Raw genomic sequence first — 49,328 nt, 5'->3', positions numbered from 1 at the left:
TCTTAATTTATGTGAGAAAAAACAGCCCCCGATTAAAACGGGAGGCTGTTTTCTCTATTTCGTCATTACATTTTTTCCGGAGCATGTACACCGATCAATTCCATTCCGTTCTTCAATGTCGTGCGAACGGCTTTCATTAAAGCAACTCTAGCCTTGCTGAGCGGCACATTACTTTCATCGAGCACCTTCTCTGCATTGTAGAAGCTGTGCAGATATGAAGCAAGTTCAAATAAGTAGGAAGGAATATGCTGGATTGACAATTTTTGCGCACTGTCCGCAACAACCGCAGGAAAATCGCCAAGTTTCTTCAACAGATCAATTTCTTTTTCACCTGAGAGCAGATTCAAGTCAAGTTCTGCGACATTGTCATGCTCAAAGTCTTCCGCGCGTTTCAGCATACTCGTGATGCGTGCATAGGCGTACTGCACATAGTAAACCGGATTTTCATTTGAATGAGAAATAGCCAAATCAAGATCGAAATCAAGATGGCTGTCCGAGCTGCGCATAGCAAAGAAGTAGCGTGCGGCATCGACACCGACATCCTCCATCAGTTCGCGCATCGTCACTGCTTTGCCTGTACGCTTGCTCATTTTGACCTTTTCTCCGTCCTTAAATAAATTCACAAGCTGAATGATCTGGACGGTTAATTGATCCGGGTTGTAGCCAAGCGATTGAATGGCTGCCTTCAGACGCGGCACATAACCATGGTGATCTGCACCGAGTACATCAATCAGCTGTTCAAAGCCGCGATCAAGCTTATCTTTATGGTAGGCAATGTCCGGCGTAAAGTAAGTATAGCTGCCGTCCGATTTGACGAGTACGCGATCCTTGTCATCACCGTATTCAGTGGTTTTCAGCCACAAAGCGCCGTCCTTTTCATAAGTTTCGCCCTTATTTTTCAAATAATCGAGCACAGCTTCAACTTTATTATCCTCATACAAAGAACGTTCAGAAAACCATTTATCAAAATGGACACGGAAATCTGCAAGATCCTTTTTGATGCCGCCCATAAGATGTTCGACGCCGAAGTTGCGGAAGAAACGCATGCGCTCTTCCTCCGGTTTTGCTGATAATGAATCGCCGTATTCTTCGACGAGCCGTTTCGCCAAGTCAATAATGTCTTTACCGTGATAACCGTTTTCCGGGATTTCTGCACTCTGCCCCAATTGCTGGAGATACCGCGCTTCAAGTGAGACCGCCAAATTTGTGATTTGGTTGCCGCCGTCGTTGATGTAATATTCCGGTACCGCTTGATATCCGGCCTTGTTCAGCAGCTTGCATAACGCATCGCCGACTGCCGCACCTCGCCCATGTCCCAGATGAAGACTTCCAGTCGGATTGGCAGAAACAAATTCGACAAGAATCTTCTTTCCGGCACCGGTATTCGATGCACCGTACGCATCGCCTTCTTCAATAATTGTTGGAATTAAATCCGTCAGGTATTGATTATCAAGGAAGAAGTTGATGAAACCCGGTCCTGCAATTTCAATTTTGCGGATATGTCCCTTTTTCTTATCAAAACTTGCAATTAATTCTTCGGCAATCTTTCTCGGCGCCTTTTTCGCAATCCGCGCTAGCTGCATCGCCATATTCGTTGCGAAGTCCCCATGAGCTTTGTCTTTCGGTGCCTCAAGCACAACATCCGGTACCTGCTCTTGTGCAGCAAGCCCCGCCTTGACCACTGCTTCTATAATTTCTTCCTTTAACTGATTCTTGACTTGTTCCACGATCGTCATTCTCTATAACCTCCAAAATTGCGTCTGATGCATCGCTTGCATTGTTTTCTATAGTTGCACAGGGCAAAAAAAGAAATTGCCCTCGCGTTTATAAGCTGGCCCTATAATGATAGTCGAGCGTCATTCTCCCAACCGATTGTCCTTGAATGCTCAATGCATAGACAATCCGTACTGATCCCGAATCACCCGAAGAGTCAGTGATGGAATCAATGGTTTCGGCGGCAGCCTTTGTTTCCATGCGGCCATATTCCGTGTCGTATGTACCTGCTATGGTTTGCCCGACCATGAGCGGCTGCCTCATCGGCAAAGCACCTTTGCGCAAGATCAACGCTTCGCTGCCGCTGACTCGAATGGTATAGTCGGCCTGGCCAACGTCCGCGATCTTGGCACTGAAGACAAGATAAAGGCTGGATCCGCTTTCCCCAACCTTTCCCCGAACCACTGTGGTCGTTTTCTGCTGACGGTTCGATTCGCCCGGATCACTCATCCGGCTTGTAAAAACGATTTCAGCATTGCGCGTCTTCATGCGGCCGCCTTCCTTCATCCGTGCTCGTCTCCATACTTATACTACTATAAAAGATTGACTATCTGTGAGCAAGGTTAACCCGCTATTTTTCCCAGGATTCTATTTTTTTCTTGTATTTATACTCTAATTTGCACTTTATGCCACTCAATGTTTAGAATACAGCCGCTTTTTCCATAATGAGTACTAAAAATTGAAAGCACGCACGGCACCTCAAGGCTGCCTGCTTTTTCGGATTGAGGAGGTACTGATCGATGCACTTTGACATGAGGATCCGAAAAAGAAAGCATGTGATTACGCGATGGACGTTCTTAATCGCAGCACTTTGTCCCTTGCTCCTGCTGATTGGTTTCGTCGGGCTGCTCATATCTGCCAAGATTGCCGGGCCCATGGACATTCCCGTTGCCCGTCCCGCTGTTTTCTATGACCATAGCGGCCAATATATTGGAAAATGGGATACGACCAATAAGGAATGGATCGACAATGACAAGATGGCCCCATCGATTAAACTAGCGACACTCGCTATTGAGGACCGGCGTTTTTTCCGCCATCATGGATTCGATATCCGGCGAATCGCTCAATCCATTTTCATTGACATGCGCAGTTTCAGCAAAGCACAAGGGGCAAGTACAATCACGATGCAGTATGCGAAAAATGTTTTTTTAACCAATGATAAAACATGGCTGCGTAAATTCTCCGAAATGTTCTACACGGTTCGTCTGGAAATGAATGAATCGAAAAAAGACATTTTGGAGGGCTACTTAAACACGATCTATTATGGGCACGGTGCTTACGGAATTGAAGCCGCCTCGCAGATCTATTTTAATAAAAGCGCAAAGGATCTGTCCCTTGCCGAATCGAGTATGCTTGCGGGTATTCCGAATGGTCCCAGTCTTTATTCACCGTTTCAGAATTATAATCAGGCGAAAAGTCGGCAAAAGGTCGTCTTAAATGCAATGGTAAAGGCCGGATACTTGACAAAAAAGAGAGCGGAAATTGCCTTCCGATCGCCACTGCAGCTTGCGCAGAAGAAAAAAGCGAAGACCGTGGAGAAAGCACCCTATTTTCAGGATGCAGTACGGCATGAGCTGACCGAGCAGCTTCACATCAGTCGAAAAGAGCTGGCATCCGGAGGCCTCAAGGTCTACACAACATTGGATAACGAAACACAAGCAACAGCCGAGTTCTGGGTCAATCACACCATTCCGGACAAATCCAAACTTCAAACGGCTCTCGTCGCATTGGACCCTAAAACCGGAGGAGTTGTGGCAATGGTCGGTGGGCGCAACTATCAAAACAGTCCTTATAACCGGGCAACGAATGCAAAACGCGCACCCGGATCGGCATTCAAGCCTTTTCTGTATTACGCGGCTTTACGCAACGGCTTTACGCCTGCAACTCGTTTAAAAAGCGCGCCGACAGCGTTCACCTTTGACAACGGACATGCGAGCTACGCACCGAATAATTTCGGCGGTTATTACGCCAACAAGCCGATTACGATGGAACAAGCACTTGCCCTTTCCGACAATGTCTTCGCCGTTAAGACCCATTTAGCCATTGGCATGCAAAAAATGGTTGCGGCTGCTCGCCAGGCAGGCATTACAAGTGCACTCGCACCGATCCCGTCACTTGCGCTCGGTTCAAAACCGGTCAGTGTCCTGGAACTCGCCCGCGGTTATGCAACGCTCGCAAATCAAGGCGCACGTGTGAAGCCTTCGTTCATTACAAAGGTGACCGATGCCAATGGACGAACCCTGTATGAATCTGAGCCATCAAAAAAGCAGGTACTCAATCGGCAAACCACATTCGTTCTGTCCCAGATGATGACCGGCATTTTTGATCGTCGTTTAAATGGGTACACACATGTAACCGGGAGTCAAGTATCCGGATGGCTGACCCATAAAATGGCCGCGAAAACCGGTTCGACATCTACGGACAGCTGGATGGCAGGATTTACACCGGATCTGGTCTCCACCGTGTGGGTCGGCTATGATCAAGGCGAAACAATCAGTACATACCCGGACACAGGCTATGCGAAAACGATTTGGAGCCACTTTATGGAGACGGCGCTTGAGGGAAAGCCGAAGAACTCGTTCAGACCGCCCAAAGGCGTTGTAAGTGTCAGCATTGATCCGAAAAGCGGGCTGCGTGCCGGCAAGGGCTGTACCGGGCGGCCAACCTATTTTATTAAAGGAACCGAGCCCACTGCCTATTGCGGTCAGGCGAAATCAAAACCTGAACAAAAACAGAAGAAGCAGCGCAGCTTTCTAGACCGCTTGTTTCATTGGTGGAAATAAACACGGTCATGCGAGCTTTGAAATTATTTCAGTTCACTGGCAAGTAAACGGTTCCGATAAACCAACAGACCTTTTCGTTCAATCGCGAGAAGGTCTGTTTCTGTTTGAATTTGAAAATTTTTTTCCAATCATAATTCATTTTATTTCTCAATTGCGAAGATCTTCTCTTATACTTAGACCATTAAGCAAAAGATGAGAGGTCACAACAATGATCATTTTATTTTTAATTGGCGGTTTAATTGCCGGTGGCATTATACCCGTCCAGACGTCAATTAATTCTCGGCTTGGCAAAGAAGCCGGTTCGCCATTTCTCGCTTCGTTTATTTCTTTTTTCACCGGGACACTGACTTTAGTGATCCTATCACTTGCTATCGATCATCGTCTGACCTTCGCTTCGAAGTCTTTCCTCACTCACCCGTGGTGGATCTGGATTGGGGGCGGCATACTGGGCGTCTTCTATTTGACAACAAATATCCTGCTGCTTCCACGGCTTGGCGCAGCCTTGACTGTAGTCGCTACATTGGTGGGGCAAATGATTATGGCGATCGCCATTGATCAATTCGGCTGGTTCAACGTGCCTGTGCACGAATTGAATATTCCCCGCCTGATCGGTATTGCCTGTATGTTCGTCGGCGTGTTTTTAATCAAGAAATTCTAAGGAGACAGCATCATGAAACAACAAAACAATTCAAGTACGATGAGTCGCCTGCAAGATAATGGAGACAGCATGAAGCAAAGAAACTATTTGCTTGGTATCTTATTTCTCCTATGGGGAGTAGTTGCGGGAATGGCATCCCCTGTTCAGACATCAGTAAATACACAGGTCCGCTATGCCGTTCAATCGCCATTTATTGCCTCGCTTATTTCATTCACGATTGGGACATGTATTCTGGCATTGCTCACGCTGCTCGTCGATCACAGGATAAAAGTAGATCTGAAAATGATCCCGCGTGCACCGAAATGGATATGGACGGGCGGCATGCTCGGCGTCGTCTTTGTCACATCCAATATTCTGCTGCTTCCGGTACTCGGCTCCGCATTAACTGTGGTGTCGGTACTTTGCGGACAAATGATTCTCGCCATGATCGTCGACCACTTCGGCTGGTTCGGCGTCGCTGTGCACCGGTTGAACGGACCTCGTGCCGCCGGTCTCGTGTTGATGATCGTTGGGATTCTGCTGATTCAGCATTTTTAATCTTGACAGCCGTTATTCTGCATTAAGCTGAGCTTTCAGTTCAGGATTTGCCTGTTCCCATTGCTTCGGCGCGACACTGATTAAAAAGTCACGGAGTACTTTTTTCGATTGAGCATCCATCTCATCAAGGACAACTTTGCCTTTGAGCGCTTTATCCATTTTATTCACATGATCGGCGAGTACTTTATATCCGCGCTTAATTTCGCGGTGAATGATCATTTCGGCAGCTGCGGCGCCTGAGTAGCGTGGTCCGTCTTTTGTCACTTCCGTGTTCACCCAGACGAGCCAGTACTTTTTCCCGCCGCCTTGAAGATCTTCTTTATTTGCTGAAAAACGGATTCTCCGCTCAATATCACTGCGGGCATGAAGCGCTCCAATATCAACTTGGGCCGTACCTGCTTCGACATCAACGATAACGGGAGACATATTATCCAAGTTAATTAATCCGGCACCAAAACCGCCGTGTCCCTTCGTTGAATCGCCTTTAATTATATTAAAGCCTGATTTTTTACCATCTTGATGAAAAATATCCAAATGGTTCACCCTTTCTAAACGTGATTAATCTCACTGAGGTTATTTTATCATATTGGTGTCCTCAGCGCTCACTGAGCGAAATGCACCATGACCGGACACCTTTTTCACTGCTGAAGCATTATTTAAGATATATTATAAACTGGGTGTTGAGAAAGGTAGCGGCGCACCAATCGAAATTATTGAATCATGATGCCGCATCCTATAGACTCGAAAGTAGTATAACACCATAAAGGCTTACTAAAGAATGAGAGGGAATACTATGCGCATGAAAAGGCCATTCGCTATTGCTAAATTATCTGCCTGCGGACAATTCGGCTTGGAGCGCGAGAACTTGAGAATTGATAAAAGCGGCTCACTTGCGCTGACCCCGCATCCGCATGTGTTCGGCAGCAAGCTGACCAATTCTGAGATCACAACTGATTTTTCAGAGAGTCAAATTGAATTAGTCACGCCGGTTGCATCGTCCATTGAGGAAATGCTCGCCCTTGAAGAACGATTGACCAAAACGGTCTATGCAGGTATTGGTGATGAGCTGCTTTGGCCGCTGAGCGCTCCCCCTTCCCAGCTTCCACCCGAAGAGCAGATTCCGATCGCTGATTTCGGATCGGAAGGCAAGGATAAAACAGACTATCGGATCTATCTTTCAAAGAAATACGGACGCAAGAAACAACTCTATTGCGGTATTCATTTTAATTTTTCTTTTCCGGAACATCTATTTGCAGGTCCGGACGCTCGCAGCCGTTTCTATCTTAATCTTGTCGCCGCTGCGCTCCGTCATCGCTATTTTCTCGTCCATCTGCTTGCGGCGAGCCCGGAAAAGATTGGGTCTGTCTGTTACCGATCGGTGAGACTAAGCGCACACGGCTACAAAAATATTGATCCTGTGTACCCTGATTATTCAAGTCCGGAGGCATACATTCAATCACTCCGGTCTGCTGTTGAACAAGGGCTGATTGAAAGTCCTCGCGAACTCTATCAACTCGTCCGGATTAAAGGAGATGGCTTTGAAGATCTTACGAACCGCCCAAACGCCAGCCGTGTCGAGTTACGGATTGCTGATCTCAACCCTCTTTATCGAACAGGCATTAATCTAAACGATCTTTATTTAATGCATCTTTATTTGCTTTGGTGTGCGCATCTTGACTATGACGCATTTACTATAGCCGATCAAAAAGATGCGGAAGCGTTATCGGATGAAGCAGCACACATCCACGTTTCCAGTCAATTTGTCAGCAGAATGGACGCCGTGTTTGACGCATTGCGAACGTTCATCAATGAACACAGCTTATTGCCCGTTTATGCAAAAGCACTTCACGATGCGGAAGCCCGCTGGAACAATGAACAGCTGAGTTATGCAGCACGCGTTCGTTCTGAATATGCGAACGATCCGTCGGCACCCATGAGCTGGGCTAAGCGCATGAAAGACGCGTACTTGAATCCTTCACGTTCATGCCGATAACTCACACGAACTCATTTACGATCAGATATCTCAGTCATTGCCAAATACGGATACAACCCTTATTCTAAATGAAGGAGTGTCCCGGAATGCGGAGAAGCCTTCTCATACTCAGGCGTTTTGCCGCAGTATGTTTGCCAGCTTATCGGGCATAGCTATGTTTGTTTTCTGGAGGATTCGTAAAGCATGATCTTGGTGAGATGCATCAAAAGTGTGTATGGAGAAACGGTTGAAGTACCCATTGATTTTTTTGAAACACGGCTGCTTTTTAAGGTAAATAATTTTTACATGGCTGAGCAAGACACCGAAGGCCATTTGATCACGCAAGACGAAGAGGGCGAGCCGCATATTATCGCCGACAGCAATGAACTTTTAAGCGGCGGGTCTTGGTTTCATGAGCATTTTATTCTTTTATAACAGCAGCACTTTGTCTGCCTGATTGAACCATTACGCGTTGGGGGATATGGAAATGAGCAGCATCCAGTTTGAAATCGTTAAGAAGATCGGACAATTGACCGAATCATCAAGCGGTTGGTCGAAACAGCTGAACATGATCAGTTGGAACGGACGCGCACCAAAATACGACTTGCGCGATTGGGCTCCGGACGGAGAGAAAATGGGCAAAGGTATTACACTGAATGTAGAGGATCTTAAAGCACTCAAGCAGCTACTGAATCAACTCGACGAACTGAATTAACCTAAACAGGCGGATGGCTTTTTGCCATCCGCCTGTATTTAATCGAGTTTCTTTTTTCTCTGTATTTTCATGCCAAGCAAAAGTTGTCGCCGTTTTATTGTGAAACGGGCATTTCAATAGATTGGAGCATGTGAAGTTCATCAATGAAGGCAAGCACATGCTCCAAATTTTCCCCCACTGATTCATTATTCAATGCCTTTGCTTTTTCGATAGCCTCAATTCGAGGCAGATAATCGAAGTAAAGCAGAATGGCAACCGCTTCCAGGAACCAAGTATTTTGGTTCATGACTTGCTCCGTGAGCCTGCGCACAGTCGGCAATACATTTTTATAATGAGTCAAAAATCCTTCACCGGCTTCTGAGAGCCGATAAAAGCACGTCTCTTCCTCTTCGTTACGATCCTCTCGATCTTCGATTAAAAATCCGAAATCACATAATTCCTCAAGCTGAATCGACAATTCTTCTGAATAAGGTCCGCTGAAGTGAAAGTGAAAAATCTGCTGAAAAGGATAGCCAAGCCTTTGAAAGATATAGACCGCTTTTTGAAGTTTTTTACGTCCGGAGATTCCACCTGTTTGATTAATTAATGCAGCAATTTTTGCGTGGTCTTCCAACATGTTTCATTTTCCCCCATGTAACATGATCTCTTTTTTTAACACATGACCTTGTATGCAGCTTCTTAGATGCCTAAAATTTCTTGTATCCGTTCTCTATATGGCGAGTGCTCCGGCAAATCAAACACTCGATCCTTCGGATAATACAATTTGACGTCGGTACGCCGCTTGCCGGTAATTGATCCGACAACATCGGATTCTTGAGACAGTTCATGAAGTGTTCCGTCCGGCATGAGCAATTGAATCGGCTGACGCTCCCCTTCTTCACCCGGCCGATAGAGATCATAAGGTGAATTCGACGATGAATCAATCTCCAAATAGTAGTCTGGATCAATTCCTGCGTCTCGAAAAGCTCCTGCAAGCTGATCCTTAGATTCGATCAATGAAGGTGTAAACTCTACATATTTAAACAATCGGCGATTCATGAAACGGAAGCACAAATCGCTGAGAATCGGATCTTTCTCCTCCTGCCAAGCCTGAAAAAAGTAAAGGATCACAGACTCGTCCAGTTTCAGATAGTCTTTGAGCGTCATTTCCCCTTTAAAGATCTTTATCAACGGATACGGCGCATATTTAAAACGAAATCCCTCATGATACAGCACTTTTGCTCGGTGGAGAATTTGTGTGAGAATAACTTCTGCGCTGCGCGTCACCGGATGGAAATAGACCTGCCAATACATCTGGTAACGACTCATGATATAATCTTCTACTGCATGCATCCCCGAAAATTTAAAAACAATTTGGTCATCCTGCGTGCGCATCACGCGCCAAATACGTTCCATGTCAAAATGGCCGTAGCTCACACCGGTGAAATAGGCATCACGAAGCAGATAGTCCATACGGTCAGCATCAATCTGACTGGAAATCAAACTGACAACGAGTCGATTGGGATACGTTTTGCCAATCACATCGGCAACTTTTTCAGCAAATCCTTCGCCCTGCTCTTCTAGCAAACGATGTATTTCCGTATCGCCCAGGATTATTTTTTGCGTGTATTCTTCATGGTTCGTTCCAAACACTTTCTCAAAGGAATGGGAAAAAGGCCCATGGCCCACATCATGAAGAAGCGCCGCGCAAAGAGCGATCATCGTCTCCGAATCATCCCAATGATTCCTGTATTTAAAAATATCGATGACACGTCTCGCAATTTCATAAACGCCCAGTGAATGACCGAAACGACTGTGTTCTGCTCCGTGAAACGTCAGAAATGTCGTACCGAGCTGTCGAATTCGCCTTAAGCGTTGAAATTCCGGTGTTCCGATCAGATCCCAAATCAATCGATCACGAACATGAATATAGCGATGTACCGGATCCTTAAACACCTTTTCTTCATTCAATTTCTGAAATGAGCGGGTCAACACCATCACGTCCTATTTGCAGCTCGTGCAGACAGGATCCTCGTCCCAGTCAATCACGATGTACTGCGATCATTATAACTTGATTGGACAGAAAATGAAAACAGAGTATTCACCGAAGCACTTCATAATCAGCTCATCGGTTCATCGACCATTCGTTTCCTGTTTTTAAAATAAACAGGGGTCAGACTATATTCTTTGGCCATCGCTGCGCCAAGCGGGTACTTGATGCCAATGGTGTCCGGAGAATGGTTGTCGCCGCCAATGGTTACATACTGGCCGCCTAATTCTCGATAGCGGCGGACGATGCTTTCGAGCCCCTCACGAAAACCGCTCTGATCAATCAGACGAAGATTGATTTCAAGACAAATATCGTTTTCAATCAGCGTGCTGAGAAAATTATCGATTAAAAGCGGGAAATCTTCATAACGAAGCACATTGTCGGAATAATTCAGGTAGCGGCACGGGTAATCAATATGAGCAAATGTATCGATATATGGATTGCGATGGATCGTGTGCTCGGCATAGATCAGATACTGCGTAAAGAAGTCCTGTTTGCTTAGAAAATTCTTCGCGCGGTCCGTATAAAGGTCAAAGTCCTGCAGATTATGCACGGAACCGATAACCATATCAAACGGATGAGCTTCGATAATTGCACGATTGCGTGCGACATAGTCGGGACGATTGTCCAAACCAAGCTCAATGCCCAGTAGAAGATGCTCGCCTCTGTAAGCTGAGTAGGTATCGAAATATTGCTTAATCTCAAAATCAACCGGAGTGCCATCATCCTGGCGTTCATTTAAATCATAGTGTTCTGTAACTACCAAATTCATAGCATAGCGGGAAGCTTTCTTGAGCGCTTCCTCAATATCCATTTCCGCGTCAAATGAAAAACGGGTATGATTGTGTGTATCAAAGACCATGTTGATTTGTTCCTCCATTCATCGGTTCTTTTTTGCTGAAAATTCTGGTGAACATGTGGCGATCCAAATAGATATGATGAACATTTTTCACGTCAAATCGGAAGAGCTTGAAGGTCGCCTGTACAAAAATACCGATCAGTGACACCATGACCACTGTACCGATACCAACAGAACCGCCAAGCAGCCAGCCGATAATCAGCGCCACCCCTTCATTCACCGTTCGAATCAAACGCACGGATTGATGTGTTTTGCGAGCCACAACAACCATAAGACCATCTCTTGGCCCAGCACCAAACCCTGCGCTTATGTACAAATAGGTTCCTAAGCTGATAATGGCCAAACCGATAAGAACCATCAACAGCTGCTCGACAAAATGAGAGGCAGTTGGAACGAGGTGGCCGAGCATCAGCATATCCATAAATAATCCGATAAACAGCATGTTCGCCAATGTACCGAAACCGATTTTTTCTCCGAGTATTCTGTTCAAGATGACAATAATAAAGGCTACGAAAATATTGGCCAAGCCGATTGTTATGGGAAAGGTTCTTGAAAGTCCTTGATGGAGCACGTCCCATGGCTGCAGACCTAAATTAGCGTTAATGGTACATACCGCCCCAAGTGCGAATAAAAAAAGGCCAGCAAATAATTTTATTAGATTAACGATTAGTTTCAAGAAACAGCCTCCCGCCGTCCACCATTTTGCCCGAACAGATTATATGCTCATCAGTACTGCTTATATCTTTCCAGTATAAAAGTAAATAGAATTTGAAACAACGAAAGTGAAAAATTAATTCGTCTAAGATGTGCCTTACCTGCAAAAAAATTGCATCTATTTTGATCAGTTTCGTTCCTCCATCAGCACCTATCCCGTTCATCCTTTTAACAATTATTGTCCGAATTCCCTTTGCATATGAAAAGCAGTTTCAACAAAAATGATGTTGACGGATCATTTCGCTAGTGTTATATTTTGTTGTACAAAATTTCTTAATATTTAAGAGGTTGATCACTATGTCATTTCTATCCTACCTACGAGTCTTGATTATTACCTAGGGCCTTGGCAATCGTTGAAAAAATTCAATCGATTGTCCGGGTCCTCCTTGGCGTAGGTGGGAGTCGGACAGAACTCCCATTCATCTTGAATGGGAGTTTTTTATTCGGCAATTTCCAAAAACAGAAAGGATGAGAGAGATTGAGAAGCGATGAAATCAAGAAAGGCGTGGATCGTGCTCCTGCAAGAAGCCTGCTCAGGGCTACAGGCGTCGTAAGGAATGAAGAGGATATGCACAAACCCTTTATTGCGGTATGCAATTCCTATGTGGATATCGTTCCGGGGCATGTCCATCTTCGCGAACTTGCCGATGTAGCAAAAGAAGCCATTCGAGAAGCAGGCGGAATTCCATTTGAATTTAATACCATCGGTGTCGATGACGGCATCGCCATGGGCCATATCGGCATGCGCTACTCGCTCCCCAGTCGCGAACTAATTGCAGATGCGGCAGAAACAATGATCAACGCTCACTGGTTTGACGGTGTGTTCTACATCCCTAACTGTGACAAAATCACACCAGGCATGATGCTGGCGGCTGTTCGCACCAATGTACCATCAATTTTCTGTTCCGGCGGGCCCATGAAGGCGGGACTGTCTGCTCAAGGCAAGGCACTGACTTTATCCTCGGTCTTCGAAAGCGTTGGCGCATTTAAAGAGGGACAGATAACAAAGGATCAATTCTTAGATATCGAAGCCTCTGCCTGTCCGACCTGCGGATCGTGCGCCGGCATGTTTACGGCCAATTCCATGAACTGCCTGATGGAAATGGTCGGCGTCGCGCTTCCCGGCAACGGAACCGCTCTCGCCGTTTCTGAGGAAAGGCGCGACTTAATTCGTCAATCCGCGTCCAAGCTCATGGAGCTCATAAAAAAAGACATTCGTCCGCGTGACATCATTACCCCGGAAGCAATCGACGATGCTTTTGCCCTTGATATGGCTATGGGCGGATCGACAAATACCGTCCTCCACATGCTTGCCGTAGCCTCTGAATCAGGTATCGATTATGACCTCAATCGAATCAACGAGGTTGCAAAAAAGGTTCCGTACTTGGCGAAAATTGCCCCGAGCTCAGCGTTCTCAATGCAGGATGTGCATGAAGCCGGAGGCATCTCGGCTATCATCAAGACACTGGTTGATATGGGCCATGTTATCCATCCCGACCGCATCACAGTATCCGGTCAAACGCTCAGAGAAAATGTGGCTGAGGCAAAAATCAAGAATCCTAAGGTCATTCATCCGCTGGAAGATGCCTACAGCAAAAACGGCGGCCTGTCCGTTCTCTTTGGCAATGTCGCGCCAAAAGGCGCCGTGATCAAAGTCGGCGGTGTTGACCCTTCTGTAAAAACGTTCACAGGAAAAGCAATCTGCTTTAATTCCCACGATGAGGCCGTCGAAGCGATTGACAACCACACCGTGCGCAAAGGTCATGTTGTCGTCATCCGTTATGAAGGACCAAAAGGCGGTCCGGGCATGCCTGAGATGCTGGCACCGACCTCATCAATTGTCGGACGCGGTCTTGGAAAAGATGTCGCTTTACTAACCGACGGACGTTTTTCCGGTGCAACGCGCGGTATTTCCGTCGGTCATGTATCTCCGGAAGCTGCATCCGGCGGGCCAATTGCTCTTGTCAAGGACGGCGACACCATTACGATCGATCTGACCAACCGCACGGTACATCTTGATGTGACCGATGAAGAACTGGCAGAGCGTCGCCAAACATTAAAGCCGTTTGTTCCTAAGGTCCGTTCCGGTTATCTTGCACGTTACGCTGCACTCGTCACCTCTGCGCATACCGGCGGCGTGATGCGACTGCCTGAAGCTTGGTCTGAAGCCGGTACAACAGAAAAAGAAAAACAACCGGTCAAATAAACAGAAGCGATAATCTTAAAAAAAAACAGAGGATTATCAGCTAAAAAATATAAAGGATGCACGAAAACAGAGAGGATGTTTTAATAATGAAGGCTATTGTCGCTACAGGACAATTTTTAGGTAAATATTTTTCACTATTCGTGTTAGCTGCCGCAGCTGTCAGCTATTTTCAGCCAGGCGTCATCACATGGGTGCTCCCATATGTCAATTACCTACTCGGCATCATCATGTTCGGGATGGGCATGACTCTGAAAAGATCCGATTTTGCCGCTGTATTTAAGCGTCCAAAGGATGTCATCATCGGTGTCTGCGCACACTACTTAATCATGCCGCTCATTGCCTTTGCACTTTGCTTTGCATTTCAACTGCCGCCCGCGGTCGCTGTCGGCGTAATCCTTGTCGGCTGCTGCCCAAGTGGAACGGCGTCCAACGTTATGTGTTTCCTTGCAAAGGGTGATGTCGCGCTTGGTGTCTCAATTGGCGCAGTGTCCACATTAATTGCGCCGGTCATGCTGCCTTTTATTCTTTGGCTGCTTGCAGGACATTGGGTTAAAATCCCGACCACCTCGCTTTTCGTAAGCGTCGTTGAAATCGTCATCGTGCCGATCGTTCTCGGCGTTCTTGTCAATACCTTCTTTGGCAAAAAAGTACACAAGGTAACAGAAGCGTTACCGCTCGTATCAACGGTTGCTATTATTCTGATCGCAGGCGGTGTGGTTGCAGCTTCAAATAAAAACGGCGATTTGCTGACCGCCGGTACATTAATCATTATACCTGTTGTCATGCTTCATAATCTGCTTGGCTACGCATTAGGCTTCTTCTTCAGCCGCCTGCTCGGCATGAATCACCCGAAGAGCCGGGCAATTACATTTGAAGTCGGTATGCAGAATTCAGCACTTGGTGTCGCTCTTGCCATGGCGTTCTTCTCGCCTGCCGCCGCAATACCTGCAACACTGTTCAGTATCTGGCACAACATGTCTGGTTCTCTGCTCGCTTCTTATTGGGCCGGAAAACAAAAGGCTGAGAAAACAGCACCAAAGGTTGATGCTGTCACAACACAATAATCGGTGTAATGAAACGCCCTATAATTTTGATGGCCTAGCAAGGATAAAGACAGTTTGTTCAGAATATGCTAAATTGCGTTGACTTTGTCTTTCGCAAATGCTATATTCCTAGCACCAAATTTATTCTTTAAAAGTTTTACCGGATCCGCCCAATCAGATACAAGCCAAAATTGTTTGATTCCCTAAGAATCAAGGCATTCGTTGACTAAATTACGTATGACTGGGTTTTCATCGCAATAAGGGGTTCGGAAAAAGTCCCCGTTCACAGCAAACGGGGACTTTTTTAGCAAAGGGAAAGGAGTGTCTGGGGACGATTTTGACGGAAAAAAGCAATTCTTGGTACGTAAGTTTCTGAGTGACCAAAAACAGACGAAAACAGAAGGGATGTATTTTCATTGAAGACAATCTCTAGAATCGGCGCCTTTTTAAGCGCTCAATTTATATGGTTTGTTCTCGCCGCTGCCACCATTGCCTATTTTCACCCAAGTCTTGCCGCATGGGTCGTTCCTTATGTTCCTTACTTGCTTGGTGTTGTCATGTTCGGGATGGGTATGACACTTAAACGATCCGATTTCTCAGGCGTGTTCAAGGCGCCGAAAGAAGTAACTCTTGGCGTCATCGCTCACTATCTGATCATGCCTGTCTGCTCATTTGCTGTTTGCGCCATTTTTCAGCTGCCCGATGCGGTCGCAGCCGGAGTTATTCTCGTCGGCTGCTGTCCAAGCGGAACGGCTGCGAATGTCATGTGCTACCTATCCAAAGGAGATGTCGCACTTGGTGTTTCAATCGGTACAATGACAACATTCATCGCTCCGGTACTGCTCCCTGTTCTTCTGCTCTTACTAGCAGGACATTGGGTGAGCATCCCTGTTCTCTCATTGTTTATTAACGTGCTTGAAGTTGTTGTTCTGCCGGTCGTTCTCGGCCTTGCCGTAAATGCCTTTCTGGGAGAAAGAATTGCAAAAGCAACTGCCGCTCTTCCGCTTGTCTCAACATCAGCCATTCTTCTGATCATTGGTGGTGTTGTAGCGGCAAACAGTGCGCGTCTGTTTGCACCGGAAATGCTCGTCCTGATCCCGGTTGTTATACTCATTAATGTGCTTGGCACAGCGCTCGGCTTTCTTGTCGGCAAACTGTTCGGCGTCAACCAGGTCAAAAAACAGGCGATTACCTTTGAGGTTTCTACTCAAAATTCCGCACTCGGTCTTTCGCTTGCTCTGCTCTTCTTCTCTCCGGCTGCAGCCGTGCCCGGCACTCTGTTCAGTGTTTGGCAAAATATTGCCGGGCCCATGCTTGCCTCTTATTGGGCAGGAAAAACGGCTAAAGATGAGGCTTTAAAATCCGGACCAGCACCGGATCCGGCTTGAAAATAAATAGAATACAAAACCCGTGAACCGATTTGGCTCACGGGTTTTGTTTGCTTTTATTACTTATTTATAGATCCGAATCAACGCTTCTTCTGAAGACGCTGGTTTTCTCGTTTCAGGAACAACAGCTTCATACTCATTTGTATTGGTAACCAAAATCATGGTCGTCGTATCATAACCGGCTTCTTTAATTTTGTCCGGATCAAAGACTACCAGAACATCGCCTTTTTTTACCTTTGCCCCAGCTTCAACCTTTGGAGCAAAATGTTCACCTTTGAGTTCAACCGTATTAATGCCAATGTGGATCAGAAGCTCTGCACCAGATTCGGCTTTAATTCCGTAAGCGTGCCCTGTTGGAAACGCCACGGTCACTTCACCGTCGACCGGAGATACGCATGTGCCGTTTGCCGGAATCACTCCGATTCCCGCACCCATCGCTCCGGAACTGAAAACCGGATCATTGACCTTCGCAAGCGGTACCGGTTGACCCACAATTGGACTGAAGACCGTATCAACTAAGGTTAATTTTGATGTATCGATCTCTGGACCTGCTGATTCAACGGCAGCAGCCGCCTCATCCTGATCGTCCAATCCGAGTTTAGCCGTTTTTTTCTCAGTAAGACTCTTCTTTCCGGAAGTCACCTTCGCAAATAATTTCTCCGTGTTGTTCTCGTTAAATCCAAAGATGAGGACAAGCAGAAATGAACTGAGCAGAGCAACAACAAAGCCGATGCTTGCCCAAACAATACTCGAATTTTTACCAATGAAAAGCGGCATCTCAAAAATGTTCATAATCGGTGTATAGCTAAAACATTTCACACCGGCCGCACTGACTACGGCACCGCCAAGCGCACCGCCGACAAGCCCGAAAATAAAGCCTTTTTTATATTTTAAGTTAATGCCGTAGATGGCCGGTTCAGTAATTCCGAAAAATCCGCTGATTGCGGCCGAAATGGCAATTTCTCTGTTCTTCATTTTTTTCGCCTTAAAGATCGATCCGGCAACCGCACCGAACTGTCCGGCGACGGCAACCAGCATAACTGCAAGCAGCGTATCGTAACCATACGTTTGAACATTGATCATCGATATCGGCAAAATGCCCCAGTGCAAGCCGAAAATAACAAAGATCTGGAAGGTTGCACCCAGAATACCTCCGGCAATCAGCGGGCTTAATTCATATAGAAATTTATAGCCGTATGCTAAACCCGTTCCAAGAGCTGTCCCGAGCGGGCCGATCACTAAGAATGTCAGCAGGCCGGCAACAATCAACGTGAGAAAAGGAACGAAGACGAGCTGCATCACTGCAGGCAAATGTTTTTTAAACCAGCGCTCAACATGACTTTCCAGCCAAATGGCAAGAATCGTCGGAATAACTGCTCCGCCATAAGTCTTAAAGTTAACCGCGTAGTCCCATAGATGAGCCACCTTAGGAATTTGACTGTCCGTAAGCGGATAAATCATCGCGGCCGCAAGAGCAACGGCAATATATCTATTTGTGTTGAACTTATCTGCAGCAGTGATCGCAATAAAAATCGGCAGCAAGGTGAACACGCCGCTTGCTAATGTGTTGATGATAAGAAAAATCGGTGAGTTTGCCGGAAGCCAATGAAATGTCGCAATGAGAATCGCGACACCCTTCAATACGCCGACACCTGCGAGAACGGAAATAAATGGTGTAAAAATACCGGAAATAACAGCAACAAAACGCTCAAACCAGTTTTCCGATTGAGCAGGCTCTTCGTCGTCGGATTGATCCGCGGAAGATTTACTGTCCACCGCACTAAAACCGTATTTTTCCATGATCGCTTCATAGACAGGCACTACTTCGTCGCCAATAACAACCTGATACTGGCCGCCGGCACTGACTGCTGTGAGTACATTGGGCAGATCTTCAAGGATTTCCTTATTGGCCTTGCTTTGATCGTTAAGCCTAAAACGCAGCCGTGTCGCACAATGGATCAAGGACTTGACGTTCTCCTTGCCCCCGACATTAGCGACAATATCCATCGCTAATTGGCTGTAATCCTTCTTACCCATTTAAGAGGCCCCCTATTAACCGTTTTCATTAATGAGTGATGAAAAAAGATCCGCTCATATCATCTTTGTTTTAAATAGAAGTTCATGAATCAAAAATGTGCCCAAATGGCTGTTCAGGTGATTAATTGAGCGAGTTCAGTGTAAAATAAAAACGCTTTCGTGTCAAATTAATTTTCATGAAAATTATTTTTTTATTATCACTCAACTTTCGCAGTGTAAAAGTCTGGGAGAATCCTTGATGTAACCTGTTTTGTGAGCTATTCATTAGGGATCTTGACAAAATAGAAAGACACCTTCCTTTTTGGTATAGTGAATTTGACGAAAACACTACCAAAAGAAGAGGTGTCCTCTATATGATAGCGAAAAAGGGTCTGAATAATCAACTGCCAAAAGAAATAAAAGTGACTTTTGATGAGTTGGGTGTGCTCAAACATTTACGTCATGCAGGTATTACGAAAGCGTTTGGCTTTACGTGTGCCTATCTATTTCAACTGGTGTTCTGTCTCATCTTTGAACAGAAAAATTGGTATCGCCTTTTGGAGAGTAAGAAAACAACCCATTATCCTGGAAAAGATGCCGTTTATCGTTTTCTGAATCATTCTCAGTTTGCTTGGCGTCGGTTTCTTCTTTTTTTGAGTACGAGCACGATTCAAAAGGTAAGTACACTGACGGATCATCATCGTCCGAAAGTACTCATCGTTGATGATTCCTCTTTCTATCGACAACGGAGTAAAACAGTTGAACTGCTTGCCCGATGTTTTGATCATGCCTCTCAAAAAATGCGGTACTATAAGGGATTCCGGATGTTAACTTTAGGCTGGTCTGATGGAGCTACATTTATGCCTATTGATTTCTCATTGCTGAGTTCAAAGAAGGCACAAATTAACGGCATTTCTCAGAAGATTGATAAACGCTGTTCCGGCTATAAACGGCGGATGGAAGCTCTTCAAACAGCGCCTGAGCAGATTCCTGCTATGATTGAGCGTGCATTAAAGAGCGGAATCGAAGCCTCTTATGTGCTCATGGATACCTGGTTTACCCAACAGCCTTTGATTCAAGCCATCCGGACAAAAGGAATGGACGTCATCGGTATGGTCAAGGACACTAATCAACGTTATCAGGTGAAGAACAAGCTGGTTGGGTTAAAATCGTTATACCATGCCGCCCCGCCGGTCACTGGTCATCGAACCCTTTTGCGTTCCATCCAAACCACCATGGCCAATGGGATCAGCGTAAAGGTTGTTTTCGTGTCGAACCGCAATATGAAAAGCGAATGGTTGGCCATTTTGAGTACGGATTGTACGCTAAGCGAACAAGAGATCATTCGTATTTATGGCATGCGATGGGATATAGAAGTGTTTTTCAAAACCACAAAATCCCTGCTGAAGCTTCAAAAAGAGTTTCAAGGCCGATCTTATGATTTGATGATCAGCCATACCACCATTGTCTTTTCTCGTTTTATCCTCTTATCTTGGCAAAATCGCTGCCATACCGATCACCGCACACTCGGAGGCATGTTCTATGAACTCTGCGATGAGGTGAACGAATTAGATTGGGCCGCAGCGCTTGCAGATCTATTCAAAATTTTTGATGATGTGCTTCAGCAGACAAATAAGAGGCTCAACAAATTAATTAAAAGTCAACTCGTACAATGGATGGCTGGTTTACCTAACTATATCAAGGTTTATCTACCTAAATTGGGGTGCGAAAGTTGAGTTATCATTTTCAACAGATTCTTGAACAAGCAGTTTCCGAGAAAAACAGTCCACAAGTACCAATTAAAAAAATCACCGGTCTCCCGATGATCTGAACTAACCATGTGATTGATTTATGCCTTTTCAGTGAAAAAATGATGGTGGGTGCTGACCATCGCCTGCGAAGGCGCGTCAGGATCCAGGTCATGCTTCACACTGTTGACTGCTGTCGGACCTTCCACAAATCCGGCTGCTATTAAGTATAGCTTCTGCGGATATAAAGCGGCATTGCCGATCGCAAAAATGCCTTTAATCGAGGTTTCCATTCGCTGATCAACCAGAATTCCGTTATTTTCAATAGCCATGCCCCATTGTTCAAGCTCTCCAAGACCCAATTGAAAACCGTGGTTCACAATCAACGCATCTGCTTCGATTTGTTGCGTTTGATCTGCCGCATCACGCACTGTTATTCTTCGTAATTGGCCGTTTTCACCGGAAAGTCCTGTTACTTCACAGGCAAAGTTCACTTGAACCGCGTATTGATTCATTCGTTCAATATTGTGCTCAAGTGCATGTGTGAACTTTTCGCCTCGGTACACAACAGTGACCTGTTTACATATCGGTGCGAGCTCTGCCGCCCAGTCAAGTGCCCCGTTGCCTCCGCCTGAGATGACAACATTTTTCCCGGTAAATTGCTGTGGATGACGTACTGCATAAAACAGACTGGTTTCTTCGTAATCAGCAGCTTCCTCTAATTGAAGTTTATTCACTTCAAATGTCCCGCTTCCGACTGCCAGAATGATCCTGCGTGTATAATGAAGATCGCCGTTTGTACTGGTCAACTTAAACGTTCCGTCCGTTTGTTTCTCCATTCGTGCAATGGTCTGATTTTTGACGATTCTCGGTTGGAATGTTTCGGCCTGTGTTTGCAGCTGACTCACCAATGCTTCTCCTTTAATTCCGGGAATGCCGCCGAGATCATAGATCGTCTTTTCAGGATAAAAATGTGTGACCACGCCGCCCAAGTCATTCCTAGCTTCAATAAGTTTTGTCTTGAGTGACCGCATGCCGCTGTAGAAGGCGGTATAAAGACCGGCCGGTCCCCCACCGATAATGGTTACATCATATAAATCGATCATTGATAAACTCCTTTATTTGAATGATTATGAACAGTATCATAGGGAATGCAAAGTGGCAGATTGGTTCTCTGATCAATAATAATGTCTGCTTTGACGCCAAAGACATGTTCAAGCATAGACTCGGTTATTATTGTTCGCGGCTCACCTTCACAGACGACAGTTCCGGATTTAATGGCAATCATGTAATCTGCAAAGCGCGCCGCATGATTTAAATCGTGAACGACCATGACTACCGACCGGCCTTCCTCACGATTAAGCTTTGAAATCAGTTTTAAAACATCAAGCTGATAGGTCATATCGAGAAATGTCGTCGGCTCATCCAGGAAAAGCCAGCTGGTTTCCTGTGCCAGAGCCATGGCGATCCATGCGCGCTGCCTTTGACCGCCTGACAGGTTATCGACCTCCTGGTCCGCGAGTTCAGAAAGTCCTGTGGCCTCAACCGCCCAGTCGATCACCTGACGATCCGTATCATCGATTCGTCGCATTCCCTGCTGATGGGGGTAGCGTCCGTAAGCTACTAATTCGCTAACCGTTACACCCTCAGGCGTCAGCGGATGTTGCGGCAGGATTGCCAGTTGTTTGGCAACTTGCTTGGTCGGCTGTTTGTGAATATTTTTTCCATCTAAGAAAACGCTGCCGCCTGACGGACGCATTAATCGTGCCATTGTGCGAAGAATTGTTGATTTTCCCGAACCGTTCGCACCAACCAGCGCCGTGATTTTGCCAAATGGAATGTCAAGATTCATCTGATCAACAATCTTCTTCTCCCCGTAAGCAATATCCAATTTTTCCGTTCTCAGCAGCCCCATCAAGTCTCGCTCCCTCCACTGGCGTTAATTTAAATTAATCTGCGTGTTTATTGCCGGACCTGAATAGCGTCAGCTTTTGTTTGCTTCGTATTCATTCGTAGGCATGGTGATTTTTAACAGCGGGCATGTTCTTCCTTAGCGGATCAATGTTGCTGTTTACTGCTTCTTCTATGTAAATAATCCTTTCACTTAACAAATGCTCATGTACTTTTTTATGATAACGATATTCATTATCAATTACAACACTATTAACATATTTTTATTAGTGAATCATTTAATTTTAGTTGAAATTAAAAAGGCTGTCGGCAGTTTGCCGAACAGCTTTAACAGTGCACATAGATCAATACTTGATCATCATCCATTTTTCAATTGGTACAAAACCAAGCCTTTCATAAATTCGTCCTGCCGCCGGATTATCGTAAAACAGGCAGGGCTGTTTATGTTCTGCAGTAAGTGCGCTGATCGTTTTAATCAGACAGCTTGTTGCAAAGCCTTGATGTTCATACTCCTTTTTCGTGCAGACGCCAACGATCATCGCCGCACCCGCTGTCTCGGCCACTGTTGAAACACTGCTGACCGGCTCATTATTTCTTTCAATATAATAAGTTCGTGAAATACCCTTGTCCATATTCTTCTGCAATGTTGATGGCGTCTCGGAATAGTTTGTAAATATTGAATTTCGAAGCGCAACGACTTTCTCAGCTTCTTCAGGGAAAAGCATCTTCACATCTTTGCGTATGAGCGTCTTATCAATTGGAAGCCGGGTATCCCGTTTCGCATAATGGCATAACTGTTTTTTTAAAATCGGCACGTCAATATGCGGCATGATTTTTTCAACTAAATTCTGCAGTCCGGAAAAGTTCTTCAATTGGCCGCTCTCCACGATCACTTTTGCCCACTCTCGGCCATCCAAAAGTTCAGGATCACGCGCATAGGGGATAAAATTACCTAGATAACGCAGCAAAATGCTAATCAGTTCCCCCTGTTCATTAAAATCGCCCCACAAAGTGATTGCATCGCCTTCCATACCGAAGGCTTCAATATCTCCAAGTATAAATAAGTTTTCTGCCGGCCGATTACCAGCGAATGTTATAACTAGCTCTCTGTCTTTCTCTGTGAGTCGCCGAATCATACGCGCGAGCCCCCCTCTATACTCAATTTTCTGCACTAAAGATACAACACATTTTCAATAATTCCATCATTATGTCAATGATTACATCCATGCAGCTGTCGCATCCAACCGCATTGTGCGGACAAATGTTTGCCTTACATTTTAATTCATTTACGAATAAATAGTTGTGACCGGCAGCACATTTAAGAATCGAATTTTGTGACCGGGCAAATCATTGCGGCATGGTCGCGATTATCTATAAGGAAAACAGGGAAAAAAGCGCCTAGTTCTTACTTCCGCAGGATGCGGTGGCTTTCGCGTTGCATACAGGACCTATGTATGTAGCGAAAGTTCCTGCATCATCACCTCTGTTTCATTAAGCATTCTGTTCCTTAATTAAGTAACGAGGAAATAAGCGGAGATATTCCGGTTATTTGCATCATCGTGCGTGTTCCGCCGGAAAATAAGGGTAATTTTTCCGCTTATGCAAAGCAAAACCCTCCATTTTCACGTTTTTCGATTCGATAAGAGGAATTTCTCCATCTATTTAAGGTCTTTTTCCGTTCGTTTTCTAAATAAGGGTAATTTTTCCGTCTATTTATCGGATTTGACGCTTAACCTGATCGCCCAAACGGTACGATCGGACCCTCTTGATCCCAGATGCGGGAAACAGCATCTTTTTATCGACGAGTTGAGAAAGTACTTTTTTTACCGTCTTGTTACTTAGCTTCAAATACTTCTCGACTTCTTTAGGGGCTATGGCTTCTCCTTTTCGAATCGCTAGTCGGAGTACTTCCTTTTCGGCAATGGACAAAGCGGTCTGGCCCAGTTCATCACCCAACCATTGGCCAATCACTTGCTGAACAATCTGTTGGCATCGACGAGGCTGCTCTTTAACTTGGTCATAAGAAAAGCGGATCACAGTCCAACCGTCAATGATTAACTGGTTTTGACGTTCCAGGTTGTCAGAAAATTGCCATCTGCTTATATTCTTTAGATGAGGGCCATACCCGTCGATCTCAAGACAGATCCGGATGCCTGGACGAATATAAGCAAAATCCAAATATCTTTTGCCATCTTTGAAATCATCGACTTCATATTCTGGATGAAGGTACCTGAAGTGAAAAAATAGTGGCCACCACACTTGCTTTAAAAACAACAGCTCAGCCGCATTGTGACCTTCTTGTAAGCGCCGCAACCTTTCTCCGGTTCTTGCATCTGAGTGAGCACTCAAAAAGGCCTGGTATTCTTCTTCAAATCCCATAGGATTCCCCCTCTACCAACGTTTGGTGCATATTCATTTGAACTTCTGACAGATTTTAATATTAATGATGTTCATGCGCGTGAAAAAAGAGAGTGATTGTGGTTTAAAATTGTAGAAAATAAAAAAGCGGAGGAGCAAGGTTAAAAAGAATCAGAGATTAGAACTAATTTTAGTTTAATAAAATTCTTACCTTTGTCAATCCGTTTTCTTTATCTTTCCTCTATTTGTGATACGATTCTGCGTCACGTATCCAAATGAAGGGTTCTTTGAAGAAGAGAATGGTGCTCATACGACTTATTAGACTTTAATAAAATTTGGCGAGAGGAAATAAGCGGAGATATTCCGGTTATTTGCATCATCGTGCGTGTTCCGCCGGAAAATAAGGGTAATTTTTCCGCTTATGCAAAGCAAAACCCTCCATTTTCACGTTTTTCGATTCGATAAGAGGAATTTCTCCATCTATTTAAGGTCTTTTTCCGTTCGTTTTCTAAATAAGGGTAATTTTTCCGTCTATTTATCGGATTTGACGCTTAACTTGATCGCCCAAACCGATAAGTCCGGATTGGAAAGCAGCTTCTTATGACCCTATCATCGTGCGAACAGGTCAAAGCGCTAAACTTTACCTTGTAAAAAAAGAGCAGAATCCGCTTCTGCTCTCCACCATTTCTATGTTATTTCATCCAGTCAATTGCAATTTGATAAGGAATCGGATCAATCAATCCTGCTTCTTTAAAACCTTTGATCCGCAACCGGCAGCTGTCACATGTCCCGCATGCTTCCTCCCCGCCATTGTAGCAGGAGGTCGTCAGTTGGTACGGTGCACCGAGATCCATTCCTAAACGGACGGTTTCTGCTTTTGTCAGGTGCATCAATGGTGTTTTGATCGTCAAATGATGCGCACTGACACCTGTTTTTGTCGCCAGATTAATCGTCTGATTCATACTTTGAATAAATTCAGGCCGGCAATCCGGATATCCGCTGTAGTCAACCGAGGAGACACCGGTGAAAATTGTTTCCGCACCGATGACCTCGGCATAAGCCGTCGCAAGTGATAAGAAAATCATATTTCGTGCAGGGACATAGGTCACCGGTATCCCCTTCTCCGTTCCTTCTTCAGGAACATCAATCGAGACATCGGTCAAAGCACTACCGCCAAGCTGTTTGAAAAAGTCGAGATCGACAATACGATGTTCCCCAACCTCGTAGAACGCAGCAATTTTCTTCGCCTGCTCAACTTCGCGCTGATGGCGCTGACCATAGCGGAATGTGATCGGGCAGAGAACATAGCCCTCGCTTTTGGCAATGCTCATACAGGTTGTGCTGTCGAGCCCGCCACTGAGTACAATAACTGCTTTTTTCACAACTGATTGCTCCTTCATATTAAGCTGTCCTTAGCGATTATCAATGTGTTCCGGATATAAATCATGCTTGCTCAGCCGGTCAAAAGCAACCTGCTCCCAGCGTGTGCCTTTTTTACCGTAATTGACATACGGATCAATGCTGATGCCGCCGCGAGGCAGAAACTTCCCCCAAACTTCTAAGTACTTCGGGTCCATAAGCTGAATTAGATCATTTGCGATGTTATTGACACAGTCCTCATGAAAATCGCCATGATTACGAAAGCTGAATAAATAGAGTTTAAGTGATTTGCTCTCAACCATGCGTTCCGCAGGGACATAGCTGATATGCAGCGTTGCGAAATCCGGTTGATGGGTGATTGGGCAAAGACTCGTAAACTCCGGAAAGTTAAATTTAACAAAATAGTCACGCTCCGGGTGCTGATTTTGAAACGTCTCCAGCAGGTTCGGATCATAATCAAACGTGTAGGTAGTCCCTTTATTCCCAAGCAGGGTTAATCCTTCATTTTTTCGATCGCTCATCACAAACACCTCTTAGTCCTGATTTAGTATTGTGTTCACTCGAACGTTCTTCTGCATGCGAATCCAGTGCACGATCAAATAGATCACCGGCACTCCGATGACCGCATAGGAAAATTTAAGTACATATTCAGTGCCAATTGTTGTCAAGATGGCACTTACCGGCAGAATGCCTGCAAATCCGACAAACATGAATACTGTCGAATCAGCAAGCTGGCTGATTGCTGTACTTGCCAGACTGCGCAGCCAGAGCATCTTTCCCTTCGTCCGTTTCTTTAGTCCGACGAATAAAGCGATATCAAGTGTTTGGGATAGGCTGTACCCGCAAAGAGAGGCGGCAACGATACGCGGCATCGCGCCGAGTGTTCCGGCAAAAGCCTCCTGCCCCTTCCAAAAAGGCGCCGCAGGTAAATGAATCGCTGCCTGAAGAAGCAGGGTAAACAGAACATTTGCGAGCAAACCGATCCATACGATCTTCTGGGCGACCGGTTTGCCCCAGCATTCGGTAATACTGTCCAGTACAAGAAAAGTGAGTGGATAAATGATGATGCCCGACGTCATGGAGTAACCGCCGATGGAGAAAAGCTTTGACGCAACTAAATTTGCGGCAATGAGGCAGGTCATAAAGACCATTGATAAGAAAACGAGTTTGAAAGGAATGTTCACTTTCAATTGCTGTTGATTCATTTTGATCACTCCCGTAGTTTTTTTGGTACGGCAGAGGAGGGTTTCGAACTCTGCCAAGTTTGCAACTTCTTGATTATAGATTTGCTTTGCCGGATTGACAAGAAGATAAAGTATCTTTTTTGCGAGTTTCGGACTCGTTTCACTGAAAAAGCGGAAGCTGACTCAGCTTATTTATCAAGCTATTGTAATAGTTTGAACTGTGAGGCACGCACTGCTCCCGATCTATGATTTGTTCCCGCCAAATGCGTGCTCCATTCGACTCGTCAAAACCTGCTAGATTCAATTCTTGTATTGTGCCTTGGACAAATGCTGCAAAATCCGGATAAGCGGCTTTATACATTCCGGCAACCTCTTCCTTTTGAAGCTTGAATGCACTCATTTTATAGTAATTGGCACATAGAAAGACATGACACCGTTCGCGATCAATAAAATCACCTCGCACAATTTCATCTCGAATCACGCCGAGCGGCATCAGTGCTTCCATTTGAACCGGCACACCGAGTTCTTCATGAATCTCGCGAATGGCATCCGAAACTGTTTCATCCGCCTTGATATGCCCGGCTGCTGTGATGTCGTATAAGTCGGGAAAATCCTTTTTCTCATGGCAACGCTGCTGCAAGTAAATCATGCTGCCCGAGTCACTTTTTTCCACAAACCAGCAATGAAAGGTCTCATGCCAATAACCTTTTCTATGGGCTTCATCACGCGATTTTATTCCAATCGGTGTTCCCTGTTCATCGAAAATCCGAATCTGCTCCTCATTCATCTGCTCTTCCTCCGTTATCAAACAGTGTGTTAAGTATTTGTGCGTGCTTTGCATTTGTTTCATGAGACTCTTCAAAAAAACGATTCAGAAATTGGATCATAAAAAGATGGCGCTGCTCTGCAAGTTTTTTCCCGGTTTCTGTGTTCATACGATCCCGCAGGAGCAGCAGTTTTTCATAAAAGTGATTAACCGTTGTCGACTGCTGCGCCTTATAGTGTTCCGCCGTTTGGTGCAAGACCGGCAGAATAGTCGGATTGAACATTTCTCTCTTTTTATAACCGCCATAGGCAAAGGCACGAGCGATGCCGACTGCTCCAATCGCATCAAGCCGATCAGCATCTTGTACAATTTTACCCTCCATGCTCGACATCGGCGTCCGCACACCGGCACCCTTGAATGAAAGCTCACGAATGATGGTGCATACTGCTTCAATGACGGAGGCGTCAGCATTTTGTGAATGAAGCCACTCTGCTGCTGCGAGCGGTCCCGCCCCATCATCACCGCCATTGAACTTCCAATCCGCAATATCATGAAGTAAAGCAGCAAGTGCGACGACATCCGCTCTAATGTTCTTCACAGCTTCACTTTCCATAATTTGTATACTCGTCTCGTAAAAGCGATGTATATGCCACCAGTCATGACCGCTGCCCTCACCAGACAATTTTTCTTGTATATAATTTGCCGTACGTGTTACAAGATCCATTTCATCCATCCTTTTCACCGTCCGCTATTTTTTAATTATACCTTGTCAATTGAAACAAGAAAGGTGCCACCAGATACATGGAAACACTATTTTTATCATCGTTAATTAAAGTTTTCATGAACCTTATCCGGAAACCTGATTAAAGTCAATGCACATGCAACTCGCACAGCATTTCTTAATCAGCAGTTTCCTCAATGCCTGCTATAATAGACGTAGATATTGCAGTTTCGAAGGAGGTTTTCCTTGTGTCGCTACTTGACCAGCCACTTTGGCGTGTGATTGATCAATCAACGCTTGGCAGCGGATTCGACGGCAGGCAGTCATTCGCTATTGATGATGCAATCTGCGAAGCAGTGGGTTCAGGCGAGTCACCGTGTACCGCCAGACTGTGGGTACATCATCAAACGGTGATGCTTGGCATTCAGGACACGAAACTCCCGCACATCCAGGACGGATTGACAGTTCTGCGCGATTATGGATTTACCTATATCGTGCGTAATTCCGGCGGTCTCGCTGTCGTTCTTGATGAAGGAGTCCTTAATCTTTCTCTGATCTTTTCTGAAAAGGAACACTCACTTTCTATAGATGACGCATTTCAAGCGATGGTTGATTTCATCCGAAAAATGTTGTCGCCACTCGGCATTTCTTTCGAAAGCGGTGAGATCACCCGATCCTATTGCCCCGGAAGATATGATCTCAGCGTTCGCGGCAAAAAATTTGCAGGCATTTCGCAGCGTCGTGTCAAACAAGGCGTCGCTGTGCAAATCTATCTCTGCGTCTCCGGCAGCGGATCTGCTCGTGCACGCATCATTCGCAACTTTTACCTGCATGGATTGAAAAAGGCAACAACACGTTTTGCTTATCCGGACATCGATCCGGACGTGATGGCCTCCCTTGAAGAAATAACAGGGAAGTCATGCACCACACCGGAGATTGCAGGTGCCTGCCTCCGAACCTTGCAATCGATTGCGCCGATTCGCTCATCTGCTTCACTTTCAGATGAAGAAATTCGCTATTTTGGGCAATACTATGATCGCATGATTCGCAGAAACGAAAAAATCCTTGGTGCAAATTGAATGAATTGCCCCACCTAGGGCAACACCCTTCGAAAAATATTACTGGCAGAACAACATGATTGAAGAAGAAAGAGGGTAACGATGAACGTGTTGATTAAGGGATGTGGCATCATTGCTGCTCTGTTTCTGTCCTTGACGTTAACTTCCTATATGCCCTCTTTTCAGGCAAACAGTGCTTCGGGTCATACAGATAAAGTTAATGTCGGCCGTTCAGAGCAAGAAAATGGCCAAACATCCAAGCAAGAAGCGATCCCAGTCAATTGGGACAAGCCCTCAGGCGGAAGTTATCCCGTTCTGACACAAAATGAACCCGTTTGGATTGATGTTTCGATAAAAAATCAAAGAGTGTATATAAAGAAAGGTTCGCAAACCTTGTACACGATGATTGCTTCAACGGGAAAAGACACCGAACCGGATATGACGACTCCGACGGGCACTTACTACATTCAGGCTGAGCGCGGCAAATGGTTCTATTCACCAAAGTACAAAGAAGGCGCGAAGTATTGGGTCTCATGGAAAAACCATGGTGAATTCTTGTTCCACAGTGTGCCGATGGATGAAAACAAGCGTATACTGACAGCGGATGCACAGAGATTGGGCGAGAAAGATTCGCACGGATGCATTCATCTGACTGTCCCCGACGCAAAATGGATTTATGAGCATATCCCATACAATACAAAAGTTGTTATTCACAGTTGAATCTAAAAATAAGCAGCCGATGCTCCAATCAGAGCCGGCTGCTTATTTTTTACTTTTTACGAACGGTTCAGGCCATTGAAAATGAGTTTCTCAATTGACTGACTCTGCTGCCTTCCACAACAACCAGACATTCTTCGCCAAGAGACAAATTCTCGATCAAAACTGTTAGCCAATCCGACATCTTGTGTATTTGCTTGACTTGGTTTTTTCCATAAATGTATACATCTTGACCTAACTTTTCACAGTGTTTGTAAAACCGAATCATTTGCTTAACGCGAAATGCGGCAGCATAGACTTTAAAAGAAAAGATATTCTTCATGATTCGTTCTCCTCCTTGAATCTTTCGCAAGCCTTTTCTTTAGCATACTTAAAGCTTACATTCTCATTATGAATATTTTATTAACGAAAGGGGGAGCATGAGAGAATTTCACCACTCATGAAAATTTTCCCATAAGAAAAACCGGGCAAAAAACGCCCGGTCCTTAATCTCCAGCCATGTGTGATTGGTTTGTGTCTTTACAGTGTTGAATCATCGCTTCGGTTGCTCGCTTGCCGCGGGCGCACCGCGAGCCTCCTCAGACAAGCAGAAATCTGCGGGGTCTCGCTGGCACGCGATCAACAGAGCCGCACCCGCAGGCGTCTCGCACCTCCGCTTTGATTCTCGGTCAAGACACTGGTTTATTCGTTTAAATATGGGGTAAAATCTTATACTTTCTTTACTTGTTAGAAAACTTGGCTTCGCCTAGCCTCTGACGAAGGCGAAGACTTAGTTGCACTTATACTATTTTCCTTAAAATCAGTCGAGTAGGACAGCGATTCACATCTTCTGTCCCCTCACGGAACCGTGCGTGCGCTATTTACGCACACGGCTCTTCTTGTTCATGGTTCACAGAATGTAGCTCAGCTCCGACCGAAGTTGATAAATATTGACCTTGATTCGCGGTTGCGGCAGAGGGAAGCGTTTGAGAAATTGATTAAATTTTTCCCATGTGAACGATCGTTTCTGGCTCCTTCTGTTTAACCATTTATACAACAACCGAATCACCTGCAATCGAAAAGCGCTCACGCTTAGACTGTTATCGGTGATACAATAGTAGTTGTAATAGCCGGTCAATGACCTCTTGAGCCGATCCATGATGAAGTCAATCTCTTGGGTCCGATGGCCTTTCAGCCACTGCGAATAGGCTTTGAGTTTGGCACCCACTTTCTTTCGGCTGCTTTTCCTCTTGACTCGAAAATGTCCGCTTTTACTTTGCCCACAATAGTGGGTGAATCCCAGGAAGTCAAAAGTCTTTGGCTTCCTGTTTCCATTTCTCTTGGCATTTTCCTGAGCGAATCGTCCGAAAGGGATGATCCTCGCTTTCTCCTCCGCAAGCGCCAAGTTAAATTTTTCTAGGCGCCGCTTCAGATCGCAATAGAATCGTTGGGCTTCCTGTTTATACTGAAAACAACAGACAAAGTCATCGGCATAGCGCACCAGATAAGCCTGTCCCTGGCACTGTTTCTTCACCGCTTTCGTAAACCATAGGTCAATCACATAGTGCAGATAGACGTTAGCTAGGATCGGCGAGATCAGTCCGCCTTGCGGCGTCCCTTGTTCGCTTGCGTGCCAAGTTTCCTTCTCCATGTAACCCGCTTTTAGAAAACGGGCAATGAGCCTCAGAAAGCTTGGATCCTTGATCCGTAGCTTGAGAAAACGCATCATCCATTGATGGTCGACATGATCGAAAAAGCCCCTGATGTCCACATCAACAATGTAGTTCGTGTACTTCTTTTCAATGAAGACATTCAGGACTTTAAGTGCATCATGGCAGTTCCTATTTGGGCGGAAACCGAAGGAACAGTTAAGAAAGTCTTGCTCATAGATGGCATTAAGGATCTTCGCCAGACCCCGCTGAACAATTTTATCCTCATAGGCAGGGATGCCCAGTGGGCGTTTCTTCTTTGTTCCCGGTTTATCAATATATGTCCGCCGGACAGGGAGCGGCCGATAGCTTTTCTGCTTCAGGCGCTTATCCAGATCGGCAAGGTGTTCATCAAGATGTTCTTGATAGCTTGCCTTCGTCATCTGATCGATGCCCGCTGCTTTGTTTCCCTGCAGTTCCCGGTGACAGACCCTCAATTCCTCTACGCTCAATAAATGAGCCAGAGAGGTGAAGGCCATCTTCGGATTTTCCTTCGCTAGCTCTGCTATTCTTACCTGTTTTGTAGTCATCTCTACTGTCACCTCTGTGTGTGCCGATGTGTCCCAGATAAGATTCATAAACAAGGGAAAACACCTTCCCTCAACCGGCATTACCCGATATCATGGGTACTATGTGCTTCCTCCGACTTCCCAGCAGACATTTAACGTCCTTACATTTGATTGCTTGGTTCGCTATACTTTCTTTCGAAAGACCCGCTGGGATCTCCCGAGTTGCCGTACCTTATTGATGCTCAGCGTGCCATGGTCTCTGACCCCGGGGAACCCCCAGACCTCTTGCCTTAACGATGTCTGGCGTGTTGCCTTCTGGAAGTATAACGCCATCGGCATTCCCATTTCATAAGTTTTCGAGGCTCAATCCCTTCAACCACTTGGCTTACGGCCCACTGGCTCGCTGTCTACGCTTAAAAACCAAAGTTGCCTTTCGTTCTCCAAGACTCGCTACGGATGAGTGGCTAGCTCTTTTCCGACGGGCTTCCCACCCGCTATAAGGCACGACCTTGCTCGGTCGCTCTATACTTTCTTATAGTATAAGAAAAACCGGGCAAGAAGCGCCCGGTCCCCCTCCTGTAATTTATTACAATCATGCTTTAATATCGCGCCGCGTGTAGAAAGCCCAGCCGACGAGCACAAAAATGGCATAATAAACAGCAAGCACAGCAAGTGAAAAGCCCAGAGTCATTTCATCGTGCAACGGTGTTCCGGTTGTATATTGTGTCAAATCCGTATTGGCAAACAAAACATACTTCACCCAATCATACCGTTGCAGCAAACCCACAACCATCGAAGAGGCCATCATTGTAAAGATTGATAATCCGATCGCAAGGCCTCCGTTTCTGAATGCGGCAGCAATCATGCCGGCGAAGGTAACCATCATGAAGAGTGAGACACAATTCAGCAGGTAGTCCTTCCAGATGGCAAGCAACCAGCTGGACTGATGGACCGCTCCATTGTCATAAACCAGGTAAGCCTCGCCTGCACCGCCAAAGCCAAACAAGATACCTCCAAGCAGCCATGAGGCAATAAAAAGTGTGATCAGGCAAACCACCGTGAATAGCAGTGCGGAAATATATTTGGAAAGCAGAATCTGAGTACGGTATATGGGACGGATTAGAAGCAGTTTAATCGTCCCCGTATTAAATTCGCTAGCGATGGAAGTTGATACAATGATGATAGTGAAGATACTGATTACCATGATCATCAGACTACCGCCTGCACCTTGGACGAAGCTCCAAAGCGTTTCGCCTTGCTCCGGCTTCAAGTTATGATCAAGCCGGTATTCGTTCATGGCAATCGATTTCTTAAAGTAGTAGGTCATTTGATCATTGCCTTTTACGGATACTAATTGCTTGTTCAGTTCTTTATTTTCTTGAACCAATGTTTGTTTCCAGTGCGGATCATCTTTAGGCTGATCGCCGGAAAATTTGATAATCAAACCTGCAGCAAGGATCAGTCCCAACATAATGATGATCATGACTTTTGCAGAACTTCTGCGGTAAATTTTCATATTTTCATTTTGAAGCAATCCAAAAAAGTTACTCAACGCTCTTCCCCCCTGTTACTTCCAGGAATCTGTCTTCCAGTGATTTGGCGACGGTTCTAACACTGTAAATCTTGATTTTCGAGATGACTAAGGTGTCAATGACCACCGGGATTTTTTCATGGTCAACCGGAACCTCAATGGTTGTTTCATCGGGAGCTTCCGCATCGATTGCAAGTTTATCCTTTAAAATTTGTGCAGCAAGCCTGCTGTCATCGACTTGTATCCGTACTTTAGCGGCACCTTTTTCGATAAATTCACTGACTGTCTCAACGCCGATCAGCTTGCCCTTTTGCAGAATACCGATTCGATCACACATCAGCTGCATTTCCGCGAGCAAGTGACTCGATACGATAACCGCCACATTTTCCTCACGCGAAAGCTTATGCATATAGTTGCGCAAATCATGGATTCCTTGAGGATCAAGCCCGTTTGTCGGTTCATCTAAAATTAATACCGACGGGTGGTGCAGCAGTGCCTGGGCAACACCGAGCCGCTGGCGCATTCCAAGTGAATAGCGTTTTACCTTTTCGTGAATTCGATCCTGCAGTTCGACCAGTTTCACAACTTCCATAATCCGATCCTTGCTGATACCGGGAATCATGCGTGCATAATGCACCAGATTTTGATAACCCGTAAGGAACTTGTACATCTCCGGATTTTCCACAATCGCGCCGACCTGACGGATTGCTTTTTTAAAATCGCCTTTGATACTGTGTCCCTGTATGTAAATATTGCCTCGGGTCATCCGCATCAGGCCAACAATCATTCGAATGGTTGTTGTTTTCCCTGCTCCATTGGGCCCGAGAAATCCAAATACCTCGCCGCTGTAAATATCAAAACTCAAATCATCAATAATCGTCTTCCGGCCGATCCGCTTGCTGACATGCTCCAGCCGCACAGCCGGTTTGTTTACTTCGGCATTACTGCTCATACTTTTCCACCATCCAATCCACTAGGCTCAAATTTTCATTACAACGAATGTCTTCGACGCTTTTCTGCTCAAGGATCACTCCGTTCTTGATTAGAACAACAGTGTCAAGCAGCGGTTCAATTTCCTGCAATTCATGTGTCGTTAAAATTACGGTCTGCTTTTCCAAATCAATAAATGAAATCAAACCTTTAATGATTGAGCTTCGCACCATCGGATCCAGTCCGGAAAGTGGTTCGTCCATAAGAATGAACGGAACTTCACGGGCAAGCGTCACAACAATTTTTAACCGGCCGCGATTTCCTTTCGAAAGATGCTTGACCTTTTGATTGCGGTCAAGCTTCATAAAATCGAGCATTTCTTCAGCCTTCTCACGGTTAAAATCGCTGAAGGTCCGAGCATAGAAGTCGACGGTTTGAGCTACTGTAAAAAAAGAGTAATACGCGTCAAGCTCGGACAAATACGCGACCTTCCGGCAGATTCTGCGGTTTGAGACTTCACCGTCAACCAGAACTGTACCGTGCGTCGGCTGAAGAAGCCCCGCGATCAGTTTCAATGTTGTCGACTTACCGCTCCCATTTGATCCGATCAGACCGACAATATGTCCGGGTTCAATTTGAAGACTGATGCCGTCCAGTGCTTTTTTCGTTAAATAGCGCTTCACTACTCCTTCTAACTGAATCATTCTTTTTCCTCCTTTGTAACTAAATAATCCTTCAATCCAGCTAGCATTTCCTTGTCTGAATAACCCATTTCACGCATTTCAGAAACAAAAAGATTAATATGACTGATCTTTAATTCCTCACGCATTTTTTGAAGAATGGCCGGATCCTCGGTCACAAAAGTCCCCTGGCCTCTTTTTTTCTCTACGATTCCGCTTTCTTCTAATTCTCTATAAGTTCGCTGCACCGTATTTGGATTCACACTAGAATCAATAGCCGTATCGCGCACGGACGGCAAGCGCTCGCCCATTCCGATTTCTCCACGGATGATCTTATTTTTAATCCGCTCGCATAATTGCAGGTAGATGGGAACTGATGTATTGAATGATTGTGCCATGCTCGCTTGCCTCCTTAAAGTTGATCTCTATATTCCTGTTCACTTATGATGCTTCCAACTCGTGATCCGTAAGCCATGACGTAATGAGAAAAACAATCAGCGTAATCAGCAGATCGAAGACGATGCTTCCTAAATAAAGGGTATCTGAACCTAGTGAAAAGTCACTGAAAAGGCCCGATGTTCCGCCGTCCAATCCAGCCTTTTGAGGAAAAACGAAGCGAATTAAAGAAGCGTCTGGTATATGACCCCAGTTGGTGAGAAAATCGAAAATTCCTGATTGTGTCAGTTTGTTATCGACGTAACTATAGATGCCAATCCCAACAATCAGTACGAGCCATGACCACTTCCCAATCCGTGAACGCATCGTGCGCCGAGCCGTCCAAAGGAACAGGAAAGTCACACCGCCTCCGATTCCGCACCAAAGCAGAACCAATGCGGCCAGAACAGCCACGCGGAATAAAGAAAGCTGCGGCGGCAAATTTTTGCTTTGAGCAAGCGCGATGCTCGCCCATGTATAGCCGCCAACCACTGCCGTGGTCACAATAAAATAGACCAATGCCCCCGCCAACTTTGCCAGCAGCATCGACCATGCGGGCAGCGGATTCTGCATCCAGAGATGAAATGTCTTGCGCTCTTGTATCGCATTAAAGAGCAGATAGACCGGAACATAGAAAAGCAGACAAATGGTCAGCATCATGCCGATAATCATTGGAGCTGCGTTCGAATGATCACCGAAACGCATATTCAGAAAAATACCCAGTCCCATTAATAAGAGCTGCAGAATTAGAAAAATCATGAATGCCATCCAGCCCAGCCGTAATTCCTTTTTAAATAATGTAAACCAAATTGCCATAGCTCTTTCCCCCGTTTTTATATCTCTGTATTAGTTTAACAGTACACTAGATCAATAGTATTATCAAGCTCCGATGGTGTATATTTACAATTTTTCAATGCCGAGAATAGTCACCACAAAATTAGTAAGAAGCAGCAGGATCACTGGAATAGACGTAAAAAAGTATAGCCACAAACGTTTTTCCGGTTGCTTTTGACGTATGTCGCTTAACCATTTTTTTAAGTGATGCTTATTTTTATAAAGGAAGATACCGATTGTGCTCATTAAAACAGCAGACATAATTAAGTCAAAAACAGTTGACCACACGGCTGAAGGAAGTGCGCTGTACAATTCACTGAACAGATTATTAGCAATGTGAATCAGTACGGTCAACCAGATACCATAGGTTTTGGCTAAGTAGCCAAGGACGATTCCTACCGAGAAGGCCATAGGAATCTGGATGATATTCCCGTGCATCATACCGAATAACAGCGCAGAAATCGTAATCGCAAAAACAGAACCGAACCGCTCCAAGCTGCGCATCACCGCGCCTCTATAGATAAATTCTTCAAAGATCGGCCCGATCAAGCATGTATATATGAACATACTTGTTGTCCTGGAACCTTCCAAGATCTCTCTTGACGGTTCAGCCGTGTATCCGAAAAGATTGAGCATCCACTCCACAGGATACATCACCGGTGTAATCATGGTATTCACCCCAAGCACTGCGAACAGCCCAAGAACAAATACCTTCACCGTCATCTTTCGCTTCGTCGTTCTCAGATCATAAGTAAAGAATTTCTTGCTCCGATAAATCAATAATGGGATAAAGGCAATCAAAACTGCCACAATCATCGGCCATCCGCTCTCACTCAAAGGTGTTACTACCTGCGCTTCAAGCTGCTGTTCCGTTAAATGAGGATGAAGAAACATCGTTTGTACAATCAAAGCAATTAGATAAATACCAACAACACCCCACAGCGTTCCCGCCTGAAACAGAAGCGTAATCGCCAAGTGACGAAAGTATTTTTTCACTTTTTTTCGTTCTTCCTTGCGCGCGTTCATCTTGCATCCCCTCGATTCTCATTGTACTAGTAATATAGCACACTAGTTCAATTAGATCATCAAAGATTTGTTAAACCGTATTTACGCCATTATCTTTAAAGACCTGTGTATGCTATAATGAACCGACAAATTTGAATAAATGGAGTTGAAGAAATCTTTGCTACTTGATTACAATCAAAAATTATCGATTTTCGAATCGTTTCCTGAACTAGAGCGCAAATCTGTCTCACTGGGACGTGTGAATTTTCAATACCCGGGAAGTGCTGCAGATAAAAAAACCATCGTGTACCATTTGCATCCGAATGGCAACGGCTATGTATATGCAAAGGGCATTGAAGGCTACGAGGCTGATCCGAAAGGCATGGTCAACATTCGCGACTTCTCCGAAGAGGAGCTTCGCACACTGCTGAAAAAAGCAATCTTTGCCCTTTCTCCTGAAGGTGTTTATGAAAAAGAAACAGCAGACGGCAATGATCACGAACGATGGGTGACGCCAAGCGGACGCCAAGAGCTTGAAATCATTTATGACAACGAGCTTTGGAACGTCTATGCAGGCGACCAGCTCGATGGAACGTTCCGTACCTATAAAGAAGCAGTAGAATATTTAGTTGAAGAAGGATTTATTAAGAAATGAAGGAATCGCCGCATAGCTGCGGCGTTTTTTTTACATGAGTAAAGAAAAGCTTATGATTTTTGCAAAACAAAGGATTGGGAACCAAACACGAAGGATGTGGGACGCCCGCGGTAAGCGAGCATTCGCAGCAGATTCAAAATCCGGATAGGTTTAAGAAGCTTTCGCTAAATATGCATATGTCCTGTGAAAGTAAGGACCGGGCGTTTTTTGCCCGGTTTTTTCTTACTAGAAAAGAAAACACCGCTGGTACGACGATAAGCCTCATAAGCTGCTGATTCCCAATCTGCTCTTATCAGTTGGGCGATGAGGTAAGCGTCCAATCTGATAAATAGAAGGAGAAATTACCCTTATTTAGAAAATGAACGAAAAAATAGCTTAAATAGGCGGAAAAATTACCCTTATCGAATTGAAAAACATGAAAATGGAGGGTTTTGCTTTGCATAAGCGGAAAAATTACCCTTATTCACCGGCGAAACAAGCTCCATGGTGCAAATAAGCGGAAAATGTCCGCTTATTTTACTCGTTACCTAATGAAGGATCAGGATAATGAAACAGAAAAGTGATGAAGGAGCTTTCGCTAAATATGCATATGTCCTGTATGCAACGGGAAAGCCACCGCATCCTGCGGAAGTATGGACCGGGCGTTTTTTGCCCGGTTTTTTCTTATGAAATCAATAGTCGATGCAAGCACGCAACATTTGTGTGAATATGCCTCGATTTGCCTAACCGATCCTGCATCATCAATTGACACCTTCTGATTCTGATTTCCCACATGAATAGCCAGCCAATTAACATGCATATTATTAATCTATACTATTTGTCACAATATTGATCATTTTATTTAAATTTATATTGACAGTATGTCTCTGGGCTACTAAACTATACTTGTTTAATTGAAAATGATTATCATTACCGTTTTGGAGGTGCTTCACTATGAAATTCGGTCGGTGCATCGGAGCATTTATACTGATTTCCTTGATCGCGATGCTGTCGATGTATCCGCTACCAGCACATGCAGAAAAGGCAATTGATGTTTCTCCAGCGCTCAAGGATCTAAATCATGCAATCACTGCATTGCAGAACAATAAATCGGCAGAAGCAGATTTTTCATCCTTTAAAAAATGGTGGCAGAACAATAAAACTGCCGTTTCGAAGAGTTCTCTTGACGCCTCGATCCAATTAAGCCAGGATATAAGCTCTGCGTCGTTGGATCTGCTCAATGGTGATCGAACAGAAGCGATAAAAAGTGTCGGCGCACTTCGACAGACACTCCAAGACTATCAAAGCGGTTTGTACGGCGGAGCCGCCAAGTCGGGACATCACTCTCTGTCTTCTTACATAACCGAGCTTGGCAACGCGAAACAGTCGATGAGTCAGAAGGATTGGGTCACCGCCGCATCTCAGGTCAAGCAGCTTCAACAGGATTGGCTGTCCGTTGAAGGCGATGTTGTCAGCCAATCGCAAAGCATCTATACCGAATCTGAGAAAGATTTAGTTATGATGGATGCGTACCTCGCTGATTCAAAAACACGAACAAAAGCGCTGCCGCTGGTCGATGAAATGATCACAAGTTTGAAGCCGCTCGCATCAGCAAACTATGGAATGTGGGATGCTGCTCTGATTCCGATTCGCGAAGGTCTTGAGGCACTGCTGGTAATCGGTGCACTGCTGACCTTTGCGCGCAAAGCAAATTCAAAGCCGGCAAAGGTGTGGATCTGGAGCGGAACAAGCCTCGCTGTGATCGTATGTCTTGCGGTCGGCGCGCTCGTTTCCTTTCTGCTCTCAGTCGCTGCCTTTGGAAACAACAATTCATTGATCAACGGTTGGTCCGGAGTGGTCGCAAGTCTGATGCTGCTTTATGTAGGCTATTGGCTGCACCGGAATGCGGACATTAAACGCTGGAACGCGTTTATCAAATCCAAAACAAGTCAGGCGATCAGTAAGCGAAAAATGATTTCCTTCGCCGTGCTTGCATTTATCGCCGTACTTCGCGAAGGAATGGAGACGGTCATCTTCTTAATCGGAATGGCCGGACGCATGCCGTACACGCAATTGGCAACAGGTATTGCCGTCGGTTTCGGCGTACTCGTTGTCATCGGCTTTCTCATGCTGAAGCTTGGCGTTCTGCTGCCGCTCCGTCCGTTTTTCATGATTTCAAGTTTTGTCATCTTTTACTTATGCTTCAAATTTATGGGATCAGGTATTCACAGTCTTCAAATGGCAGGCGTCCTCCCCTCAACGGTTTCAGAGGCCCTGCCGTCAATCAACAGCCTGAGTATTTTCCCATCATGGTACAGCACAGTTCCGCAGGCTATATGCTTACTGCTCTTCATCTTCATCATACTTAAAGAACAGCAGACAGCGTTATCACATAAAACACAAACACATGCCAAGGAGGCTTAATAATCATTATGAAACATCAAAAGAAAATTGTCTTTCTACTATTAATGGCAATCTTGCTTCTTCCGGTCATCACTGCATGCAGCAGTTCGCAACAGTCAGGCAGTACGAAAACATCGCAGACAACAAGTGACCCGGTCAAGCAGGGCACGAACAAAATGAAACAACTGAACAGCAAGCTCCAGACCGCTTTGAAAAAGAACGATACAGATGAAATTAAAAAATATGGCAAGCAAATTAATACACAATGGCTTTCCTATGAAAATAACGTACGTGACCGATTCCCGCTTCAATACGCGAAAATCGAACGCTATCAACAGCCGATTTACGCACAATCCAATCTTGCTGATCCTGATGTTGCACAGATAAAGGAAAACAGCAGCGCGCTGACTGAGCAATTAAATGATCTGCTTACTGCCAAGGAAACCAAATCAAAACCATCGAAACAGATGGATCAAGCCGTGGATGATTATCTCAAATATGCCGATGAACAAATCGACATGCTTGTGAAAACAACTAAGCCTTTTGTGAAAGCTGTTAAAGACGGCGATATTGAAAAAGCAAAGAAGCTTTACGCTGAACCACGTATTTACTATGAACGTGCCGAACCGATTGCTGAAAGCTTCGGCGATTTGGATCCCGCAATTGACGCACGCGTTAATGATGTTGATGATCTCTCTAAATGGACCGGCTTCCACGAAATCGAACGCGCATTGTGGGAAAAGAACAGCCTCAAGGGTCAGGGCAAATATGCCGATAAATTAATGGCCGATGTTCTTGATCTGCAGAAAAAGTCAAAGACATTTAAATTAACCCCTAAAGCAATGGTTGCCGGGGCTATGGAACTGCTTGAAGAAGCCGCAACAAGCAAAATTACCGGTGAAGAAGAACGTTATTCTCACACCGATTTAGTCGACCTGCAAGCAAACGTTGACGGCTCCGAAGCCGTTTATCAAGCGGCCATTCCTGCCCTGAATCAGGGACATAAGGACCTGGCAAACCAAATCGATAAACAATTCCAGGCATTTGATAAGCAAATGCTGAAATACAAAAAGTCCGATACGGAATACGAAGATTACACAAAGCTCAGCAAAGAACAAATCCGAGAAATCAGCAACGAGCTCAGCAAACTCTCGAAGCTGATGGCTCAAACGGCGAAAATTTTCTAATTAAGAAAGAGGTCGATCCCGAATGGATAACGATGAACTTGGTACCCCGCAGCAAAAAAAGGGATACTCCAGGCGGGAAATGTTAAAAATGACGGCACTTGCCGGCGGCGGAATTGCCCTTGGTGCAAGCGGATTGGGCACGGCACTTGAACTGCTTGGTGGCAAAACAGCAGCGGAGCCTGCGAATCAATCCAAAGTTCCCTTTTTCGGAGCACATCAAGCTGGTGTTACAACCGTACATCAAAGCTACGGTTATCTTGCGGCATTCGACATTGATCCGTCGATTCATGACGTAGCGAAGATCATGGCACTCTTTATCTCCTGGACACAGCTTGCCGCAACGCTGACGCAGGGCAAGAGGGAAATCAACAGCAGCAACAAGGAACTGCCGCCGAACGATACGAATGAGGCGCGTGATCTTGGCGCCGCCAATCTGACCATCACCTTTGGTCTCGGTCACTCCTTTTTTATCAAAGGTGGAAAGGACCGCTTCGGATTGGCGAATCAAATGCCGAAGCAGCTGACAGAGATGCCGAAAATCGCTCACGAAACGCTCGATCCATCCATCTCAAATGGCGACATTTGCGTCCAGGTATGTGCCGACATCCAGCAAGTCGCTTTTCATGCTCTGCGCAATCTGATCAAGGAAGCACTTGGAACAGCGAATATCCGCTGGATGGAATCCGGTTTTCTGAATGGAGCAAAGGGAAAAACGCCGCGTAACCTATTTGGCTTTAAAGACGGCACGGCTAATGTAACCGATGCCGTCGATCAGGAAAAAGTCATCTGGGCCGGCAATGATGAACCAAAATGGATGCGTGGCGGTACCTATCTCGGCTATCGTAAGATCAAGATGATTATCGAGACTTGGGATCGTGACTCATACAGCGATCAGGAAAATGTTTTTGGTCGAAAAAAAGATTCCGGCGCAGCCTTCGGACGAACTCATGAGAAAGAACCGGTGATTATGAGCAAGCAGCCGGTAAATTCACATGTTCGGCTGGCACATGGAACCGGCAAACAGATTTTTCGACGCGCTTATTCTTATACAAACGGTATCCAGCCGACAACAGGAAATCTTGATGCGGGCTTGCTGTTTATCGCTTTTCAAAACAAACCGCAAGACAGCTTTATCCCGATGCTCCGTGTACTCGGGAAAAGCGACGCACTCAACGAATACACCGATCATGTCGCAACCGGCCTTTTCGCTATTCCAGCCGGTATTAAGAAAAACGAATATTTCGCTCAGCATTTATTTGAATAACATCTGTATGATGGCCATCGCGCAGAAATTTGACGCGATGGCTTTTAATCTATTCGTACATGACCTACATGTAGTCCTAATCAATTTATACTTTTATATGATTAATCAATCTATAGATTTTCACACAGTTCGTTTATAATAGTCTTAAAAGTCTGTCAAGGAGGATTCCGTCATGCGCTATTATCTTGATCTTTTTGAAAATGATCAACCTGCCCTTCGCTCCTGAGCAAGGGTACCGGCGAATGATCTGCCTCTTACCCCTTCCTCGGGATACTTCACTTACAAAAAAATCCCATAAAAGAAGGGCTATAAACCATGAAATCATCAATGATCGGTGCTATTTATCTGGCGCTTGCGGCAGCAATTTGGGGCTGCATGTATGTAGTGAGTAAATATGTTTTACAGTTCGTCACTCCGCTTGCACTTGTATGGCTGCGCTACCTGCTTGGATCAATGCTTTTGTTTATCCTTCTGTGGATTCAGCAAAAGAAAACCGGCAAACGACTCCGTCTGAGCAAAGGGCAATGGTGGATGCTGATTTGGATCGGCTTTATCGGCTATTTTATCTCAATCGCCTGCCAATTTATCGGCACGAAGCTTTCCGATGCTCACACCGGTGCAATGATCACCTCAGCGACACCAGCCTTTGTCGTCGTGTTCGCACGTTTTGTATTGAAAGAAGCCTTTTCCATTCGGAAAATCATGTCGCTTGTCGTCGCGACCAGCGGCGTCATCCTGACCATCGGATTACCCGACAAGCTCGGTAATTACTTTTGGGGCTGCATCACTTTAGTCATCGCCGCGATCACCTGGGCGCTGCTTTCCGTATACGTCAAGAAGGCGGCTGAAGAACTATCATCGCTTGTGATTACGACCTACTCGATTTTCTTTGCACTGATTTTCACGACACCATTTATGATCCGAGATTGGTCAATGGGTACCATTCATTTTGCCAATGGACCGGTCATCGCAGGCATACTCTATCTTGGCATTGTGTCGACAGCCGGGGCATTTTTTCTTTGGAATAAAGGACTGACCATGATTGATGCCGGTGCCGGTTCACTCTTTCTGTTCTTCCAGCCGATTGTCGGCACTCTGCTTGGCTGGCTCATTCTCGGCGAAAAACTGTCAATCAATTTCGCCATTGGCAGCATCTTAATTCTCGGAGGAGTCGCGCTCGCCACTCTTGAACGAAAGACGAAGAGCGAACAGCCAAGAGTTGTAACGAAGTTATGAAATCTTGTAACGAATCAAGGAAAAGTTGTAACCAATCATCGAACTTGTAACAAAGTCATAAAAACTAGTAACGAACCTAGGAATAATGGTAACGATCACTTAGAAAATGGGGAATGACTTATGAAAATATGATTGAATCGGTTTTAGACTTGTGCGCGACCTCCTCCACCATTCCTGCTTTTACAGGATTAAAAATTAATGGAGGATAATAAAAATGAGAAATGAGCAAGAAATGAAGGCATTGATTTTAGATAAGGCAAAGGCAGATGAACGAATTCGCGCTGTGATTATGAACGGATCACGAACCAATCCTGATGCACCGCGCGATTGTTTTCAAGATTACGATATAGTCTATGTGGTCCGCGATGTTCCTTCATTTACGGCAAACCATCATTGGGTTGATCAATTCGGCAAGCGAATCATCATGCAAATGCCTGACCTGATGGATATTGGAAATGGACTCGGCGATATTGCTAAGGATAAATTCGCCTATTTAATGTTGTTTGATGACGGAAATCGGATTGATTTAACGCTGATGACCTTGGAAAGAGCAAAGGAATGGGTAAATGGAGACAGCCTGAGCATCATCCTGCTTGATAAAGATAGACAATTTGCATCTGTTCCTTCATCAGATGATCGGGATTATCGAATGATTCCACCGAGCGCAAAACAGTTCGTCGATTGCTGTAACGAATTCTGGTGGGTGTCGCCTTATGTGGCTAAAGGATTATGGCGCGGGGAAATACCGTATGCCAAGACCATGCTCGAACACTATGTCCGCGAGATGTTGCTCAAAATGCTCGGTTGGCACGCAGGTGTACGCACTAATTTTACAGTGAGTGCCGGAAAATGCGGTAAGTACTTGTCCCGCTATGTTGAAAAATCAGTATGGCAAAGCTATCTGCTCACCTATCCGGACGCTGAGCCCGAGCACATTTGGCAGTCGCTGTTTCAAATGGGCAATCTGTTTCGCATTTTGGCAAAGCAAGTTGCCGACCATTTCGGTTATATCTATGCAACTGCTGATGACCAACGTGTCTCCGCCTATTTGAAACACGTGCACGATTTGCCCTCAGATGCTAAACAGATTTATTATTAAGTAAACAGGTACACAAAAATCGGGAGAATATGTATGTCTTCCGATTTTTATTTTACAAATGTTCTTTTTGGAAAAATGTCCAGCTTCCAGATTTAGGATTTATTGATAGTCCTTTTGAAAATAAATTTCTGACAAGGTATAAAAAGAGCACGAACCGCAATAAGCATCGGCCGTGCTCCTTATTAGATTAAAATCAGATTGGATTATTACGCGTTCTGTGGCTGAGCAGCACTTAACGCTTGTTTTGCCGTAATCAGCGCCAGCTTGTAGACATCATCGGCAGAGCAGCCGCGCGACAAATCGTTCACCGGCTTGTTCAGGCCTTGCAGGATCGGTCCGATTGCTACATAGCCTCCGAGCCGCTGCACCATTTTGTACCCGATGTTCCCCGCATCAATATTTGGGAAAACAAATACGTTTGCCTTGCCGGCAATTGGTGACCCCGGTGCCTTTTTCGCAGCAACTTCCGGCACATAAGCAGCGTCAAATTGCAGTTCTCCGTCCACAAGTAATTCCGGCTCCCGTTCCTTAACAAGTTTTACTGCCTCTGTTACTTTATCGATCGACGGATCCTTCGCTGATCCCTTTGTCGAGAAACTAAGCATGGCTATTTTCGGATCAATGCCGAACATTTTTGCTGTCTCCGCAGATTCAACCGCAATCTCCGCCAAGGTTTCACTGTCCGGCGAGATATTAATACCGCAATCAGCGAAAACAAATTCTTTATCCCCTTTAACGAGAATAAAAGATCCCGAAATGCGTTTCTTTCCCGGCTGGGACTTGATAATCTGCAATGCAGGGCGCACGGTTTCCGCTGTTGAATGGGCCGCACCGCTGACCAACCCGTCCGCTTTGCCCATATAAACAAGCATTGTACCGTAATAGCATGGATCTTTTAACCAATCCGCTGCCTTTGCAGCATCGGTTTTTCCTTTTCTGCGCGCAACCAACGCTTCAATCATCGCCTGTAAATTCTCGTCCGTCTCAGGATGCATGAACACAACCTTTTTCTCATCAGCAAGCTCTTTTAAGGCATTGGAAGCATCCTCGACTTTTCCAATGAGAATCGGCACGATCAATTCTTCTTCCGCTAGGGTTTGTACCGCTTCGACAATCCGTTCATCTTCACTTTCAGGAAAAATTATGGATGGTTTGCCCTTCTTTATCTCAGGCTTCAATCGTTCAAATAAATCCGCCATTTGTCAATCCGCCCCCTCATTAAATTTGATCTATAATAAGTATAAACCAATTAGGCTTATCCTACATTGGGAAAGTTATTTTCATGCACTCCTTGCTTACTTTATCTATGCTATATTAAGTTAAGCGAAAGAAAAACCAGTCAAGCCATGATGGCAACTTGCCATAGGTTTTTCTCATGCGACACATGAGCTGATCTATTATTTTTTTAGAATAAAAAAGAGGTGTTCACTATGTCTGAAGCAGCCCAAACGCTGGATGGATGGTACTGCCTTCATGATTTTCGAACCATTGACTGGCAGGAATGGAAAACGAAATCCGAGTGGGAACGGCAGCAGACTTTGATGGAATTCAATCAGTTTCTGACCCAAGCGGAACTGAATGAAGATGCACGCGGCGGCAGCTTCGCCATGTATTCGGTACTCGGACAGAAAGCGGACTTCGTCATGATTTCGCTTCGTCCGACCATGGACGAGCTTAGCGATTTGGAAACTGAATTCGATAAATCCAAGCTGGGTGAGGTTGCAAACCCTGCCTATTCCTTTGTTTCTGTTGTTGAATTGAGCAACTATCTAGGCAAATCCGGCGGTGATCCCTACGCCAATCCGCGTGTACAGCAGCGTTTAAAACCAATTTTACCGAAAACCGATTACTTCTGCTTCTACCCGATGGATAAAAAGCGCGAGCACGGCGACAATTGGTACATGCTTCCGATGGAAGAACGACGGGAAATGATGAAAAGCCATGGCCAGATCGGCCGCAAATATGCAGGCAAAATTCACCAGATTATCACTGGTTCCGTTGGATTCGATGATTGGGAATGGGGCGTCACACTTTTTTCAGATGATCCCCTGCAATTCAAAAAGATTGTCTACGAAATGCGCTTTGATGAAGCGAGCGCCCGCTTTGGTGACTTCGGGCCCTTTTTCGTTGGCACGCAACTATCACAAGAACTTTTTAATCAAAAGTTTTCATTATAATTGTTTCACTTTATCGAAAGACCTGAAAACAGGTCTTTTTTTATTTACGATTCGATTTTCCGGTATCCATTGTCATTATTTGCTCTGCCTGGCATAGGCTTTAAGGTACGAATATCGGAGAGCTCATACCTATTGAAAATAAGTTGTATTTTCCTTTCACAAAGGAGGTATTTACGGCTATGGCCGTGGTTCAACACACTGCTAATGATGTTTCACTGCTCGCCCGGCTGATGCGTGCGGAGGCTGAAGGCGACGGTCAGCTCGGCATGCTGATGGTCGGCAACGTCGGCGTGAATCGCGTGCTCGGAAACTGCCTTGACTTTGAGGGATTGAGGACGATCCAACAGATGGTTTTCCAAAGTCCCGGTGGATTTGAAGCGACACAAAAGGGCTACTTTTATCAAGCGGCGCGTAGCGTGGACAAACGCCTTGCCCAGCGCACGCTTAATGGTGAACGTTTTCATCCCGCATCCAATTCGCTTTGGTTTTTCCAGCCTTCGGGCGCTTGTCCCGCCCAATGGTACAATCAATGGAACACCGGACGATTTAAAGCACATTGCTTCTTTGCCCCAAGTGAATCCGTCTGCCCAAGTGTTTATTGATCATTTTATTGCTAAGGAGTGACTTTACTTATGGGTGTTCAATTTCCGCCAGACAGCTGGCCTTATGGTGCATCATTCAGTCCTGATCCCGGCGCGCAGCCGGGCTGGGACGCTTCAAGACAGCAAGTGGCACCGCAACAGCAACCGAGCGGTACCTTTCCATTCCAAGGGCAGCTGACACAGGCTCCCGGAGTCCCGCCTGCTGCGCAAACGGTTCCTTATCCGTATCCTGCATACACAATACCCGTACCGCAAACCGGTCAGCCAGTTGCGCCTGCAGTACCGCAAGTTCTGCCGTTGCCGTTCGTTGAGCAATCCTACATCGAAAACATTTTAAGGCTGAATCTCGGCAAAACAGCGACGGTTTACTGTACCTTTGAAGGCAACAGCCAATGGAATGCCAAATCATTTACCGGTACGGTCGAGGCCGCTGGGCGCGATCATGTGATCATTGAAGATGAGGAAACACGCGTCCGTTACCTAATTCCCATGGTTTTCGTCAACTATTTCGAGTTTACCGGGCCGCTCAGCTATGAATATCCTTATGGTCCGCAATCTCCGACCGGAAGATAATTTTC

General features: G+C 45.4%; 47 protein-coding genes. 21 read left to right on the top strand and 26 right to left on the bottom strand.

All coding sequences use genetic code 11. From position 1 onward, the window contains the following. Window positions 1–65: 65 nt before the first annotated feature. Both argS and AC1MBV_RS10830 read right to left on the bottom strand, forming a co-directional pair. The gene (gene argS / locus AC1MBV_RS10835; protein ID WP_480948235.1) at window positions 66–1,736 is read right to left on the bottom strand and encodes an arginine--tRNA ligase; all 1,671 of its coding nucleotides are present in this window, start codon (window positions 1,734–1,736) and stop codon (window positions 66–68) included. Between the two features lie 88 nt (window positions 1,737–1,824). Further along, complete coding sequence (locus AC1MBV_RS10830; protein ID WP_255748768.1) at window positions 1,825–2,280, bottom strand: YwiB family protein; 456 nt, start codon at window positions 2,278–2,280, stop codon at window positions 1,825–1,827. A 233-nt stretch (window positions 2,281–2,513) separates the two neighbouring features. Here AC1MBV_RS10830 and AC1MBV_RS10825 point away from each other — a divergent pair, with 233 nt between their 5' ends. The 3 genes from AC1MBV_RS10825 (at window position 2,514) to AC1MBV_RS10815 (ending at window position 5,751) form a co-directional block, all read left to right on the top strand. Beyond that, a complete protein-coding gene (locus AC1MBV_RS10825; protein WP_255748767.1) occupies window positions 2,514–4,556 on the top strand; it encodes a transglycosylase domain-containing protein in 2,043 nt (680 codons plus the stop codon). A gap of 208 nt (window positions 4,557–4,764) precedes the next feature. Then, window positions 4,765–5,214, top strand: coding sequence for a DMT family transporter (locus AC1MBV_RS10820; RefSeq protein WP_480948234.1), 450 nt, complete (start codon window positions 4,765–4,767; stop codon window positions 5,212–5,214). 69 nt (window positions 5,215–5,283) lie between these two features. Then, on the top strand, window positions 5,284–5,751 hold the full coding sequence (locus tag AC1MBV_RS10815; protein WP_255748832.1) for a DMT family transporter: 468 nt from the start codon (window positions 5,284–5,286) through the stop codon (window positions 5,749–5,751). 12 nt (window positions 5,752–5,763) lie between these two features. Here AC1MBV_RS10815 and AC1MBV_RS10810 read toward each other — a convergent pair whose 3' ends face one another. After that, on the bottom strand, window positions 5,764–6,294 hold the full coding sequence (locus AC1MBV_RS10810; protein WP_255748765.1) for a YwhD family protein: 531 nt from the start codon (window positions 6,292–6,294) through the stop codon (window positions 5,764–5,766). Window positions 6,295–6,544: 250 nt separating this feature from the next. Here AC1MBV_RS10810 and AC1MBV_RS10805 point away from each other — a divergent pair, with 250 nt between their 5' ends. The 3 genes from AC1MBV_RS10805 (at window position 6,545) to AC1MBV_RS10795 (ending at window position 8,438) form a co-directional block, all read left to right on the top strand. After that, window positions 6,545–7,744, top strand: coding sequence for a glutathione synthase (locus AC1MBV_RS10805; RefSeq protein ID WP_480948233.1), 1,200 nt, complete (start codon window positions 6,545–6,547; stop codon window positions 7,742–7,744). Between the two features lie 183 nt (window positions 7,745–7,927). Further along, entirely contained in the window at window positions 7,928–8,158 is a 231-nt protein-coding gene (locus AC1MBV_RS10800; protein ID WP_255748763.1) for a hypothetical protein, read from the top strand. Window positions 8,159–8,210: 52 nt separating this feature from the next. After that, a complete protein-coding gene (locus tag AC1MBV_RS10795) occupies window positions 8,211–8,438 on the top strand; it encodes a YdbC family protein (protein ID WP_255748762.1) in 228 nt (75 codons plus the stop codon). 94 nt (window positions 8,439–8,532) lie between these two features. Here the strand turns inward: AC1MBV_RS10795 and AC1MBV_RS10790 are convergent, their stop codons facing one another. The 4 genes from AC1MBV_RS10790 to AC1MBV_RS10775 all read right to left on the bottom strand — a co-directional run bounded on the left by AC1MBV_RS10790 (window position 8,533) and on the right by AC1MBV_RS10775 (window position 12,002). Then, the gene (locus AC1MBV_RS10790) at window positions 8,533–9,054 is read right to left on the bottom strand and encodes a YwgA family protein (protein WP_255748761.1); all 522 of its coding nucleotides are present in this window, start codon (window positions 9,052–9,054) and stop codon (window positions 8,533–8,535) included. A 62-nt stretch (window positions 9,055–9,116) separates the two neighbouring features. Next, a complete protein-coding gene (locus AC1MBV_RS10785) occupies window positions 9,117–10,415 on the bottom strand; it encodes an HD domain-containing protein (RefSeq protein WP_255748831.1) in 1,299 nt (432 codons plus the stop codon). A 122-nt stretch (window positions 10,416–10,537) separates the two neighbouring features. Beyond that, the gene (locus AC1MBV_RS10780) at window positions 10,538–11,347 is read right to left on the bottom strand and encodes a PHP domain-containing protein (RefSeq protein ID WP_480948232.1); all 810 of its coding nucleotides are present in this window, start codon (window positions 11,345–11,347) and stop codon (window positions 10,538–10,540) included. Then, the gene (locus AC1MBV_RS10775; RefSeq protein ID WP_255748759.1) at window positions 11,319–12,002 is read right to left on the bottom strand and encodes a YczE/YyaS/YitT family protein; all 684 of its coding nucleotides are present in this window, start codon (window positions 12,000–12,002) and stop codon (window positions 11,319–11,321) included. Before AC1MBV_RS10775 ends, AC1MBV_RS10780 begins: the two co-directional genes overlap by 29 nt. Before the next feature lie 516 nt (window positions 12,003–12,518). On the opposite strand from AC1MBV_RS10775, the gene ilvD reads away from it, so the two are divergent. The 3 genes from ilvD (at window position 12,519) to AC1MBV_RS10760 (ending at window position 16,677) form a co-directional block, all read left to right on the top strand. Then, window positions 12,519–14,246 (top strand): dihydroxy-acid dehydratase, encoded by a 1,728-nt coding sequence (ilvD, locus tag AC1MBV_RS10770; RefSeq protein WP_255748758.1) that lies wholly within the window; start codon window positions 12,519–12,521, stop codon window positions 14,244–14,246. Between the two features lie 86 nt (window positions 14,247–14,332). Beyond that, window positions 14,333–15,310 carry a bile acid:sodium symporter family protein gene (locus AC1MBV_RS10765; RefSeq protein ID WP_480948285.1) on the top strand — a complete coding sequence of 326 codons (978 nt, stop codon included), beginning with the start codon at window positions 14,333–14,335 and terminating at the stop codon, window positions 15,308–15,310. Window positions 15,311–15,705: 395 nt separating this feature from the next. Continuing rightward, window positions 15,706–16,677, top strand: coding sequence for a bile acid:sodium symporter family protein (locus tag AC1MBV_RS10760; protein ID WP_255748756.1), 972 nt, complete (start codon window positions 15,706–15,708; stop codon window positions 16,675–16,677). 63 nt (window positions 16,678–16,740) lie between these two features. Here the strand turns inward: AC1MBV_RS10760 and AC1MBV_RS10755 are convergent, their stop codons facing one another. Then, complete coding sequence (locus AC1MBV_RS10755; protein WP_255748755.1) at window positions 16,741–18,714, bottom strand: beta-glucoside-specific PTS transporter subunit IIABC; 1,974 nt, start codon at window positions 18,712–18,714, stop codon at window positions 16,741–16,743. Window positions 18,715–19,067: 353 nt separating this feature from the next. On the opposite strand from AC1MBV_RS10755, the gene AC1MBV_RS10750 reads away from it, so the two are divergent. Further along, window positions 19,068–20,429 carry an IS4 family transposase gene (locus AC1MBV_RS10750; protein WP_480948231.1) on the top strand — a complete coding sequence of 454 codons (1,362 nt, stop codon included), beginning with the start codon at window positions 19,068–19,070 and terminating at the stop codon, window positions 20,427–20,429. A 113-nt stretch (window positions 20,430–20,542) separates the two neighbouring features. On the opposite strand, the gene AC1MBV_RS10745 is transcribed toward AC1MBV_RS10750, so the two are convergent. From AC1MBV_RS10745 to AC1MBV_RS10705, 9 genes are all read right to left on the bottom strand, one after another. Continuing rightward, window positions 20,543–21,547, bottom strand: a complete 1,005-nt coding sequence (locus AC1MBV_RS10745; RefSeq protein WP_480948230.1) for an NAD(P)/FAD-dependent oxidoreductase — start codon at window positions 21,545–21,547, stop codon at window positions 20,543–20,545. Then, window positions 21,544–22,356: an ABC transporter ATP-binding protein gene (locus tag AC1MBV_RS10740; protein ID WP_255748753.1), complete on the bottom strand. Its 813-nt coding sequence runs from the start codon at window positions 22,354–22,356 to the stop codon at window positions 21,544–21,546. Before AC1MBV_RS10740 ends, AC1MBV_RS10745 begins: the two co-directional genes overlap by 4 nt. Before the next feature lie 340 nt (window positions 22,357–22,696). After that, window positions 22,697–23,488, bottom strand: a complete 792-nt coding sequence (locus AC1MBV_RS10735) for a GNAT family N-acetyltransferase (protein ID WP_255748752.1) — start codon at window positions 23,486–23,488, stop codon at window positions 22,697–22,699. Window positions 23,489–24,065: 577 nt separating this feature from the next. Then, window positions 24,066–24,731, bottom strand: a complete 666-nt coding sequence (locus AC1MBV_RS10730) for a DNA-binding response regulator (protein WP_255748751.1) — start codon at window positions 24,729–24,731, stop codon at window positions 24,066–24,068. Window positions 24,732–25,402: 671 nt separating this feature from the next. Next, the gene (queC, locus tag AC1MBV_RS10725; protein ID WP_480948229.1) at window positions 25,403–26,092 is read right to left on the bottom strand and encodes a 7-cyano-7-deazaguanine synthase QueC; all 690 of its coding nucleotides are present in this window, start codon (window positions 26,090–26,092) and stop codon (window positions 25,403–25,405) included. Window positions 26,093–26,122: 30 nt separating this feature from the next. Continuing rightward, the gene (gene queF, locus AC1MBV_RS10720; RefSeq protein ID WP_480948228.1) at window positions 26,123–26,611 is read right to left on the bottom strand and encodes a preQ(1) synthase; all 489 of its coding nucleotides are present in this window, start codon (window positions 26,609–26,611) and stop codon (window positions 26,123–26,125) included. A gap of 12 nt (window positions 26,612–26,623) precedes the next feature. After that, a complete protein-coding gene (locus tag AC1MBV_RS10715) occupies window positions 26,624–27,295 on the bottom strand; it encodes a queuosine precursor transporter (RefSeq protein ID WP_255748747.1) in 672 nt (223 codons plus the stop codon). Window positions 27,296–27,434: 139 nt separating this feature from the next. Then, window positions 27,435–28,061 carry an NUDIX hydrolase gene (locus tag AC1MBV_RS10710; protein WP_255748746.1) on the bottom strand — a complete coding sequence of 209 codons (627 nt, stop codon included), beginning with the start codon at window positions 28,059–28,061 and terminating at the stop codon, window positions 27,435–27,437. Further along, complete coding sequence (locus AC1MBV_RS10705; RefSeq protein WP_480948227.1) at window positions 28,054–28,764, bottom strand: HD domain-containing protein; 711 nt, start codon at window positions 28,762–28,764, stop codon at window positions 28,054–28,056. The genes AC1MBV_RS10710 and AC1MBV_RS10705 overlap by 8 nt, the downstream gene beginning before the upstream one ends. Window positions 28,765–29,009: 245 nt before the next feature. On the opposite strand from AC1MBV_RS10705, the gene AC1MBV_RS10700 reads away from it, so the two are divergent. Together AC1MBV_RS10700 and AC1MBV_RS10695 are read left to right on the top strand one after the other, a co-directional pair. Beyond that, window positions 29,010–29,840, top strand: coding sequence for a lipoate--protein ligase family protein (locus tag AC1MBV_RS10700; RefSeq protein WP_255748744.1), 831 nt, complete (start codon window positions 29,010–29,012; stop codon window positions 29,838–29,840). Between the two features lie 120 nt (window positions 29,841–29,960). Then, window positions 29,961–30,539, top strand: a complete 579-nt coding sequence (locus AC1MBV_RS10695) for a L,D-transpeptidase (protein ID WP_370646103.1) — start codon at window positions 29,961–29,963, stop codon at window positions 30,537–30,539. A gap of 67 nt (window positions 30,540–30,606) precedes the next feature. On the opposite strand, the gene AC1MBV_RS10690 is transcribed toward AC1MBV_RS10695, so the two are convergent. The 8 genes from AC1MBV_RS10690 to AC1MBV_RS10655 form a co-directional block, all read right to left on the bottom strand. Then, window positions 30,607–30,858, bottom strand: a complete 252-nt coding sequence (locus AC1MBV_RS10690) for a hypothetical protein (protein ID WP_255748742.1) — start codon at window positions 30,856–30,858, stop codon at window positions 30,607–30,609. Between the two features lie 567 nt (window positions 30,859–31,425). Continuing rightward, window positions 31,426–32,802: a group II intron reverse transcriptase/maturase gene (gene ltrA, locus AC1MBV_RS10685; RefSeq protein WP_480947509.1), complete on the bottom strand. Its 1,377-nt coding sequence runs from the start codon at window positions 32,800–32,802 to the stop codon at window positions 31,426–31,428. A 523-nt stretch (window positions 32,803–33,325) separates the two neighbouring features. Then, window positions 33,326–34,285, bottom strand: coding sequence for an ABC transporter permease (locus tag AC1MBV_RS10680; RefSeq protein ID WP_480948226.1), 960 nt, complete (start codon window positions 34,283–34,285; stop codon window positions 33,326–33,328). After that, window positions 34,278–35,216: an ABC transporter ATP-binding protein gene (locus AC1MBV_RS10675; protein ID WP_255747715.1), complete on the bottom strand. Its 939-nt coding sequence runs from the start codon at window positions 35,214–35,216 to the stop codon at window positions 34,278–34,280. The genes AC1MBV_RS10680 and AC1MBV_RS10675 overlap by 8 nt, the downstream gene beginning before the upstream one ends. Beyond that, window positions 35,206–35,898 (bottom strand): ABC transporter ATP-binding protein, encoded by a 693-nt coding sequence (locus AC1MBV_RS10670; protein ID WP_255747716.1) that lies wholly within the window; start codon window positions 35,896–35,898, stop codon window positions 35,206–35,208. Before AC1MBV_RS10670 ends, AC1MBV_RS10675 begins: the two co-directional genes overlap by 11 nt. After that, window positions 35,895–36,272 carry a GntR family transcriptional regulator gene (locus tag AC1MBV_RS10665; protein ID WP_255747717.1) on the bottom strand — a complete coding sequence of 126 codons (378 nt, stop codon included), beginning with the start codon at window positions 36,270–36,272 and terminating at the stop codon, window positions 35,895–35,897. Before AC1MBV_RS10665 ends, AC1MBV_RS10670 begins: the two co-directional genes overlap by 4 nt. A gap of 43 nt (window positions 36,273–36,315) precedes the next feature. After that, on the bottom strand, window positions 36,316–37,125 hold the full coding sequence (locus AC1MBV_RS10660) for a hypothetical protein (RefSeq protein WP_255747718.1): 810 nt from the start codon (window positions 37,123–37,125) through the stop codon (window positions 36,316–36,318). An 84-nt stretch (window positions 37,126–37,209) separates the two neighbouring features. After that, complete coding sequence (locus tag AC1MBV_RS10655) at window positions 37,210–38,169, bottom strand: CPBP family intramembrane glutamic endopeptidase (RefSeq protein WP_255747720.1); 960 nt, start codon at window positions 38,167–38,169, stop codon at window positions 37,210–37,212. Between the two features lie 139 nt (window positions 38,170–38,308). On the opposite strand from AC1MBV_RS10655, the gene AC1MBV_RS10650 reads away from it, so the two are divergent. The 6 genes from AC1MBV_RS10650 to AC1MBV_RS10625 all read left to right on the top strand — a co-directional run bounded on the left by AC1MBV_RS10650 (window position 38,309) and on the right by AC1MBV_RS10625 (window position 45,971). Further along, the gene (locus AC1MBV_RS10650; RefSeq protein WP_370645974.1) at window positions 38,309–38,803 is read left to right on the top strand and encodes a hypothetical protein; all 495 of its coding nucleotides are present in this window, start codon (window positions 38,309–38,311) and stop codon (window positions 38,801–38,803) included. A gap of 933 nt (window positions 38,804–39,736) precedes the next feature. Further along, window positions 39,737–41,206 carry an FTR1 family iron permease gene (locus AC1MBV_RS10645; RefSeq protein ID WP_480948225.1) on the top strand — a complete coding sequence of 490 codons (1,470 nt, stop codon included), beginning with the start codon at window positions 39,737–39,739 and terminating at the stop codon, window positions 41,204–41,206. A gap of 8 nt (window positions 41,207–41,214) precedes the next feature. After that, the gene (efeO, locus tag AC1MBV_RS10640) at window positions 41,215–42,372 is read left to right on the top strand and encodes an iron uptake system protein EfeO (protein WP_480948224.1); all 1,158 of its coding nucleotides are present in this window, start codon (window positions 41,215–41,217) and stop codon (window positions 42,370–42,372) included. A gap of 22 nt (window positions 42,373–42,394) precedes the next feature. Next, a complete protein-coding gene (efeB, locus tag AC1MBV_RS10635) occupies window positions 42,395–43,636 on the top strand; it encodes an iron uptake transporter deferrochelatase/peroxidase subunit (RefSeq protein WP_480948223.1) in 1,242 nt (413 codons plus the stop codon). A 315-nt stretch (window positions 43,637–43,951) separates the two neighbouring features. Beyond that, the gene (locus tag AC1MBV_RS10630) at window positions 43,952–44,872 is read left to right on the top strand and encodes a DMT family transporter (RefSeq protein WP_480948222.1); all 921 of its coding nucleotides are present in this window, start codon (window positions 43,952–43,954) and stop codon (window positions 44,870–44,872) included. Between the two features lie 214 nt (window positions 44,873–45,086). Next, entirely contained in the window at window positions 45,087–45,971 is an 885-nt protein-coding gene (locus AC1MBV_RS10625) for an aminoglycoside 6-adenylyltransferase (RefSeq protein WP_255747726.1), read from the top strand. Window positions 45,972–46,177: 206 nt separating this feature from the next. Here AC1MBV_RS10625 and pta read toward each other — a convergent pair whose 3' ends face one another. After that, window positions 46,178–47,170, bottom strand: coding sequence for a phosphate acetyltransferase (gene pta / locus AC1MBV_RS10620; protein ID WP_255747727.1), 993 nt, complete (start codon window positions 47,168–47,170; stop codon window positions 46,178–46,180). 231 nt (window positions 47,171–47,401) lie between these two features. Between pta and hemQ the strand changes: the two genes are divergently transcribed. The 3 genes from hemQ (at window position 47,402) to gerQ (ending at window position 49,323) form a co-directional block, all read left to right on the top strand. Then, complete coding sequence (gene hemQ / locus AC1MBV_RS10615) at window positions 47,402–48,148, top strand: hydrogen peroxide-dependent heme synthase (protein WP_255747728.1); 747 nt, start codon at window positions 47,402–47,404, stop codon at window positions 48,146–48,148. 179 nt (window positions 48,149–48,327) lie between these two features. Continuing rightward, window positions 48,328–48,750 (top strand): cell wall hydrolase, encoded by a 423-nt coding sequence (locus tag AC1MBV_RS10610; protein WP_255747729.1) that lies wholly within the window; start codon window positions 48,328–48,330, stop codon window positions 48,748–48,750. A 30-nt stretch (window positions 48,751–48,780) separates the two neighbouring features. After that, window positions 48,781–49,323, top strand: a complete 543-nt coding sequence (gerQ, locus tag AC1MBV_RS10605) for a spore coat protein GerQ (protein WP_255747730.1) — start codon at window positions 48,781–48,783, stop codon at window positions 49,321–49,323. Window positions 49,324–49,328 lie beyond the last annotated feature (5 nt).

It is taken from the genome of Sporolactobacillus sp. PKPK-6 (assembly GCF_056678885.1).
The sequence above is the reverse complement of the archived record's forward strand: the minus strand, read 5'-3'. Positions and strand labels throughout refer to the sequence as shown.

What these genes read in the sequence shown, in the direction of transcription:
- AC1MBV_RS10740 (WP_255748753.1), bottom strand. Translation starts at nt 22,356, where the DNA reads ATGGGGCTGCTGAGAACGGAAAAATTGGATATTGCTTACGGGGAGAAG.
- ltrA (WP_480947509.1), bottom strand. Translation starts at nt 32,802, where the DNA reads ATGAATCTTATCTGGGACACATCGGCACACACAGAGGTGACAGTAGAG.
- AC1MBV_RS10790 (WP_255748761.1), bottom strand. Translation starts at nt 9,054, where the DNA reads ATGTTGGAAGACCACGCAAAAATTGCTGCATTAATTAATCAAACAGGT.
- AC1MBV_RS10745 (WP_480948230.1), bottom strand. Translation starts at nt 21,547, where the DNA reads ATGATCGATTTATATGATGTAACCATTATCGGTGGGGGACCGGCCGGT.
- AC1MBV_RS10670 (WP_255747716.1), bottom strand. Translation starts at nt 35,898, where the DNA reads ATGATTCAGTTAGAAGGAGTAGTGAAGCGCTATTTAACGAAAAAAGCA.
- AC1MBV_RS10830 (WP_255748768.1), bottom strand. Translation starts at nt 2,280, where the DNA reads ATGAAGGAAGGCGGCCGCATGAAGACGCGCAATGCTGAAATCGTTTTT.
- efeB (WP_480948223.1), top strand. Translation starts at nt 42,395, where the DNA reads ATGGATAACGATGAACTTGGTACCCCGCAGCAAAAAAAGGGATACTCC.
- AC1MBV_RS10820 (WP_480948234.1), top strand. Translation starts at nt 4,765, where the DNA reads ATGATCATTTTATTTTTAATTGGCGGTTTAATTGCCGGTGGCATTATA.
- AC1MBV_RS10665 (WP_255747717.1), bottom strand. Translation starts at nt 36,272, where the DNA reads ATGGCACAATCATTCAATACATCAGTTCCCATCTACCTGCAATTATGC.
- AC1MBV_RS10715 (WP_255748747.1), bottom strand. Translation starts at nt 27,295, where the DNA reads ATGAATCAACAGCAATTGAAAGTGAACATTCCTTTCAAACTCGTTTTC.
- AC1MBV_RS10660 (WP_255747718.1), bottom strand. Translation starts at nt 37,125, where the DNA reads ATGGCAATTTGGTTTACATTATTTAAAAAGGAATTACGGCTGGGCTGG.
- AC1MBV_RS10750 (WP_480948231.1), top strand. Translation starts at nt 19,068, where the DNA reads ATGATAGCGAAAAAGGGTCTGAATAATCAACTGCCAAAAGAAATAAAA.
- hemQ (WP_255747728.1), top strand. Translation starts at nt 47,402, where the DNA reads ATGTCTGAAGCAGCCCAAACGCTGGATGGATGGTACTGCCTTCATGAT.
- AC1MBV_RS10795 (WP_255748762.1), top strand. Translation starts at nt 8,211, where the DNA reads ATGAGCAGCATCCAGTTTGAAATCGTTAAGAAGATCGGACAATTGACC.
- AC1MBV_RS10785 (WP_255748831.1), bottom strand. Translation starts at nt 10,415, where the DNA reads ATGGTGTTGACCCGCTCATTTCAGAAATTGAATGAAGAAAAGGTGTTT.
- AC1MBV_RS10625 (WP_255747726.1), top strand. Translation starts at nt 45,087, where the DNA reads ATGAGAAATGAGCAAGAAATGAAGGCATTGATTTTAGATAAGGCAAAG.
- pta (WP_255747727.1), bottom strand. Translation starts at nt 47,170, where the DNA reads ATGGCGGATTTATTTGAACGATTGAAGCCTGAGATAAAGAAGGGCAAA.
- AC1MBV_RS10705 (WP_480948227.1), bottom strand. Translation starts at nt 28,764, where the DNA reads ATGGATCTTGTAACACGTACGGCAAATTATATACAAGAAAAATTGTCT.
- AC1MBV_RS10765 (WP_480948285.1), top strand. Translation starts at nt 14,333, where the DNA reads ATGAAGGCTATTGTCGCTACAGGACAATTTTTAGGTAAATATTTTTCA.
- AC1MBV_RS10800 (WP_255748763.1), top strand. Translation starts at nt 7,928, where the DNA reads ATGATCTTGGTGAGATGCATCAAAAGTGTGTATGGAGAAACGGTTGAA.
- AC1MBV_RS10675 (WP_255747715.1), bottom strand. Translation starts at nt 35,216, where the DNA reads ATGAGCAGTAATGCCGAAGTAAACAAACCGGCTGTGCGGCTGGAGCAT.
- AC1MBV_RS10825 (WP_255748767.1), top strand. Translation starts at nt 2,514, where the DNA reads ATGCACTTTGACATGAGGATCCGAAAAAGAAAGCATGTGATTACGCGA.
- gerQ (WP_255747730.1), top strand. Translation starts at nt 48,781, where the DNA reads ATGGGTGTTCAATTTCCGCCAGACAGCTGGCCTTATGGTGCATCATTC.
- AC1MBV_RS10655 (WP_255747720.1), bottom strand. Translation starts at nt 38,169, where the DNA reads ATGAACGCGCGCAAGGAAGAACGAAAAAAAGTGAAAAAATACTTTCGT.
- AC1MBV_RS10650 (WP_370645974.1), top strand. Translation starts at nt 38,309, where the DNA reads ATGGAGTTGAAGAAATCTTTGCTACTTGATTACAATCAAAAATTATCG.
- AC1MBV_RS10735 (WP_255748752.1), bottom strand. Translation starts at nt 23,488, where the DNA reads ATGATTCGGCGACTCACAGAGAAAGACAGAGAGCTAGTTATAACATTC.
- AC1MBV_RS10730 (WP_255748751.1), bottom strand. Translation starts at nt 24,731, where the DNA reads ATGGGATTTGAAGAAGAATACCAGGCCTTTTTGAGTGCTCACTCAGAT.
- AC1MBV_RS10780 (WP_480948232.1), bottom strand. Translation starts at nt 11,347, where the DNA reads ATGGAGGAACAAATCAACATGGTCTTTGATACACACAATCATACCCGT.
- argS (WP_480948235.1), bottom strand. Translation starts at nt 1,736, where the DNA reads ATGACGATCGTGGAACAAGTCAAGAATCAGTTAAAGGAAGAAATTATA.
- AC1MBV_RS10610 (WP_255747729.1), top strand. Translation starts at nt 48,328, where the DNA reads ATGGCCGTGGTTCAACACACTGCTAATGATGTTTCACTGCTCGCCCGG.
- AC1MBV_RS10630 (WP_480948222.1), top strand. Translation starts at nt 43,952, where the DNA reads ATGAAATCATCAATGATCGGTGCTATTTATCTGGCGCTTGCGGCAGCA.
- AC1MBV_RS10690 (WP_255748742.1), bottom strand. Translation starts at nt 30,858, where the DNA reads ATGAAGAATATCTTTTCTTTTAAAGTCTATGCTGCCGCATTTCGCGTT.
- efeO (WP_480948224.1), top strand. Translation starts at nt 41,215, where the DNA reads ATGAAACATCAAAAGAAAATTGTCTTTCTACTATTAATGGCAATCTTG.
- AC1MBV_RS10805 (WP_480948233.1), top strand. Translation starts at nt 6,545, where the DNA reads ATGCGCATGAAAAGGCCATTCGCTATTGCTAAATTATCTGCCTGCGGA.
- AC1MBV_RS10755 (WP_255748755.1), bottom strand. Translation starts at nt 18,714, where the DNA reads ATGGGTAAGAAGGATTACAGCCAATTAGCGATGGATATTGTCGCTAAT.
- AC1MBV_RS10645 (WP_480948225.1), top strand. Translation starts at nt 39,737, where the DNA reads ATGAAATTCGGTCGGTGCATCGGAGCATTTATACTGATTTCCTTGATC.
- AC1MBV_RS10815 (WP_255748832.1), top strand. Translation starts at nt 5,284, where the DNA reads ATGAAGCAAAGAAACTATTTGCTTGGTATCTTATTTCTCCTATGGGGA.
- AC1MBV_RS10710 (WP_255748746.1), bottom strand. Translation starts at nt 28,061, where the DNA reads ATGAATGAGGAGCAGATTCGGATTTTCGATGAACAGGGAACACCGATT.
- queF (WP_480948228.1), bottom strand. Translation starts at nt 26,611, where the DNA reads ATGAGCGATCGAAAAAATGAAGGATTAACCCTGCTTGGGAATAAAGGG.